The following is a 52,211-nucleotide window of genomic DNA, read 5'->3' on the forward strand; positions in this document are numbered from 1 at the left end:
GGCTTACTTGACCTGACGCTGCGGCGCCTTGTGCACCATGGTGTAGGCATAGTCCACGCCCATGCCGTAGGCGCCGCTATGCTCGCGCACCAGGTCCATCACCGCGTCGTAGGTTTCCTTGTGCGCCCAGTCGCGCTGGAATTCGAGCAGCACTTGCTGCCAGGTCACCGGCACCGCGCCGGCCTGGATCATGCGCTGCACCGACATGTCATGGGCTTCCTGGGTAGTGCCACCGGAAGCGTCGGTGACGATGTACACCTCATAACCTTCGGCCAGGGCTTCCAGGGCCGGGAAGTTCAGGCAGACCTCGGTCCACAGCGCGGCCATGATCAGTTTCTTGCGTCCGGTGGCCTTGACCGCTTCCACCAGTTTCTTGTCTTCCCAGGAGTTCATCGAGGTGCGCTCGATCGGCTGGTGATCCGGGAACACGCTGAGCAGTTCCGGCCAGATGTAGCCGCTGAAGCTTTCGGTTTCCACCGAGGTGAAGATGGTCGGCACGTTGAAGATCTTCGCCGCCTTGGCCAGGCCCACGGTGTTGTTCTTCAGGGTCTGGCGGTCGATCGACTGCACGCCGAAGGACATCTGTGGCTGGTGGTCGATCAGGATCAGGGCGGAGTTGCTTGGGTTGAGCAGTTCACGGATAGACATGGCGCGTTCCTTTTGATGTCGATAGCTAAGTGGGTTCAAGCGTTGAGTTGCACAATTCGGGGGCTCGGCGCGGGTTCCGTTGGGGAGGCTTTGCTGCCGGCTTGGTGGTTAATTTAGGGCTCAAAACAAAAAGGGACAATCCAGCAAAATCGAGAATCATTGATTCCAAAACAGGGACAATTCAAAAGCTGCCGCAGCGCCCACTGCGAACGACACCTGCCGCCCGCCTGGCCGCACAAACGGCCGAATGCAGCACAGCCGTACAATCCCCGCGCCCTGTAATAGGCAACCATGCTTCGCCTCGATCCGATGGCCACGCCGAGCGGACGCAGGCGTGCCGGCAGTTGCCGGAACCACGGCCAACCGCGTCCTGGGCCACCCACCTTGACGCGAGACATAAGCATGCTGCTTGCCTCGAAACACCTCACCGCCCCCGGGCCGCTGCACCTGCGCCTGAAGCCGCTGTGGCTGCTCGCCTTGCTCAGCGGCGGCGCCCCGGCGCTGGCGACGCAGGGCGCGCAAGACACCCCCGGCTTCCTTGAGGGGGCGAATCTTGAAGTGCTCAGCCGCAACTTCTACCTCAACAACGACTATCGCTCCCCGACCCCGGCCGGCAAGAGCTACAAGCAGGAATGGGCCCAGGGCTTCATCGCCTCGTTCGAGTCCGGCTTCACCCCCGGCACCATCGGCGTGGGCGTCGATGCCCACGGCTTCCTGGGCTTGAAACTGGATGGTGGCAAGGGGCATTCCGGGACGGGCCTGTTGCCGCTGGATCATGACGGGCGCAGCGAAGACCGCTACTCCAGCGCCGGCGGCGCGCTGAAGTTCAAGGCCTCGCGGACCACCCTGGCGCTCGGTGAAATGACCGTGGCGACCCCGGTGTTCGACACCGCCGACAAACGCCTGCAACCGGAATACGCCAGCGGCCTGCTGCTCTCCAGCCGGGAACTCGAGGGGCTCGACCTGCAGGCCGGTCACTTCAACGCCTTCAAGAACCAGGACGCCTCCACCGCCAAGGGCGACTTTTCCGGCTACGGGGCAACCACCCGCCACGCCAGCATCGACTTCATCGGCGCCGACCTGTTCGCCGGCCAGGCGCTGGGCGGCGCCCTCTACGCCTCGGAGCTGAGCGACACCTGGCGCCAGTACTACGCCAACCTGCATGCCAGCCTTGGCCAGCTGTTCCTCGACGGCAACCTGTACCGCACCCGCGACCAGGGCCAGGCCGCGGCCGGCGCCATCGACACCACGGCCTACAGCCTCTCCGGCAAATACCGGATCGATGCCCAGGCGTTCACCCTGGCCTATCAGAAAATCCACGGCGACACGCCCTTCGACTTCGTCGGCGGCGACTCCATCTACCTCGCCAACTCGATCAAGTACGCCGACTTCAACGGCCCCGGCGAACGCTCCTGGCAAGCGCGCTACGACCTCGACCTGGGCGCCCTGGGCATTCCCGGCCTGAGCTTCATGGCCCGCTATGTGAGCGGCCGCGGCATCGACGGCAGCCACGCGCCCCAGGGCGGCGCCTACAACCCCTTCGACAGCGCCAGCGGCACCTACAGCCCGCAACAGGGCCGGGGCGGACGCCACTGGGAACGCGACCTGGACCTGCACTACATCGTGCAATCGGGCCCGGCCAAGGACCTGTCGCTGCAACTGTCCCACGTCAGCCACCGGGCCAACGCCGCCCAGGCCGGCGACGACATCGACAGGCTGTACATCGTCATTCAGTACCCGCTCAAGCTCGGGCCGTTCTGATCCTGCGCGGCGGGCCGAGCCTGCTCCGGCCATGCGCCGGGAAGCGCCGTTGGCAGCGGCCACATGACGGCTAACCCAAGGCATGGGCCACCTGCGTTTCTGCCACCGTCGCGTCCCGCAACACCCGCGCCAGCAGGGCGCCGGGCTGGGCGCCCGAGACCCGGGTGTCGCCGATGCGAAAGGCCGGCAGCACCCCGCCCGACCAACCTGCGGCATCGCGCTTGTGGCGCTGCAATGCGACCGATCCTGCGCCGCTGCTCAGGTAGTCGAGCAGCCGCTCCTGCTCGCGCTTGCCGTCCCCGCCCAGCTCCGCGAGCACCCGCGCATCGCCGATATCGCGGCCCTCGCAGAAATAGGCACGGAAGATCCGCTCGAACAGCGCGGCGCAGTCGCCACCGCGGGCGGCCCGCTCGAGCATCAGGCTGTGCGCCGGGTCGCTGTCGACCAGGCGCTCGATTCGCTCGAAGGCAAAATGCAGCCCCAGCGCCTGGCCGGCCCGGGTGATCTGCGCTTCGAACAACCGGCTGCGCGCCAGGCTGCCGAACCGGCGCCGGGCGTACTCGCCCTGCTCGATGCGGCTGGCGGGAAGGTCGAACGCGCAGCGGCTCGGCACATAGACGATCGGCCGTGGCCGGTGCGCCGCCGCCATGGCCTGGCGCAGGTTCAGCTCGCCGATCCAGCACCAGGGATTGATGAAGTCGTACGCCAGATGGGCGCGCAACGCTGTCTTGCTCGAGACCCGAGCGAGGCTCAGGCGGCGAGGATTTCCTCGAGGAACTCGATAAACACATTGATGCGACTGGAGCCGCGGTGGTTGGGCAGGTACAGCGCGTTGATGCAGGTGCTGGCAGTGCCGGGATTGACCTCGTACTGCTCCAGCACGCGGGTCAGGCGGCCCTGGCCGACATCGTCGCGCACCAGCCAGTCGGCCAGCAGCGCCACGCCGCCACCGGCCAGCGCCGCCTCGCGCAGGATGTCGGCGTTGTTACTCTGCAAGCGCCCCTGCACACCCAGGCGCTGGGGCTCTTCGTCGCCCTGGAAGGTCCAGTCCTGGTGCACGCCGCCATAGTCGAAGCGCAGGCACTGGTGCTCCAGCAGGTCGCTCGGCTGGCGCGGCAGGCCGGTGCGCGCCAGGTAGTCGGGGCTGGCCACGACCCAACGCTGGAAGTCGCCGATCTTCTTGCTGACGATGTCATCGCTGACCACCGAGGAGCCGAGGCGCACCGAGACATCGATGCGCTCGCTGATCAGGTCGCTGACCCGGTCGCTCAACGACAGGCTGATCTCCAGCCCCGGATGGCGTTCGAGCAAGCGCCCCAGGTGCGGGGCGATGATGCGCCGGCCGAACTCCACCGGAACGCTGGCCCGCAGATGCCCCTGGGCCTCGCTGCCACGGTCGGCGACGCTGGCGTCGGCTTCGTCGATGGCCTCGAGAATCGCCACGGCCTTGTCGAAATAGGCCTGCCCGGCGAGTGTGACACTGGTGTTGCGCGTGGTGCGATTGAGCAGGCTGGCGCCCAGCTCGCTTTCCAGCCCCGCCACCTGCCGCGTCACCGACGACGTCGACAGGCCGAGCTTGCGCGCCGCCGATGAGTAGCCACCACAGCGCACGGTTTCAACGAACATCTTCAGCGCCAGCAACTTGTCCATAAGCCGATTCCGCGAGCGAAAAATCAAGCCAGGGACTATGCCTGAGCACGCACCGAGTGTCTTGTACGGTTGTGCTCAAGCACCGTGGCCTGCGCTTGCTCCTTCGCCCCGGATCCTCAGCCCTGGCGGTAGTGACGGAGCAGAAACAGCAGCAGCGCCAAGCCAGGGACCGCGGCAATCGAAGTCGCCGACAGGCTCCACCCCACCTGCTCATACAGCGGGCTGGCCACCAGCGAACCCAGGGCGCCGCCGACGAAGATGCTGGTCATGTACACCGCATTCAGGCGCGCCCGGCTGTGCGGGTCGATGGCGTACACCTCACGCTGGCCAAGCACCATGTTCAGCTGCACGGCAAAATCCAGCAGCACCGCGCACACCACCAGCCACAGGTAGCCACTGCCCGGCAGCGCCCCTATCAGCAGGGACAGCGGCGCCAGCAACAAGGCCACGAGAGTGCCGCGCTGGCCATGCCCGGCGTCGGCCAGCCGGCCGGCGATCGGCGCCGCGATCGCCCCCACCGCGCCCACCAGGGCGAACACCGCCACCTGCGCCTGGCTGAAGCCGTGCTGGCGAATCAGCTCGATGGGCACGATGGTCCAGAACAGGCTGAAGCTGGCGAACAACAAGCCCTGGTACAAGGAGCGCTCACGCAGGCCGGCATGGCGGCGCGCAAGGGCGAAGACCGAGCCGATCAACTCGCCATAGGAGGACTGATGCGTCGGCATGCGCCGTGGCAGGGCAACGGCCATCACGCAGGCGATCACCGCCATCAGGCCCGCGGCGCTGAAGAACACCCCGCGCCAGCCGAACGCCTGGGCCAGCAGGCTCGACAGCGGGCGCGACAACAGAATGCCCAGCAGCAGCCCGCTCATGATGTTGCCGACCACCCGCCCGCGACTTTCCTCGGGCGCCATGTGCGCGGCCAACGGCACCAGAATCTGCACCGCCACCGAAGTCAGGCCGATGAGCAACGACAGCGCCAGGAACAGCGAAGGCGACTCAGTAAAGCCCGCGGCGATCAGGCACAGGCTCACGGCGAGCGTGAACCCCACCACCAGGCGGCGGTTTTCCATCAGGTCGGCCAGGGGCACCAACAGCAGCAGGCCCGCGGCGTAGCCGAGCTGGGTCAGCGAGACAATCAGGCTGGCATGGGCGTTCGACAGGCCGATCTGCGGGGCGATCAGCTCGACGATCGGCTGGGCGTAGTAAAGGTTGGCGACGACCGCGCCGCAACAGAAGGCCAGCAAGGCCACCAGGGCGCCAGAGAGGGTGGCGGGCCGTTCGCCCTTCAGCGCCGTGCTGGCCGTCGTTGCAAAGTTGCCGGTAGGCATGATGAAACCTCGTTCGCGTGGAGAAAAGTTTCGCCAAGGCTAGGCGCGACGCTCAATCGGGAGAATCCACCGCCGGGGCAATTGAGCGATGCGCATCACGCAACGATCCCGGCGTTGCCGATGGCGCAAAAGGTCTTTGCGCGGTTTGCCAATACCGCCGTCCACCCCCCTTCTCTACCCTTGGGCACTTGCCACGGGGCGGTCCGTCACCGCTCTCCTCTGCGGCTCAAGGAGACTTCCATGACCTCGACTGCATCACTGTCCGCCCGCGCGGATTCCACGGACCAATGAAGGGTGACCCGATGAACGCCAGGCAGTTGTGGCTGGGCGCCGTGGTTCTCGCCACGGCAGGCGCGATAGGCGCCGCGCTGTTGATGTGGCGCCCGGCGATCGCGCCGGCCGAACCGCCACAACGCTTCGAGGCCGCCCAGGTGCAACGCGGCGCGCGGGTCGCCGAAGCCGGCGATTGCGCGGTGTGCCATACCCGCCCCGGCGGCCGCTACCTGGCCGGCGGGCTGGCGCTGGTGACGCCGTTCGGCACGCTCTACAGCACCAACATCACCCCGGACGCCGGGACCGGGATTGGCCAATGGTCATTGCCGGCCTTCGAGCGGACGATGCGCGAAGGGGTCGCCCGCGACGGGCACTTGCTGTATCCGGCCTTCCCTTACGCCTACTACCGGCGCATGACGGACGGGGACATCGCGGACCTCTACGCCTATCTGATGAGCGGCCCCGCCGTGCATTCGCCGGCCATGCAGAACCGGATGAATTTCCCGATGAACATCCGCCCGCTGGTGTCGTTCTGGAACCTGCTGTTCCTGCACGCGGAGCCCTTGGCGCCCGTGGCGCAGCAGTCCGCAACCTGGAACCGTGGCCGCTATCTGGTCGAAGGCCCCGGCCACTGCGCCGGCTGCCATTCTCCGCTCAACCCGCTGGGCGCCGAGCAGTCCGCCCAGCATCTTGCCGGCGGCATGGTGGACGGCTGGCAGGCGCCGTCCCTGCTGGGCCTGGCCGACCGCGCCGCGCCCTGGAGCCGCGAGCAACTGGCGGGCTACCTGCGGGCTGAGGTGGTCGAGGGTCATGGCACCGCCGCCGGGCCGATGCGACCGGTCAGCCTCAGCCTGGGCAACATGCCGGGCAGCGACGCCGAGGCGATTGCCGACTACCTGCTGAGCCTCAAGGACCCCGCTCCCGCCGCACCCGCTTCAGCCACCGCGCGCCCCACCGAAGTGGTCGAGCAGGCGCCTGGCGCCCAGTTGTTCCAGAGCGCCTGCGCCGGTTGCCATGGCCCGGCCGCGCCGATGCGCCAGATCGATGGGCGCCCGGCCCTGGAGCGGACGTCGGCGCTGCATGCCTCAAGCGCGCGCAACTTTCTCAAGACCGTGCTCGAAGGCGTGCCCGCCACCCCGGGGTTGCCCGGCCCGGTCATGCCGCCCTTCGCTGCCAGCCTGGACAACCAGCAGCTGGCGGCGCTGGCCTCGTTCCTGCGCGAGCAGGCCAGCCCGGGCCAGCCGTGGGCCGACCTTTCTTCCACCCTTCACGAATTACGCCAGGAGGCGCAATGACCCACATGACCCTCAACGTCAACGGCTCGCCCCATGCGTTGGAGCTGGAGCCCGACATGCCGTTGCTGTATGCCCTGCGCAATCACCTGGGGCTCAATGGCGCCAAGTACGGTTGCGGCCTGGGCCAATGCGGAGCCTGCACGGTGCTGGTGGATGACCGGCCGGTCTTTTCCTGCCTGACGCCCTGCAGCGGCCTGGAAGGCAAGGCCGTCCGCACGGTGGAGAGCCTGGGTACCGCGGAGCGCCCGGGGCCTTTGCAAAAAGCCTTTATCGAGGCCCAGGCCGCCCAGTGCGGCTACTGCATCGCCGGCATGCTGATGCGCGCCCAGGCGTTGCTGGAGCGCGACCCTCATCCGGACGAAGCCACCATTCGCGAGCATATGGCGAGCAACCTGTGCCGCTGCGGCACCCACCTGCGGATCATCGACGCCATCGGCCGCGTGGCCAGGCAAGAGCGGCGCGCCCCATGACCCGGCACCATGAAGTCGACCAGGGGCGCCGCGCGTTCCTGCGTGGTGGCGCGCTGGTGCTGGCGTTCACCCTGGTCCCGGCGGCGCGCCAGGCGCTGGCCGACAGCGAAGTCGATACCCTCGGCACGCTGGTGCTGGCGCCCGATCTGCCGGGCAGCCTGCGCACCAATCCCTACCTCGATGCCTGGATCCGCGTCGCGGCCGAAGGCGTCACCGTCTACACCGGCAAGGCCGAATTGGGGACGGGGGTGAAAACCGCGCTGTTGCAGATTGCCGCCGAACGCCTGGACCTCGCGCCAGACGCGATCACCCTGCTTACCGCGGACACCGCCCTGACGCCCAACGAAGGCTACACCGCCGGCAGCCACAGCATTTTCGACAGCGGCACGGCCCTGTTCAACGCCGCGGCCCAGGTCCGGCAATTGCTGCTGGCGTCGGCCGCGCGCAGCTGGGCCGTCGACGCCGCGCTGCTGACGACGCACGAGGGCCAGATCCAGGGCCCGGCCGGGCAGCGCATGCCTTATGCCGAGGCGGTCAAGGGCGTGGACCTGCACCACTATGCGCAGGCGCAATCGCCCTCGATGCCGCCGTCCGCGTTCAAGCTGATCGGCCACTCGCTGCCTCGCCTGGATATCCCGGCCAAGGTCAGTGGCGGCGCCGCGTTCGTCCAGGACCTGCGCCTGCCGGGCATGCTGCATGCCCGGGTGATCCGCCCGCCCCGCCCTGGCTGCCGCCTGGAAGCCTTCGATGCCGAGGCGCTCAAGGCCCTGCCCGGCGTGGTGCGGGTGGTGCAGGACGGCAACTACCTGGCGGTGGTCGCCCGGGATGAGTGGCAAGCCATCAAGGCGATGCGCAGCGGCTATGAGCAGGCCCGCTGGAGCGCTGGAGAGGCGATCCCCGAAGCGCGAGACATCCACGCGCTACTGACCCGCCTGCCCGCGCGCCGCTACCCGATCAGCCATGAAGGCAACCCGGCCCCCGGCGCCCGCGCCAGCTATCGCGCGCGGTTCAGCAAGCAGTACCTGATGCATGGTTCCATCGGCCCGTCCTGCGCCGTGGCCTGGTTCAAGGACGGTGTGCTCACGGTCTGGACCCACACCCAGGGGGTCTACCCGCTGCGCGCGGGGATCGCCGAGATGGTCGGGCTCGCGCCGGAGCGGGTGCGCTGCATCCATACCGAGGGCTCCGGGTGCTACGGCCACAACGGCGCGGACGACGCGGCGGCCGATGCCGCATTGATCGCGATGCGGCTCGCCGGCACGCCGGTGCGCGTGCAGTGGATGCGCGAGCAGGAAAACCTCTGGGAGCCCTACAGCTCTGCCATGCTCACCGAGGTCCAGGCCAGCCTCGATGCCCAGGGCCGATTGCAGGACTGGGCCTATGAGCTGTGGACCACGCCGCACAACGAACGCATCGTCAATGCCGGCCGCCTGATTCCCGCGCGGCTGTTGGCCCGGCCATTCGTTTCCGCGCCGTCGATCCCCATCGCCCAGCCCGAAGGGGATGGCGATCGCAATGCCGTGCCGCTGTACAGCCTGGCGTCCACCCGCATCGACATGAACTTCGTCACCCGCATGCCGTTTCGCACCTCCGCCATGCGCTCGCTGGGGGCCCACATCAATATCTTCGCCATCGAAGCCTGCATCGATGAACTGGCCGCCCGGGCCGGCGCCGATCCGGTGGCCTTGCGCCTCGCTCACCTGAGCGACCCGCGGGCGCGGGCGGTGGTCGAACGGGTGCGGGACGCCAGCGGCTGGCCGCACAAGGGCAATGAGCCCGGCGCGGGCATCGGCTTCGCGTTTGCCCGCTACAAAAACATCATGGGCTACTGCGCCATCGCCGTCCTGCTGCGGGTGCATCCACAGACCGGCGAGGTCCAGCTCGATCGAGTGGTCACGGCAGTGGACGTGGGCCAGATCGTCAACCCCGATGGCCTGCGCAACCAGGTGGAAGGCGGCATCGTGCAGTCCGCCAGCTGGACCCTGTTCGAAAAGGTCGGCTACGACCCGGGCGGCGTGCGCAGCTACGACTGGAGCGGTTATCCGATCCTGCGCTTTGCGCAGTTGCCCCGGCAGGTCGAGGTGCATCTGCTCGATCAACCGGGACAGCCGTTCCTCGGCGCCGCCGAGATCGTCCAGGGCCCCATGGCCGCCGCCATCGGCAATGCCGTGGCCAATGCCACCGGCCGGCGCTGGCTGAACCTGCCGCTGACCCGCTCCGAGCAGCCGGCCTAACCCGGAGTCCAGCCGCCGCTTCGGCGGCGGTCCTTTCGCACGCTGCCAAGGCATCGAGGAGCGAGCGGGCCAATCGCCGCGCCCGCCGTCGACTGCCCGCTCGCCGCGTCATGCATCCGTCGCCGTTCAGGGCGTTGCGTTTCACGCAATGCAGCGTAGAGCGGCGGCTGGATTATCACGCGCGGCCCGGCGGATTAGGTTAGTGCCCAACAGGAGGAACACCCCATGCCAGCCACCCGATCGCATCATCCACGTCGCGCCATTGTCATAGGCGGTTCGCTCGGCGGCCTGTTCGCCGGCAATTTGTTGCACGCGGCGAAATGGGACGTCGAGCTGTACGAGCGCTCGGCCCACGACCTCGACAGCCGCGGTGGCGGCATCGTCTTGCAGCCCGAGGTGGTCGAGGCGCTGCGCCAAAGCGGGCGCGAGCTGCCACTGGGCGAACTGGGCGTGCGCTCGGAGTACCGCACGGTGTTTCGTCCCGATGGCTCGATCCGCAGTCATCTGTACATGCCCCAGGTCCAGACGTCCTGGTCACTGCTCTACACCACCCTGCGCGATGCCTTCGGCCCCGAGCACTATCACCGGGGGCAGACGCTGGCAGGCATCGACCAGAGCGAGCCCGGGAGCGTCAGCGCGGTCTTCGACAGCGGGCACCAGGCACAGGCGCAGCTGTTGCTGGGCGCCGACGGCGGCAGTTCCACGGTGCGTCGATTGCTCTGGCCCGACAGCCAGCCGAGCTACGCAGGCTATGTGGCGTGGCGAGGTCTTGTGCCCGAGCGCGCCGTGCCCGCCGAGGTGCGCAATGAGCTGTTCGGCACCTTCGGCTTCGCCAACCACCAGGGCTCACACATCCTCGGTTATCTGGTGCCGGGCACCGACAACGATTTGCGCCCGGGCCACCGGCTCTACAACTGGGTCTGGTACCGGGTCGCCCCGCTGGACATCCTGCCGCGCATCATGACTGACGCCGATGGCCGTGAACGCGGCTTCTCGGTGCCGGAAGGCCGGCTCGCTCCCGCCTGGCGGGACTACCTGATCGAGCAGGCCGAGGCCTTGTTGCCGCCGCAGTTTCGCGCCGTAGTCCAAGCGACCCAGGCGCCTTTTGTCCAGGCCATCCGCGACCTGGCCGTCGAGCAGATGGTCGAGCGCCGGGTAGTGCTGCTCGGCGATGCCGCCGCCATACCGCGGCCGCACACCGCGGCGAGCACCTCAAAGGCCGCCACCAATGCCCTGGCCCTGGCCGCGGCCCTGCGCACCTTTCCCAACGACCTCGAGCGTGCCCTGCGCAGCTGGCAGCCCGCGCAACTGGCACTGGGCCAGAGACTGCGCAGGCAAGGCACGCAAATCGGCAATCACCTGTTGTTCAACCAGGCACCGTCCGCCTGAGCACCCACGGCATCCCGATCGATGCCCTCATAAGGAAATACCCATGACCCAGCACCTGTTCCAACCCCTTGCGGTCGGCCCCTACACCCTGGCTCACCGCGTGGCCATGGCCCCCCTGACCCGCTCCCGCGCCGGCCAGCCGGGCGACCTGCCGACCGCCATGAACGCCGAGTATTACCGGCAGCGCGCGAGTGCCGCGCTGATCGTTACCGAGGCCACGCAGATTTCCCGCCAGGGCCAGGGCTACGCCTGGACCCCGGGGATCTACAGCGATGCCCAGGTGGCGGCCTGGCGTCAGGTGAGCAGCCAAGTGCACGAAGCCGGCGGGCTGATTTTCATGCAGCTGTGGCATGTGGGGCGTGTCTCTCACCCGAGCTTCCAGCCCGACAACGCCCTGCCGGTGGCGCCCAGCGCCCTGCCGGTTCCAGGCAAGACCTTTATCGTCGACGACGAGGGCAACGGCGTCTGGGGCGATGTGCCGGTGCCGCGCGCCCTGCAAGTGGCGGAGATCGCGCAGATCGTCGACGACTATCGGCGCGCGGCGCGCAACGCGCTGAAAGCCGGCATGGACGGAGTGGAAATCCACGCGGGCAACGGCTACCTGCTCGACCAGTTCATCAACAGCAACAGCAACCAGCGCACGGACCAGTACGGCGGCAGCGTGGAAAATCGCGCCCGGCTGTTGCTGGAAGTCGTGGCAGCCGTCGCCGATGAAGTGGGCGCCGAACGCGTGGCGGTACGCCTTACCCCCATGGGGCGCTTCATGGGCATGGGCGACGCAACGCCCGAGGCCACTTTCGGCCATATCGTCCGCGCCCTGAACCGCTGGCCCCTGGCCTATCTGCACCTTGTGGAACCGGCCGTGGTCGGCACCGTCAAGGACGAGAACTTCGACCCGCGCTGGGACGCGATCATCGGGCAACTGCGCACGGAGTGGAACGGCGTGCTGATGCTCGCCGGCGGCTACGATCCGCAATCGGCGGAGCAGGCCCTGGCCGCCAACCGCGCCGACCTGATTGCCTTTGGTCGCCCCTTCCTGGCCAACCCCGACCTGCCCCGGCGGATCCGCGACGGGCTGGCGCTGAATGCCCCCGACCCAAGCACCTTCTTTGGCGGCGACCAGCGTGGATACACCGACTACCCCGTTCATCCATAAGGAGCGATCCCGGTGACCCCGCTCCCGGGCTTATCGAATCGGCCGCGCTTGCGGGGGCGGCCGATACCCGGCGTGCAAAGGGCCGCTTCGGCTTATCGGGGTTCCTCGGGGCCGGTTCCGCCCGCCGGGCCGGACGCGATAGCCTGCCGCAGCGTTTCCAGTGTCGCGGGCTTGAACAGAATCTGGTCCATCCCGGCGGCCATGCATCGCTCCACCGCACTCGCCTCGATACTGGCCGTCAGGGCAATGATGCGACAGCGTGGCAGGCTGCTGTGGGATTCCTCCCAGCGGATCCGCCTGGCGAGTTCGAAGCCGTCCATCCTCGGCATCATGCCGTCCGTGAGCACGATGTCGAAGTCCGCGCTCAACCAGCGCTTGAAGGCTTCCTGCCCATCTTCCGCGACCACCACTCGATGCCCCAGGGTTTCCAGCTGGGTGTTGAGGGTCACCCGATTGAAGGCATTATCTTCGGCCAGCAAGATGGACAACGGAGGCACTTCGGCAGAAACGGTCGGGTCCTGCTGCGCCGCTTCGCCCTCGACAGCGGCTGGAGGGTCACAGATGGGCAGGCTCAATTCGAGGCTGAAGCAGGATCCTTTGCCAGGTTCGCTACGCGGCTTGATCTGGCCCCCCATCAATTGCACCAGGCGGCGGCTGATGTTCAGCCCCAGGCCGCTTCCGGACGCCTGCCCCGCGCCTGGCACGCCCACCTGGGAGAAGGGTTTGAACAGCTTGTCCATGTCTTCGGCGCCAATGCCGATGCCCGTGTCGATGACATCGAGGTCCAGGCGCAAGCTGTGCCCTTCACGACGGGTGCGGGCCTGGAGGATGACGCCGCCGCGCTCGGTGAACTTGATGGCGTTGCTGAGCAGGTTGAACAGCACCTGCTTGAAATGCAGCGGGTCCAGCAGCACCCATGCCTGCAGATCGCCTTCGACCTTGACGTCCAGGGTGAGGCCTTTTTGTCGCGCCATGCCAGTGACAACCGAGGCGACGCCTTCGATCTGCTGGTTGATGAGCACCGGCTCAGGAAACGAATCGATCTTTCCGGACTCGATGCGAGCAATATCCAGCACATTGCCCAGCAGCGACAAAAGCCCCTGGGCCGCTTCCTGGGCCACGGACAGGGATACGCTGTCGGCCTCCCCCTGTTTCGCCCGCAGCAGCGCGAGCTCCTGCATGCCGATGATCGCGTTCAGCGGCGTGCGTATCTCATGGCTCATCGTCGACAGGAAGACACTCTTGGCCTGGTTGGCGGCCTCGGCGCGCTCCTCGGCGGCCCGGGTCCTGCGGACCTGGCGTCGCAGGTAGAACGCCCAGATCAGCGAGATGGCGATCAGGGTCGCGAAGAGGCCGCCCAGCTGGAGAATCTTGTCGCGATGGTCGCGCCAGAAGTCGCTCCCGCCCCTGGCGAAGCGCGGCGCCCAGGCCTGGACTATGTCCGCGACCTCTTCCGGCGTGATTGCCAGCTGCGCCTTCTCCAGGATGCTGCGCAACTCCGGCTGGTGCTTCGCCACCCCGATGCCGATGGGCGTGGAGATGTTCTGCAGGATCCCGGTGACCTGGATGCGATTGTCGAAATACTGGGCCGACAGATAGCGACCGGTGTAGTCGCTGCTCAGGTACACCTCGCTCTGCCCCGAATCGACCGAGCGCATGGCCTCGAGGAACGTGGGGTATACCTTGAGCTGAATCGCCGGATAGTCGCGTCTTATCGTATCGATGAAAAAGTAGCCCTCACCCGTCGCCAGGGTCTTCCCATTCAGATCGGCAAGCCCGGTGAAACGCCGGCCGGCGTGACGACCAGCACTGGTCGCGGTCATCAATACGGTGGAGCTGCGCAGGTACGGCGACAAGACATCCAGTGGCGTCTCGAACAGCTCGGACTGAGGCATGGCCGGGGTCAGAAGCGCGCGCCCCTCGGCGATGAGCCTGTTGGTTTCGAGGGTGTTTGGCGTGCCCAGGTAGGCGAACTTCAGGCCACTGCGCTGGCTGATCAATTCCAGGTAGTCGCGGCCAATGCCGGTGACGCTGCGGTCCCGTCCCAGCTCGCCCAGCGCCCCGAGCGAGTAATTGATGGCCACGGGGACCTGCGGGTGGCTGTCCAGCCAGCGCTGTTCCGCGGGCGTCAGCTTCACGCGCGCTTCGTCGATGCTCAAGCGGCGGCCGGCGCTCCAGCTGCGCAGGATGTCTTCCCCATAGCGCCTGGATATCCTCGGTATCGCCCGGTCGATGATGCCCCTCAGCGTCTCGTCTCCCGGACGCAGCAGGAAGCGGAAGCCCTGGCTGTCGACGGGAGCGAAGTTGTCGATGCGCAGGCCCAGCAGGTAATGGGTTTGCATCAGGTAATGCGAGGACAGGGCATCCCCCAACACCGCATCGACGTCCCCCAGCACCAGCGCTTCGAGCGCGCGTTGAGGCGAATCGAAGTACTCCACCTGGCTATGGGGGTAGGCCTCCCGTACCGCCTGTTCCTGAAGATAGCCGACGGTCATTCCCAGCACGGTACCGGCTTGATTGGGGTCGAAGGGCTGGGCCTGCGAAGTCACCAGCACCGGGCGGTCGGGCAGGTAGGCCTCGCTGAGCAGCAGGCCATTTTCCCGGCCTTCGACATCGCTGCCCGCGCCCAGCAGGTCGATCTCGCCACTGCGCAAGGCCGCCAGCGCGGATGCCCGCGACGAGTAGGCGCGCACCTGCGGCGGCCGTTCGAACATCAGGGCCAGGTAGTCGGCGGTGATGCCCTGGTAGCGATCGCCATAGAACACCGACAGGGGCGGATAATCGAGAAGCACCACCCCGACCCTGAGCGGCCCTCGCCCTTCCAGCCACTGCCGCGCCTTGGCGTCCAGCCAAGGGTGACTGCTTGTGGTCATGCGACCGGACAAGGTGATGTCTTGCGCATGAACCGGAAATATCGGTGAAAGAATACCCAGCAACAGAATGCCAATAGCTGCGAGGGACCTCAGTAGCATGGGGAACCTTCCTTGAGGTACTTGCGAAACCTGGGGCGGCGGACGCGACCCGGCAGGCAGCCCCTGGGAAGTCGTCGACAGTCTTGGGTATTTGCCGGGAATTTTAGGCCTTAGCGGCGCGCAGCGACATAGAAACCAGCAGACAGCGGATACGGCTGCGTTTGTTTTCTGTCATACACGATAGCCGCGGCATTGCAGTAACCACCCCCGTTGCGAGAGGCTGCGCCGTCAAGGCACAGCCCCCCGCCGCAAGCTCATGGCCTCAGGACAACTCGTATTGCTGACGGTTGTTCAATACCCGTTGAGCCTGTTCGCGGTCCAGGTCGCCGACCTTATCGGCCACCACCACGGTGGCCACGCAATTGCCAATCAGGTTGCCCGCCGCGCGTGCCATGCCGATGAACCAGTCGATCGACAACACCAGCACCAGGCCGATCACCGGAATGCTGGGGACTGCGCTCAGGGTCGCCGCCAGGATCACGATGGCCGAGCCCGGCACGCCGTGCGCGCCCTTGGAGGTCACGAGCGACACCCCGAGCACCAGCAGCAGGTCACCTATCGACAAGGGGGTATTGGTGGCCTGGGCAATGAAGACCACCGCCAGGGTCAGGTAGATCGAGAAGGCATCGAGATTGAACGAATAGCCGGTGGGCACCACCAGCCCCACCACTGATTTTTTCACGCCCAGGACTTCCAGCTTGCGCATGATCTGCGGTAGCACCGAGTCCGAGGAGGCGGTGGCCAGGACGATGGTCAGCTCCTCGCGCAGGTAGGCAATGAACTTGAACACGTTGATCCCGGCGTAACGCAACACCGCCCCCAGGATCACGAACACGAAGATCAGGATCGAGGCGTAGAACAGCACGACCAGGGAAATCAGCTGCTTCATCGAACCGACACCGTACTTGCCAACGGTGTAGGCCACTGCCCCTAGCACGCCCAGGGGCGCCAGCCGCACGATCAGCCCCATGGCCTTGAACAGCACCTTGGAAATATCGTCGATGAACGAGGTCACGCGCTCCGCGCTTTTACCCCCCACCAATGCCAGGCTGATGCCGAACAGCAAGGCAAAGAACAGCACCTGCAATACATCGTTGCGGGCCAATGCATCGATTGAGGTGGTGGGAATGATGTTCAGGATGAACGAACCGATGCCGCTGCCCTGGAGCTTGTGGGCATTCTCCGAATAGCTGCTCATGGCCCCGGCATCCAGGGTCGTGGTGTCGATGTTCATGCCATGCCCGGGCCCGAACACGAACGCCAGCAGGATGCCGAGAGCCAGGGCGATGGTGGTCATGATCTCGAAGTAGATCAGCGCCACGCCCCCTACCCGCCCGACGTTTTTCAGGTCGCCCGTACCGGCGATCCCGTGCACCACCACACAAAAGACGATGGGTGCGACGATCATCGAAATCAGCTTGAGAAAACCGTCGCTGAGCACTTTCAGCTTTACCGCGAAATCAGGCACCAGTACGCCGAGCACAATCCCCAGCAACAGGGCCAGCAACACCTGCGAAAAGAGTGATCCATACCAGGCCCTGGCCGGTGGTTTGACTGCGCTCGCAGCATTTGAGTCGTGGTTCATGATGTTTCTCCGTCAAGAATCAACCGAGTCCCTGGCGGGTCGACAACGCTGTCGACCCGCGGACTGCCCCCTCTTCAGCGACTCAGGTCGACGTCTGCCCGGTTGAATATCGGGTGGCCGAACCACAGCGAAGCCGCTTGAAGAATGCATCGTGCATAGCAGCCCCCATGCCACTTCCCGCGGAAAATCATGGATTTATCATTTACCGATCGAAAAACAAGGTCTTACAGGTCTGACCAGCCAAGGAAGCTGTGCGACTCGTCAGTTTTCTCCAGACTCGCAATCGTGCGCAGGTGGAGGCCCATGCCTCAAGACAGCGCAATCTCCCCCGCCGCCCGGGCCATGGAAGCGTGCACGAACGCTCTGAAATGGGGAGTTCAAGCCGTGAGCAGGACTGCTCGGCAACAAGGATGGCAGATGGATGAGCCCCTTCATCGAGACCCGATCCAGGTAAAGCGCGCAGCAGGGTATCCCGGCGGCGGCCAGCGCCGCTGGCGGCAGGTTAGCAACAACCCTGGCGGGTTGTCGGCCGACGTATCTGACCGTACACCGCCAGGCAATGCACCTGGCTGACCCAATGGCTGGGCACGGGCGTCCAGGACTGGGGGTCGTTGCCGGCCTCATCGGTCGATTGAATCACCTCGCCCTCCAGCAGCGGGCGATAACCTGGCGGTGATGTAGGCCGACCGCCAATAACGCTGCCCGCCGCCAGGCCTGGGGCACCATCCGAAGGTTGTTGCGTAGAGCGCTTCGAATCCATATCGCTGAACTCCTGTGGGGTGAGGTTCAAGCGCGAAGCAAAACGCGCGCCACAGACTTGCTCAGGCAGGTGCGAAAACTAATGCGACGAGACATAGACAGATGGCGTAGACGGCGCAGGCAACGCATAGGTCGCCTTCATCCATTCGATCTCCGCCTGGGGCGTTCGGCCGAAGAAGCGTTTGAACTCGCGGCTGAATTGCGAGGCGCTTTCGTAGCCTACGTTGAAGGCCGCCGTCGAAGCGCTCATGGCGTTGCGCAGCATCAGCAGTCGCGCCTGGTGCAAGCGCGTCGACTTCAGGTACTGCATCGGAGAGGCGTTCGTCACGCTGCGAAAGTGCAGGTGAAAGCTGGGCACGCTCATGCTCGCTTCCCGGGCCAGGGACTCCACGTCCAGGCGCTCCTGGTAGCAACTGTGGATCTTGCGGATCGCGCGAGTGACCTTGCCGAAGTGCCCCTGGCGATTGAGCGCGACACGCATCGAGCCGCCCTGCTCGCCCGTCAGGATGCGGTAATAGATTTCCCGCACCAGCGACGGCCCGAGTATCTGCGCGTCACCTGGAGCACTCATCGCCTCGAGAAAACGCAGTGTCGAGGCGCGCAGCAGATCGTCCATCGGCGAGGCATACATCCCCTTGGGCTGGGCGTCGCTGGGCCCGAGGGCTTCATCCACTTGCAGCAGCAACTCGCTGGCCACCTGCAAGTCGAGACGCATGTAGACCGCCAGCATGGGCTCTGCCTCGCTGGCGTCGGTCTCCATGGTGAACGGCACGGGGACCGACACCACCAGGTAATGCTGGGCGTCATAGACATAGACGTCATCACCCAGGTAGCCACGCTTGCGCCCTTGGCACAGGATGACGATGCCCGGGTCATACAAAACCGGGGTACGGGTCAGGGGCCGGTTCGAACGCAGGAAGCGGATATCCTCCAGCGCGCTGAGGTTGTAGCCCTCGATCGGCGCCAGCTTTTCCATCAGTTGCACCATGCGCGAGGTCTGTGAGTCGGCCTGATTCATTGACGGCCCCTTGGCTGACCGTTCAACCATCGGTCGAACGGCTCAGCGCTTCCCATTGATCGATCTCATTGGCCGCCTGCTCCAGTCTGGAACGCACCAGGCTCAAGGCATCGCTGCCCAGCAGCAGGTGTGCGGGTGGCGCCGGACTGGCGATGACCTGCAGCATCGCTTGCGCGGCTTTGCGTGGGTCGCCGGGCTGTTTGCCGCTTTTCTCTTCCCGCGCTTTGCGCACCGGGTCGAAACTGGCGTCATAGTCGCCAATGCTCCGTGGCGTGCGCTGCATCGAACGACCGGCCCAGTCCGTGCGAAACGAGCCTGGCGCCACGGCGGTCACGAAGATATTGAACGGCCGCAGTTCTTTGCTCAGCGTATCGGAGATACCTTCGAGCGCAAACTTGCTCCCGCAGTAGTAGGCGATACCCGGCATGGTGATGGTGCCGCCCATGGAGGTGATATTGAGAATGTGACCGGCACGCCGCTTGCGAAAATATGGCAGGAACGCCTTGGTGACCGCGACCGCGCCGAACACATTGACGTCGAACTGGCGACGCAGCTCCTCCAGCGGCGACTCTTCGAAGATGCCCTCATGACCGTAGCCGGCGTTGTTGACCAAGACATCGACCGGGCCATGAGCGGCTTCGACAGCCGCGACCAGGCTGTCGATCCGCTCGAAGTCAGTGACATCCAGAATCACCCCATGGGCACGATCCACGGAAAGCGCCTGAAACGCCTGCAAGGCCGCTTCATTGCGCACAGTGCCGATAACCCGATGCCCCGCGGCAAGCGCTTCCCGCGCCAGCGCATTGCCAAAGCCGCTGCTGACACCCGTGATAAATAGGGTTTTTATGCTGTTCATGGCGAGCTCCGATAGAGAGGGACGAGGCGGCCATGCTATCCAGGGAAAACCCGGTCACCTATGCCGGTTTGTCTTTGAGCATTGCCTATTCCTATCAGGGTCAATAGTTAAGTGGGTAGTCGCCGATCTCCGCTTCCGCGAGTCAGGTCCGCTCCAGCGCGGCAAAAGGGAAAGAAGCAAAAAGCCTCGGAACAACTAAGCAAGATCGTCGTAGGCTATCGAGGGAAAAGCGCCCTGCCTCAAAATCCGCTCTAGTAAAAAGTCACGTCATGCCAAGGCTGCTACATCCAAACGAGTCTTGAACCAAGGGATGACGGAAAACAGACAGAGAAATGCACTTAAAACCACTGGATACTGCTGGAACGCAGCCGACGTCAGTGGAATATCGCACAAACGAAAAAAGGACCCGAAGGTCCTTTTTTCGATCGCTGCAGAGCTAAGTGGAACTCTGTAGCGCTATGTTTGGAGCGGGAAACGAGTCTCCCATCAACGATATAACTAACTGATTCCAAAGGACTTTTTTGTTAGCCCGTCGAATCAATGGACCGAATTATGGACTAATCGAGCAATCTTGGCAACCCCACCCACAGAAGAAATACGCAAGGCGTGTGCCGATTGCCAGTTCTTTGGTCCACAGTGGCGCAGGCGCATCCCCCTCCCCCCCTCTAAACGTAGATCACACGAAAAACGGGCACAACAAGTGTAGCGCCCGCTAATGCGATGTCCTTCGCTTCCGAATCGGCTACTGGATATCCCCATACGAACCCCAGCCGGGCGAGTAGCTCAGGTCCACCAGCACACGGACGTTGCGGTTGTTGCCCAGCGCCTTCCGATAGTCCATGCTTTTCCAGCCATACGTCGCCTCCATCGCCGCCTAGTCCGGGCGCGGCGACATGCCACCGATGCGATCGACGATCACCGTGCCATGGGACAGTTCCTCGCCAAGAGGGACCCGCAAGACCAGATGCATCTCGGTGGTACTGGACATGTTGACCAGATCCGAGGTCTCGCCCCAGGCAGTGACAAGTTCCTCGCTGTTCCACAGGCTGAGTGCGGAATCACCGCCGACATCGCTCTTGACGAAGTCCTGCACCTGTTCGGCATTGATCCGTTCGACAAAGCCGGCAACCTCTTCAGTGGAGAGCTTGCACTCGATCAGGCGCGACAGGGTCGATGACGTGCTTTCCTAGGCCTGGGTGAGCGCCGGGGCAAGCAGGGCCAGTAGTGCGGCAGCTGCGATGGTTCCAATATTCACGCTCATGGCGTCCCTGCAGTTGGGGGTGCAAGCATCCGGATCTGTGAAAGCGCGGCCATTCTAGTTGGAGTTTCCCTGCGTCTGTGCCTTGCGGAACACCCAATCGCGCGGAATTCGTTGCCAACGATAGTGCCGTAGCTGGCCTCGCAGCAGCCACTGTTCGACCTCCGAGGCAGCTGTGCGGGCTGGGCGCGCGCCAGCCGACAATGGCTTCTCCTTTCATCACTGCGGGGGATACCGACGAAGGGCGGCTTCCGATCTCTCTGGCGGGATCATGTCGGCAGTGGCATAGGCGCGTGCCTTTACACGGAACGGGGCGATACATCCGGTAAGGGCGACGCCAATGGAGAGGGAAAATGCGATCAAAGCCAAGGTTTTCATCGTAGGTTCATGCGGTGGTGAGCTTGTTCTTCTTCAGGAATTTCTGTCGTGCGTTCGGGGGCCGTCATGGAGGCACCAGATGGCAGGTATCCCTCGCGGCAGAGGGGATTCATCACGCGTTCCCAGCCTCCGGACCCTGAGCAGCTGAAACACCCTGCGCAGAAAAGCGGAAGTACGGCACAGACAAAGAGTTGTGCGAGAGGTTTGATGCGCTTTCCATGCATGTGTTGCTCCTGCTGTCTACGGGAGTGTCAGTATCTTTGTGTTTAAGACACTCAGTGCCTGATCCTAGGGAGGATAAGACGTGTCGATGCTATCTCAGCGATACGGGTCAGTGAAGCTTGGGACGGTTCACGTTGGGTAGCCCTGCCCGGGGCGAATGAGCTATAACCCCATTGCCTTCATAAAACGGAACCCCTCCCTTGGCCCTTACGACCCTGAAATCGCTAGACGCCGAAATCAAACTGCTCGAAGCCCAAAAGAAGCTGGTGGAAAAGCGTGACGGCGAGGTGCCCAAAGCACTGGCCGTGCTCCAGAAGTATGCGAAGGTCCTCAGTACTGCCCAACGTCGTCAGGTGGCCAAGCTCATTGGCGAAACCATCGACGCTACACCTGCGCGCACCGCCAGAGCCGCCGTTGGTGTCCGTCGGGGCCGAAAGCTCGGAAAAGTGGCGCCGAAATACCGACTTCCTACCGGTGAAACATGGGCGGGGCGCGGGCTGACACCCAAGATATTTGCCACCTGGGCGAAGTCCGCCGATGGCAAAGCCTGGGCGAAGACCAACCCGGGCGCCAAGTTCCCGCCAGCCGAGGGCACTGTGAAGGACTCCTCCAAGGTGGTTAAGAATGCGGGCGAGGCTCCGAAAAAGACCGCTCGGAAAGCCGTCAATAGACCCACGAAGAAAGCCAGGAAAAAGGCCGACCAGAAGGTCTGATCCAGCTCGGGCTCCTGTTTACGACGCCCTTCTGATGCACCAGAACAAACTGAGTGGAAGCTGCGTGATTGACACCGGGCACTTCCGGAACATGTAGAGCGTGGTCCACCTGGTCCGCGCTGCAATCGATGCGTCGGAGATTGACTTGACCGATATCTACTCATTTGGCCTATGCCTTGCCCTGGCACTGCTCGCATTGAAGCAGTGCCAGGATTCACGCATCGATTGGGCGACATCTATTCGCTCTGGCGCAAGTCTTTCCTGGTAGCAGATATCGTGCTCTGCGGGCCCCTCCGAGAGCGATCAGGCTTGCCCAACGGGAACACCTAAGGCGCCCACCTCTGAATCCTGAGCGAATGGTCGCTGGTTCGCACGCGCAGCGCTGAGCTCTCGCATCAGGGAACGTTCTGAAAATACGGCAGATTAATCCCGAAATGTCTCTGCGTCGTGGCAGCCGAGCTGTCCTGGTGTATGAAGTTATAAATCATGCCTCGGCCCATTCCGTGCAGACTAATTCGACGGAGCGGACTAGTGGGTGGTGGGTAGGACAAGCACTGGCGTCCCAACGCCCTCTGACTTCTCCGGCATGAGGATGTGCAATTCAAACGATGGGGCTTGTGCGAAGGCGAATGACATGACCGTGCTGCGATGATCGATTGACTTCGTATTGAAGAAACGCATTTCTATGGAGATGCCTCTACTCGGGGCCATGCGGCTCTTCAAGATGCGATAGAGGAGCGTGCGCACTACGATAAGGAATAACTACAGAAATGATGGCGTCCTTCTGATTAGCCTCAGAAATGCCGGACCTCCTTGGTGCCTAGGCCTCGCTCTGTTCGATCGAACTGAAGAGCCCCTGCAGAACAACAAGGAGCACATAGATGAACATTCGGCAGATTCAGTATTTCCTAGTTGTTGCAGAAGAGCAGAACTTCACGCGCTCTGCAGAAAGGGTCCACATCCACCAATCAGCACTTTCTCGGGTCATAAAAGAACTAGAGGAAGAGCTTGGCGTCGCCCTCTTCGAACGAGGCAAGGGCAGAATCCGACTGACCTGGTCTGGCGAGGTATTTCGCGAAGATGCCCGGCGCCTTCTCTCATTTCTAAAGAGCGTGCGCTCGCGAACCAAAGCCGCCGAGCATGGCTATCGCGGACACTTGCGCATCGCCTTGACTGACGGACTAGCTCAGCCACGAATGACGGAACTACTCTCCAGGTGTCGATCGGAGGAGCCTCTCACTGAGATACGCGTGCTGGAGATGACGGCAAAAGAAATGTTCCAAGCCCTCAAGTTCGACCAAGTTGATGCCGGCTTCACTACTCTTGCCGGCTGCGAAGCGGAAGGGCTTATCAAAGAGGTGGCGTGGACTGACCGATTAGTGTTTGTGATCCCGTCCCATCACCCGTTGGTGACGAGAGATAAGCTGCCACTGAGCGAAGCCATCCAGCATCCGATGATCATGTGCGACCCGGAACGCTGCGAGGGGGGATACGATGTCCTGAACCGAGTCTTTCGCAACGCTCGGCTTCCCGAGCCGATCGTGTCAGCCTATGTGTCTGGTCACGAGACAACGATGATGTTCGTTGCCGCAGGATACGGCATCGGCTTGGCACTCGAATCACAAGTGGCACTCTACTCCCATCCGAGTGTGGTCATCAGGGAAATACGGGATGAGGTTGCGGATGCAGAGACCTTGCTAGTGAGACCGGATCGTCCCGCATCGCCTGAACTTGACCGTTTCGTGCAACGCATGAAGAAGGTCGGCAACACAGAAACGTAGACGCACCGCACAAATCTATCAACTTCTGTGCCAGTCGATGGCCGAAAAGTTATGCAAAATTCGACTGGCCCTATCGTTGTTTCACGGGTACTTCTTCGCGCGATACAGCCCTCCTGTGCGCCTTTTTTAACCATGCGCGTGTGCCTGGGTGCCCAGAGCCCTAGCGAGTCCACGACGAGCTCTTCCATCATCGACACTGCCATATTCGTCAGTGATGATGCGCGAAGAGCATGCCCTATTTGGCGGATGGCTCAAACAGCAGCAAGTAAGCTCAATCTCGCTATTTCTAAAAGCAACGATGCGGCCAGACTCTCATTACAACAGTGACAGAGGTCTGGCAGAACACACAACGAAAAGAATAGGGAGTGTTGTCGTTCCCGATTGATCAGGGAAGCCAGTGCGTTGGTGCCTCCTAATACGTGTCACGACCAAGCGATGCCACCGAGCATTAAGGAGTGATCACGATGTTGCAGAAGAACGAAGCTGAGGCACATCCCGTAGAACGCGAGCGCCGCATCCTCCGCCGGCCTGAAGTCGAAGCCAAGACTGGCTTCAAACGCGCACACATCTACAACCTTATGCAGGAAGGGAAATTCCCAAAGCCCATACGGCTTGGGATCCGGGCAGTCGGTTGGGACTCATTCGAAATCGATCAATGGATCGCCGAACGCTTGCTAGAGCGAGCCTGACCATGCTGGTCCTATCCGTGATTTCCACGAAAGGCGGCGTTGGCGCAACCACGGTCGCCGCGAATTTGGGTGGCATTGCTGCTGACGCAGGTCTCCGTGTGCTGCTGCTCGACCTCGACATGCAACCAACTCTCTCCTCCTATTATCAGCTCGCGCACCGAGCTGAGAGCGGAATCTACGAGCTACTTGCCTTCAATGAGCGAAACCTCAAGGCATTGGTGTCTCGCACCACCATCGATCGCTTGGACGTAATTCTCTCGAACGATGGGAACCGCCAGCTCAATACGCTGCTGCTTAACGCTCCCGATGGCAGGCTCAGGTTGCGCAACCTGTTATCGAACTTCGAACCCTACTACGACCTGGTGCTTATCGACACTCAAGGCGCGCGCAGCGTGACGTTGGAGATGGCAGTACTCGCCTCCAGCCTCTGTGTCTCACCTGTCACACCGGAAATTCTTTCAGCCCGTGAGCTTCGGCGCGGCACATTGCAATTGATGGAAGATATTGCGCCGTACAGCCGTCTAGGGGTCGACCTTCCACCTCTGCACCTACTGATCAATCGAATGCCGGCGGTATCAACCAATGCCAGGTTGATCCGGCAGGCGTTGCGGCATTTGTTCCAGGAAAGGCCTGGAATCCAAATACTTCGAAGCGAAGTTCCTGCAAGCGAAGCCATTCAGCGTGCGGCAGTGCGGGGGCTGCCAGTCCACCGCGTAGAAACGCGGCGTCCAACCGGCCGCGTATCGCCTGCAGCCCTGGAGGTAATGCAGGGACTGGGCAGTGAGCTCTTTCCTCAATGGAAGGTGCGTTTCGACAGTGTGACCGGCAAGACTGCACAGGGAGGCGTCCATGGCTAATGCGCGGAATCTGTGCCGCGGGCACAAGCAGCTACTACCGCTCGTCGAATACGCCCTGAAGGAGGGCTGGACTGTAAATCGTACGCCGGGGGGGCACTTGCGGTTCGTCAAGCCCGGCCTGCCTCCGATCTTCACCAGTTCGACCGTCAGCGATCACCGTGGTGGACGCAATGCCCAAGCCATGCTGAAGCGCGCTCAGCGTCAAGCTGAGGCAGACGCTGACGACAACAAGATCGATACGGACTACGGGGGGGATCGCTATGGCTGACATCTCCACCCAGGGCATGGCGGAAAAGCTACTCAGTGAAGGGTTCACCCACAATGGCCCCGTCGCTGACACACTTTCCGATCCTATCGTCGACACCCACATGGTCGTCACGCTGGACGAACTGCGCCCGTACGAACTCGACCCGCGGCTCACACGAAACCCTCGCTATGACGAGATCAAAGCCTCGATCCATGAACGCGGACTCGACGCTCCGCCGCCGATCACTCGGCGACCAGGCGCTGCGCACTACATCATCCGCAACGGCGGCAATACCCGGTTGGCAATACTGCGCGAGCTCTGGTCCGAGACCAAAGATGAGCGTTTCTTCCGAATTGGCTGCCTGTTCCGCCCCTGGCCTGAGCGTGGCGAGATCGTCGCGCTGACTGGCCACTTGGCTGAGAACGAACTTCACGGTGGGCTGTCTTTCATCGAGCGCGCTCTCGGGGTGGAGAAGGCCAGAGAGCTGTACGAACAGGACCTGGGCAAGCCCCTGTCGCAATCCGAACTCGCACGGCGGTTGAAGAGCGATGGCTACCCTGTGCCCCAGCCCCATATCAGCCGCATGCAAGAGGCGATTCAGTATCTCCTACCCGCCATACCCAATGTGCTCTACGGCGGCCTGGGGCGCCACCAGATTGAGCAACTGACCAGTCTGCGCCGCGCGGGCTCTCGCATCTGGGAAGCCCATTCCACGGCCGATCAGCCGGCTCTAGACTTCTCGTCGCTGTTCCAAGACGTGCTGATCCAGTTCGACACCGCCGCAGGAGCCTTCTCTGTGCAGCGGGTGCAAGACGAACTTCTGGGCCAGATGGCTGATCTGCTCGAAGTGCAGTACGACACCCTGGCTATCGAAATTATCGAAGCGGAGAACCGCTGGCAGCTACTGCATAGCGAGCCGGAGCCTCTGCCTTCTGCGGTAGCGCCAACATCCGTGCCCTCGGCCACGCTGCCTGACGCCACCCCGCCCAGTTCAGAGAAGCGTGTCGATCCCACCTCCTCCCAGGACAAGGACGTTGATGCCAACACAACACCGATCGGTGTTACGTCTACAGCAGCCAGCGAAGAACAGCCTCTTCAGTACGACAAGGACCCGCCGGAGCCAAGCGACACTTCTTCATTGAACCCGCATCTCGTCTCTCCAGTCGAGAGCTCGGACCGATTGCAGTCAATCCAGCGCCTGGTCTCCGAACATCTCGGCGAGGCACCGCCAGATTTCAAAAGCAACGTCCTGCAATCCATACCGGTGCAGGTTGACGGCCTGTATCCCATCACTGACGTGTGGTACATCGAACCCGGTCTGGATGAACCCGAACGCCTGAGGCTACATATCGCGCAGTTCGCTCGTGAAATCGCGCAAGAGGCAGGTCACGCCGGCGTCATATGCCCTGTCACGGGTGGCCTCGGCTTCTTCTGTGAGCTCTCCTCCACCGATGAGGTCGGCGCAGCGTCCGTGTTCGCCAGGGCGGTACTGACGCTGCTGGATGCCCTGAGTTCTCCTTACCAGCCCCTCTCGAGCGTCAGCCCTACGAGCGACACTAGCCAACTGGTATGTGACCTCGCCCCCCTGCTGCAGGGCGGTGAGCTCCGTCAGCCACTGTTGGAACCGCCGGCGCGCATTAGCGACGCCGGCTTAGTCAAGTTGTTCAGGCTACTGCGGCTTGCGCGCAGGCTATTTGAACTTGAATCCGGCACCTCAGCAGTGGCCGACACTGAAGTCATACCAGAACCGTAAGGGGACCGACTATGGCTGGACCGCACCCCCTGAATCAGGCAGTGATCGCGCAGGTGCTTCACGACTTGCGCAACGGTCAACTGCGCCGGGCCAAATCGATGGGATTCGAGGACGACGACCTGCGCATACTCAAGGATCCGGCCATGGTCAGCCTGCTCGCCAATGCGCTCGTCAATTGGTGTTCCGTTATGGTCAATCGCGATGTTCTTCGCCACTTGCTGAGACAGGTCGAAGAGGACTCCAAGCAGTTGCGGGACGTGGATCGTCTGCTGCGTCTAGGCGCGAGCACTGAGTTGATCGGCCGCTTCTTCGGCTACACCCATCAAGAAACAGCGGTACGCCGTGATGTGCTGGGCCTGCCGAAACGTCGGGGACGGCACCCGGTTCTCACCGAGGGTCAGGACACCGACCTGTGGAGGCGTTGGTCACAGCAGTTGAAGCAGCGCAATATCGATCGCAATGACGAAACCGCCATGCTCTCACTTGCGGCAGATCTTGCAGAGGCGACCGAGTTGCCGTTGTCGGTCATCTGGAGCGCAATTCGCGGATGGCTTGCTGAAGGACTCAGCTGAGTATGTCCGGGACACGCCGCGCCGAGGGGCCGATTTCATTAGGTGATCTGTTCAATGAGGCACTTGGGCACATTCTTCAGCCCCCGCCGCCTGCACCTGAGCCATCAACAGCGCCTGGCCAAGCCGACGGGTTCATCTTCAGCGGCAACCGACACGACAGTGTGCCGCGCGCGCTACTGCTCGACAAGCGCCTGACACCGCTCGAGCGCAACGCCTGGCAGGCCCTGAGGCTGATGCTCAATGACGACGGCATCACCGCATTCCCTACATACGACCAGTTGGCCCCGTGGCTTGCTTCCATGCCATGCACTGATCGGGCCTCGCATGAAACCGTGGCACGGGCCCTGACCTTGCTCAGGCTGACGCGGTGGATCAGTTTGGTGCGCCGCCGGCGCGATCCGCTTACAGGCCGAATCCAAGGCAACCTGTATGTGCTTCATGATGAGCCGCTGACGTTGTTCGAAGCGATTCAATTGGATCAGGACTATTTGGGCCTGGTCAGCAACGCCTTGGCTCACGCTAGCAAGTCCATTCAACGTGTCGGAGTGCACACGCTGAAGGAAATGTCCGAAGACCCTCAACTTCGTGGGAAGACGCTGCCGAGCCGGATCCAAGTACTCACGCAACGCCTCAGCGAACAAGGCTGGGTATGTCGGAAAAATTATCCACAGGATGACGGCGAACACGAATCCGAAGAGGGGGCCAGGAGCCTTCTTCGGAAGGATTCCCACGCCACTTCGGAATCCGAAGCGGGTGGCAAAGCGAGGAAAAACGACAGCGTTCGGAATCCGAAGACCGATAGTACTGTACGTATAGAAAGCAATATAAAAGAAGTACGTACTGTACCGCGTGCACAGGCAACTCTTCGTTTGCCAGAGCGCTTTCTGCGCCTGAAGGCTGAGCAGCAGACAGGGGCACTGGCCGCGCTGCAGCCTGTCGATCCGGCATTGCACCAAGCCATCCTGGATGAGTGGCAGACGCGGTGCCAGGACAGCGGGATCCGCAACCCGGCGGGCTACCTGTTCGGCATTATCCAGAAAGCGATCCGTGGTGAATTCCAACCCTGGGCTGCGCAGAAGCCAAGCTCCGGCCCCCCAGTGGAGAAGGTCGAGCCGCAGGTCAGTGTCCCAGCCTCACCGGATGTGGCGCGGGCGCACATCGATCGCCTGCGCTCAATCCTGAAACTTCCGTAGACGTGGTCGATGTCTGAAGTAGGGATTCCGGTAGCTTCCACCTGGGGCTATACCCCGGGTATAGCGCAACACACTGCCTTCCAGCGTGACCTCGGACAGCCCGAGCATGAGTCGGCATGGCGAGTGTCCACCCAGTTCCGACGACGCCTATACCCCGGGTATAGCGCAACATACTGCCTTCCAGCGTGACCTCAAGCAGTCGACCATGTGTCGGCACGACGAGCGTCCACCCAGTTCCAGCGACGCCTATACCCCGGGTATAGCGCAACACACTGCCTTCCCGGCGAGCCGCAAGGCCAGAAGGAAAGTCCGAGCACTTGTCACAAATATGGCGGGCCGCGTGTGCAGTTTGATCACTGACGGCCTTCCGGTTGAAGCCGATGCTGGCGACTCGAAACACCACAACGAGTCGTCACACATGGCAAACGAACCAGAATCCCTGCAGTTGAACCTCGGTTCCCTGCGCAGCGCGATGTCGCTGACGCTTCACACCCACCACGCCTCGCGCATCTGGCATGGCCGCGCCCCCTCTGAAGGCCGTGCCGGCATCGTCGGCCTCAACGGCTACATCTCAATCATGAACAAGATGAAGCGGGGATCCGAGCAGGACGATCCCTACTCAGACTGGTGGATGCTTCGGGTCGAAGAGAAGCTGGAGCAAACACGCACCACCCTGCAAGCTTTGCGTGAGCAAGTGGACCTGGCCCTCACCGACGTGCCCGCGGCTATGTCCATCGGGGAGAATTTGAACGTGCAGCCGGTGAAGCTCCCCCTGTTCGTCAACGCCCAGCTCGGCTTCATGGCCGTCTACCTGCTCGCGGACTACGACGAGATCGCCCGCAAGCTCATCTTGGCCCACCACACCGCGCTGATCGATCGCAGCACGCTGGAGCGTTGGCTCAACGAAGGCGCGCACGCACTGCGCAGCCTCTTCGCCATGGCCCAGCAGTACCGCTACTCCGGGACCCAGCGCGACGACTTTGCCGCGAACAACGCCGCCGCGCGTCTGGCACTAGAGAAGTTTGGCGAGCTTCCGCAGGACGTGCTCGAAGGTACCCGGCGTAGCCGTTTCGCCCCGCCATTGCCACGACGCACCAACCTGCGCGTTGACGCTGATGCCGTCAATGCAGAGCCTGACAGCAGCATTGAAGCAGAGCGTGGCGAGCCCGGTGCCGAGGATGAGCCAGCACCAGGATCTGAAGACGAGGACCACCCGGCATGAACCAATCGGGATCCACTCCACGGCGCATCGCCCCGCTGGAACAGGCTGACTTCCAGTGTCTGGAACACGCAGCCTACCTAAAAGGCCTTTTAAGGCCTTTTAAGGGTAAGGGAGCGCTAGCGACCTGGGCCAGCCAGTGTGGCGCATTGAGGGACGACCTCATCGCCCTGGCGCAACGACGGGTACTCGCTCGGGCACGGGCACATCCCTTCAACTTGTTGCCCATACAGCTGGCCCAACAGACCACTGGCGCAGGGACGGTCTTCCTGCGCTGGCGCAACCTGGATCGCTCGAGTATGGGCGTGGCGCTCTGGCAGGCATTGCTTGCCAGTCCTGCCACGCCGTCATCTCTGATCGACGACCTGTATGAGCTGGAGCAGCAACGCGTGCTGCTCAACATGCACATCAGTTTGACCCATACCCTTGCTCGCCAGGCAGCCGAGTGCGCCAGCAAGTTTGCGCTGGCCGAGGAAGCCTACCTGCACCGGTGCGAGCAGGACAACCGCGTTGCGCCAACCCGACCAAGCGTTTGAATGCGCCAATCCGGAGACCTACCCCAGCGAGGTCGTCAGATGGCCCAACAGCACCTGTGCCACTGAACCCCAGCGGCAGGGTTTCAACCATGAGGAAATCACTATGAGCACCCACTTTTACGGCGAAGGCAACATCGGCTCTGCACCTGAGTTTCGCGAGTTTCCCAACGGCAACGAAGAGCCACGCCGGTTGCTGCGCCTGAACGTCTATTTCGACAACCCTGTACCCAGCAAGGATGGAAGTTTCGAGGATCGCGGTGGTTTTTGGGCGCCCGTCGAAATTTGGCACAGGGATGCCGAACATTGGAGCACGCTCTACCAACGCGGCATGCGCGTTTTCGTCGCTGGCCGTCAGGAAAGGGACGACTGGAAGGACGCTGACGATAAGCCTCAACACACGCACAAGATCAACGCCCGTAACATTGGCATCCTCCCGTACCGGTTGGACGCGGTCACCATGAAGCCAAAGCCTGAATCTGGCTCTGGCTCTGGCTCTGGCGACAAGGTGGACGAATAGCCTTTTCTCAACCAATAGCACCTGCTGCCGCAGCTGTACCCGGGTATAGCCTGCGGCGGCCATCCCCCGCTCCCCCCCGCTCTGGCTCAGCCAGATTCCACTGAGTTCCACCCAGTTCCAGCCCACCGGCTGTACATCTCAGACGGCTGGTCTTCTCTCTGCTGCGTCCCCGTAACCCCTCCTCAACTACAGACGACTGCGCAACAAACTCGGTGCAAGCGCGTGCCGCGTTGTTTGCGGTGCAGACGCTTCCCAACACGCAGGCTGCTTCCTATCGAAGATTTGCCAGCACAGCGTTGAGGAGGCGGTATGCAGTTGTACTTGTGCGAGAAGCCCTCTCAAGGCAAAGACATCGCACGCATCCTGGGTGCCACGCAACGCGGCTCTGGTTGCTTCAACGGCCAAGGCGTCACGGTTACCTGGTGCATTGGCCACCTTGTGGAGGCCGCCCCTCCAGAGAGCTACGGCGAGCAGTACAAACGCTGGTCCCTGGAGCAGCTGCCCATTATTCCTGAGCGCTGGCGCGTCGAGATAAATCCGACCACCGCAGCGCAATTCAAGATCGTCAAGGGCCTGTTGGCCAAGGCCAGCGACTTGGTGATCGCCACAGACGCCGACCGTGCTGGCGAGATGATCGCCCGCGAACTGGTTGATTTTTGCGGCTACTCGGGACCAATCAAACGCCTTTGGCTGTCGGCGCTGAACGATGCCTCGATCCGCAAAGCGTTAGGCGCGCTGAAGGGGCCGAACGACACCCTGCTGATGTACCACTCGGCCTTGGCGCGCTCGCGCGCTGACTGGCTGATTGGCATGAACCTCAGCCGTCTGTTTACCGTCCTTGGCCGCCAAGCCGGCTACGACGGCGTTCTTTCAGTTGGGCGGGTGCAGACACCCACCCTGCGGCTGGTCGTCGATCGCGATCGCGAGATCGCCGGCTTTGTCTCCGTGCCGTTCTGGGTGGTTGACGTAGGCCTGTCTCAGGCGGTGCAGTCCTTTTCAGCGAGTTGGTTGCCACCCGAAGGGCAGGCAGACGCCGAAGGGCGCTGCGTAAACCAGACGGTCGCCCAGGTTGCGTCCGATCGTATTCGGGCGGGCGGTATGGCACGGGTCACTTCTGTGTCGACCGAGCGTGTGCGTGAGGTGGCGCCGCTGCTATTTGATCTCGGCACGCTGCAGGAAGTCTGCTCCCGCCGCTTCGGCATGGATGTGCAGGAAACCCTGGACATCGCCCAGTCCCTGTACGAGACGCACAAAGCAACCACCTATCCACGCTCCGACTGCGGCTATCTTCCCGAAAGCATGCTTGCCGAAGTGCCGACCGTTCTCGCTGCCTTGGTAACCACGGAACCCAGCCTGCGTCCCACTATCGAAGCACTCGACTCCGGTCAGCGCTCGCGTGCCTGGAACGACGCCAAGGTCACCGCTCACCACGGCATCATCCCTACGCTGGAGCCGGCGAATCTCGCGGCCATGTCCGAGAAGGAGCAGGCTGTCTACCGCCTGATCCGGGCGCATTTCCTTGCTCAGTTCCTGCCTCACCATGAGTACGACCGTACCGTTGTGCTGCTCAAGTGTGCGGGCGAAGTCATGCGCGCAACGGGCAAGCAGGTCGTCGCGCACGGCTGGCACCAGGTTCTCACCGAGATGCCCGCAGAGGATGCCGAAGGAGAGCCTCCACAGCGCAGCCAAGTGTTGCCGCAATTGACCGAAGGCTCGCAGTGCCGCGTTGAACAGGTGGCACTGAAGGCCATGAAGACACTGCCTCCACGCCCTTATACCCAGGGTGAGCTGGTCAAGGCGATGAAAACCGTGGCTAAGCTCGTCAGCGACCCACGCCTGAAACAGACGCTCAAGGACACCATGGGAATTGGTACCGAAGCCACCCGCGCAAGCATCATCAAAGGCCTGTTGGGTCGTGGCTATCTGATTACCAAAGGGCGTGCTGTGCGTGCTTCCGACGCCGCCTTCACCCTCATTGATGCCGTCCCGGCTGCCATAGCCGATCCGGGAACAACCGCTATCTGGGAGCAGGCTCTCGACATGATCGAAGCTGGTACCTTGACGCTGGAAGCATTTGTTGCCAAGCAATCGGCCTGGGTAACCCAGTTGGTACAGCAATACAGCGGCATCCAACTTGCAGTCAAGATTCCCCAAGGGCCCGTCTGCCCAGTTTGTGGCGCAGCCACCCGGCAACGCAGTGGCAAGAGCGGCACGTTCTGGTCCTGCAGCCGGTATCCCGAGTGCAAGGGCACCGTGGCCATTGAGACCAAGCGCAGCACACCGCGCAAATCCAAACGCGCCAAGCCCGGCTGAGCGATAACAACACAGGTTTCTCAAATCCGCCCCAGCCTCGTTACGCGAGGCGGCCCAAGCGCACCTATCCGCTTCTGAAATGGTGCGCGCGGCCAGTGCCAACAGCACGGTCGTGAAGACGATCTGTCACCCGCCGCGACCTGTGGCCCTCCTCATCGCGTGTAGTTCCGCCGTCCACGGCGGGCCTCCTGACCGCTTGTATCGCGAGTCGTCAGGAAGCCCGCTGGGTCGACGGTAATCAGTACCGGTGCCCGCCGGTGAAAAACGGGATCCTTTTGTGCGCGGATGTGCGCCTTCGAGTACTGACCCCAGCCACGAAACGGGTCGGATGTGAATGCTGATGCGGTGGTAGGCAACGACGACGGCCAAGTCCTCGCACAGTCCATGGGTGGCTCCTTTCTCTCTCACCGAAGGCAGATGCCTTCGGTGCGCTTTTCGCGCCCGTACCGCCAACCCGAACCTGGAGAGAAAGCCATGAACCACCATTCAACACACGAACCACCGCCACTGCGCTACGGCAGCGTCTGCAGCGGCATCGAGGCCGTCAGTCTCGCCTGGCAGCCCTTGGGCATGCAGCCGGCCTGGTTCTCCGAAATCGAACCATTCCCCTGTGCCGTACTCGCCCACCATCACCCGGCCGTCCCCAATCTGGGCGACATGACCGGCATCGCCGACCAGGTCCGCAGCGGGGCGGTGGAAGCCCCCGACATCCTGGTCGGCGGGACCCCGTGCCAATCGTTCAGCATCGCCGGCGGCCGCCAAGGCATGGCCGATCCTCGCGGTGCACTGACCCTCAGCTATGTGGAGCTCGCCAATGCCATCGACCAAGCACGTCTCGAAAGCCGCCGCCCGTCCTCGGTCCTCGTCTGGGAAAACGTCCCCGGCGTCCTCTCAGACCGTACCAACGCCTTTGGCCACCTGCTTGGCGCATTGGCTGGGGAAAAATACCCACTGCAGCCTGCAGGGACGCGCTGGACGTACGCTGGTGCTGTGTATGGACCGCAGCGGGTCATCGCGTGGCGGGTTCTGGACGCTCAATACTTCGGAGTCGCACAACGGCGCCGGCGCGTGTTTCTTGTCGCAAGTGCTCGTGACGACCTTGATCCCGCCGCAGTACTTTTTGAGTCCACGGGCGTGCACAGGGATTTTGCGCAGGGCTATGCGCCGTGGCAAATCCCTGCCGACAGTACTACTCCAGGCGTTGACCGCTCAGGCTGCTACGCAGGCGGATTGAATCCAGCCTACGGCAAAGTCTCGATTTCGTTCGGAGGCGGCAACACCCGTGGCCCGCTGGAACGCGCCGCCTGCCTTACCGCCCGTGGCCACAAGTGCGACTTCGAAGTTGAAACCTTCGTTGCGCAATCCGTTACCGGCCCTATCAGCCATACCCTCGGCACCGCCAACAACGGCAAGGGCTGCAGCGAGGACGGAACCGGCCGCGGCGTACCCATCGTCAGCACTGGCTACGCCGCCCACACCCCACTCGCCTGGGCACAGAACAGCCGTGGAGAGGTACGGCTCGAATCGGGCCACGGCCAACTCACCGGCGCACTGATGTCCTCCGGCAAAGCCGCCTATGGCATTCCCGCCGTGGCCAGCGTCGCCATCCGTGGGCGGGCCTACGGCGCCACTGCCGAATTAGGCGGCAATCTCTCGCCAACGCTGCGCGCCAGTAGTGGAGGTGGAGACAAAGGCCATGTAGTCATGCCGAGCATTGAGGCGCACTTCCAGTACGCGCCTGCGCCGTCACGCGAGGGCGCTACTCCTGATTGGTCTACCTGGCGTGTGCGCCGCCTGATGCCTGTGGAGTGTGAGCGCCTGCAGGGTATGCCGGACAACTGGACGCTGGTGCCATACCGCGGCAAGCCGGCAGCTGACGCGCCCCGTTATAAGGCCATTGGCAACTCCATGGCTGTGCCCTGCGTCACGTGGGTCGGTCAACGCTTGCTGCGCGTGCTGCACGTTCCAGTCAAAATTTGAGTCACTCTCTAATCGTGAAGCATTGAAAGTGTAAGGTGAGGCCTTACGCTTATGTTAATATTCCTCGAATTCCTTACCTACTTTGGAGGCAAGGGAACGGGAAGTACTAACCATACAGGAGGGCACAAAAGCCATGCACAATCCTCCCCACCCAGGCGAAGCGCTGCGCGAAGATGTGTTGCCCGCCATTGGACTCTCGGTCGCAGCACTGGCACGCCACATCGGCTATTCGCGTGGACAGTTGTCCACCGTGATCAATTGCCGTGCCAGCATTTCCGCCGATCTTGCGTATCGGCTTGAACTTGCAGGCCTAGGTGACGCCCGTCACTACCTTGCAGAACAGGCTGCCTTTGATCTGTGGCAAGTACGGCAGCATTCCCATCCTCAGATCGAGCGCCTGCACTTCTCCTGACAGCGTCGGCTTACCGTTTCGCACAACCTCCGGCGAAACAGGCGAATCCGACACTGGTCATCCAACCTATACCCGCTGATACACACTGCAGAGCCCCTACGGGGGCTCTTTTGATTTGCGCCAAGTTTCCCTCTGGATGACAAGAGGGGTGTCTTCGGAGCCCCATTTTCCGTCGCGCTGCCGGCCAAGGCCCCGCACAGTGATCACGTGTGCTGCTGATGAACGTCAGCGACATGCCCAGGCAGCCCGGGTCTTCAAGGCTGTGGCGCAACGAATCGCGTCGATCCAACCAGCCCGCCTCAGCATCATTCTGCGGACGATCGCCTTCTTGGCGGTGATGCCTCGTTTCTCCACCCCCTCGGGATGCTCTCATCCCTTGGGCTGGGTGCATCCGACTTCCCAAGGAGCACCCATGCGATTCCAAACACCCTCCGGCAACCCTCGTAGTCATATCGGTCGGTTCGTCCCGCTGTCTGCGATCGAAACCACCAGGCTCCTCTACCAGGGAGCGTCGGCATGATCCGCAGCTTTCGCCACAAGGGCCTTCGGGCACTCCACGAGCGCGGCGACACCTCAGGCGTCCGTGCCGCTCACGTTGCACGTCTACGCAGGATCCTCAGCGCGCTCGATCTCGCGACTAAACCCACCGATATGGACCGTCCCGGCAACCAATTCCACTACCTCAAGGGGCGGCTGGAAGGGTTCTGGTCGGTCAGTGTGTCAGGGAACTACCGCATCATCTTCCAGTTCGACGGCTCCGATGCCGTACTGATCGACTATCTCGACACTCACTAGGAGCTTTTCATGTCCATGTTCAATCCTCCTCATCCCGGTGAAGCACTGCGCGAAGACGTGCTGCCTACGATTCGCATGGGAGTTCGTGCCTTGGCCAAACATCTGGGCTACTCACAGCGAAAGCTGCGTAGCGTCGTTCAGGCGCGTGCACCGCTCACTGCCGAGCTTGCCCACAGGTTGGAGCAGGCCGGCCTTGGTAGCGCCCGCCTGTATCTGGCAGAGCAATACGCCTACGACCTGTGGCAGGTGGAGCACGCAAGCCAGCCACACATCCTGCGCTTGCATTTCCACTGATACGAGACTGCTTCTGCACCCATCCTCGCGGGCGTAGCCAACCCGTCACCGGGCCAGGCATGCCCGCTCCTTTCCAGGAGCGACGAATGACCAAACAAACTCTCTACGGTCAATTGGCTTTGATCTACTCAGGACAACTGCTGCCGCTCCAGATCCTGAGCAGCAACGCTGGCTACTTCATCGGCACGGCTGACAACGAGGGCCCTGTCTCGCGCGAGTCCGTCGAGTACTTCGCCAGCCGTGATCAAGCTTGTCGAGCTTTCGCAAGAGGTCAGTGGCAACAACGCGACCATCCTTAAGCGGCAACGCCTCTCACCGGGCCAACTGCACACAACCGTTACTCCCCATGGGGCCAAGCCCCCATTGGGTCTGGCTCCGTCCTACTTCAATCGGAGCTATCCCATGACTGCCAATTGCAATCCCTTCGTCCGTGGATACCAGAACCTGCGCATCGAGCGTGAACTGTGCATCAGCTTCGCCGATGATTGCCCGTCTATCTACCGACCGATACACCCCTCTCAAACGCATCTGGTCGACACCGAGCTCGAACTATGTGATTGCCTGTTCTGCGACGACTTTGCGCTTGTTACCGACGGCCGTGCCGTAGAGGCCGCGCTGAAGGACCATTGTCCCAGTGCTGGCACTGTGCTCAAGGTCGTGTACGGGCTTGTCGGCGAGCAATTCGACAAGCCAGTCCTGATTGGCGACAACTACTCAATGCAGCACGCTCAGGAGGTGATGCGCAGTCTGACGTTCGAAACCGGCTTCTACAGCCGGTGCTGGGAAATCAGTACCGCTCACCTTGATGAGAATGGACGTCGATTCCTCTGCGACCTGGTGGACTGCATGCAACATCCCAGCTCGCTGTTCGTGTCATTCCGCATTCCCTTCGCGCCGTCGATCGGCATCAAGCTGATCGCAACCCCCTGGACGGACGAGAACCTTCAGGGCATCGAGGAAATGACGATCCAACAGCTGCGTCAGGAACATAGGGACAGTGGCATGCCGAAGTCGCTGATTGAGGTGCTTCACCTGGCCGGCCAAGCAGATGTACGCATTCTGGTCTTCGACGCAGACGCTCCCGTGCTAGCTGATCTAGCCATCTACGAAGACGAGTAGTCCCTCAAACCCCAAGCTCGCGCAGCACTGGCCTCTCTCTGGAGAGGCCTTGTTCTGTCCGCAACATTGGGCACCAGAGTATCGCCTCTCGGAATGGGGTGGCGCGCGTATCGCTTAGCCCCTCGACGCTGCATGGGGTACCGCCAAGCATAGCGTCATGTTGGTCGGCGTTGCCGACAGCATGCCCAGGTGGCTCGAACCATCAATGCCACGGCGCCAGTCGAGTTCGACACGCTGGTTCATTCCAACAGTGCATGTGCGCTGCCACTTCAACCCACGGGGCCACTCCCTGTCGGGGGAAACCTCGTCACGGAGATTCATCATGCTGAGATTTCGTGGAGCGACTCTGCTCCCTGTACTCAAAGAAGCCCAATCGAACAAATGCCAGGTGATCCTGGTCAAGGACGAAGGCGTCTACTTCATGTCGCAGATCGGTGAGAAAGACCACACAGGCAGGCACAAACTGCTGTGCTATGCCGATGGCTGCAATCCTGAAACGGAATCGTTCGACGATTGGTGGGAGCTTTCACGCCAGGAATGTGGTGGCGATGATTTCGGCGAGTTCTTTGACCTCAGTGACGACATCTTCCAGCACCTGCTGAAGGGTGGAAATGACCTGTTTGTCATCGTGACAGACAGCGAGATTCGCCTGCATATAGAAGCCAATGTTCCTCATTCACACTGATCACCCATGTTGACCAGAGGGCCCTTTCGGGGGCCTTCTTCATTTTTGATTCACCTGTTCGAATCCGGTCTCTGGCCATAACGGGTTTCCGGGCGACAACCTGCACTGAAGTCACGATGCTCCATTCCATGTCTTGCCGACGTAGTCGGCAGCATGCCCAGGTAGTCGAGATCTTCAAGACTACGGTGCGGACAGCCGCACTGATTCACATCATTAACCGGGAGCATCTCGCACCCATCACCCACCGCAAGGGCCTATCCCTGCGGGACGGGCGCCTTGCGCACTCTCGAGGAGTCCGTCATGGATCACGATCTCATCCGCTCTCAAATGCCGGCGCTCGTTTCCGGCCATGTACCGCGTAACGCACGCAGCTTCACTTTCGCCATCTACGATGGCCTGCCGCAACTCTCGATGCTGGGCTTTCGTCTCGATCCGAAGCCGTTCGAAGGCAAGGTCATCGCTTCCAACGACGAAGCCATTGTTGTCAAGACCGGGCGAACCACATTCGCGGTATTGAACCGCGACCTGGTCACTGAGCAGCCAACCGAAGGCAGCAAGGTCCGCGTGACGCCTTATGCTCGCTACCGGTTTGACGGCCAGCGTGCCGACACACCAGAAGAGAAGGTCGACTATGCGTCTGACGGAACTCCTTATGTCATCAAGACGCATGTTCTGGGAAGTGCGGTAGCCAAGCTGCCGGTGCCCAAGCCGGAATGCTATGAACTCGCGGCCCTGATTGAACAGTTGGAGCAAATGCCGGCGCCTGATGGATTTCGCTCTATCTCGCACTTGCTGGTCGATGCGAAGGCGAAGAACTTCAGCCTGGTTGATCCGCAACCGGAAGATATCCTTCGCACGCCTCCGGCGATCAACTTCGACGTCGAAACAACGAAGTTCACTGGTCAAGTATCTGTGCTCTACGATCGAGGGATGGATGTCTATGTCATCGAGCTACGTCGCAACGGCGAGTTGCTGCAGCGCCTCGATGAGGTCTACTTCGATTGCCTGGGTGACACGCTGCAACGCTTGATCGACGACGGCCGCTGGCGTCAGATCCACGTCGAGTTGCTGACCCGCCCCTAGGGCACAGCTTCGCAATAATTCGCGCCTCCTCCTGTTTGCAGGGTGTCCCGTTCGCTCGGGCCCCTGCCTTTTCTTGCGGGAGTTCCACAGCACATATGTCCCCATTCGTCGCCAGGTAAGAAGTTCTTGCTGATTGAGTGCTGCTTCGCCATACCCATCAGCTCCCATCAGCGAAGCCCACCCTTCAGATACTTCTGGCTACCGTTTAAGAAAGGTCCTATTTCCTTGATTGGGCCGCCAGACGAAAATCCAATTTCCCCATTTTGACCCACTCCAGCATCACCTCCTGCCAAGTTCCACCTGGAACAGTTCTGGCACTGCCTGCGGCGCACATAAGTGCCTTTCGCAAGCCCGGCGTAATAGCTCTCCGCGAGCAATCCGGTGTCCCACGCTCTGCTGCTCGCGCTCACTCTGTTGTGTACGTGCTCACGCATGAGCATGGCTTGTAGGCGTCTTTCAGCCCTTACCGGCGTCATCAAGCTCCGGCAGCAGGCCTAACGCCTCACCTCGCGCTCCCTCAGCGATTGCAAGCCTACTCCGAACACAGGCTTTGAAACTCAGCGCACGCCGTTGTCCTGCGTCCGAGCGCACCTTTTTCGAAGGATCCAATGAAATTTCGCGTCAAAACCATCCACTTCGCCATTCTCTCAGCCCTGTTGCCATCCTATCCGACGCTCGCGTCAGAATCTGAAGGCCCACCTCACCCAAGAGCGAGCTCGTCAGACACCATTCTGGCCGAAGGCGTCGACATCTCTGTCGACGGCGCAGTGGTACAAACCCAAGATCAGAATACGCCTGCCCTGCTTGCGCGGGACGGCGGCACCATTACCGTCAATGAGAGCCTGATATCGACTACAGGTCTCGGGGCCAACGCAGCCGAGGCGGAAGGTGGTGGTCGCATAGATCTCAACAAGAGCTCCGTTGTGGTGGACGGCGAGTATGCCAATGCCCTGAGCGTGAAGGACGCAGGTAGCGTGATCCGCGCGAGCGATGCTTCGATTGTCGCCACCGGGTCTATGGCCTCGGCGATCCTTGCAAGGCAAGGCGCAGTTGTCGAGTTGGAGAACGCATCTGTTGTGACGCAAGGGCAGTTCGCCAATACCATCACACTGCACGACAGCACCCTGCGTGCGACCGGTGTTGACGTGATATCCGAGCAGGGAAGAGGACTGACTACTATGGGCGGTGAGGTCGACTTTAGCGGTGGCAGCATTCGCGCCTCGCAAGTGGCAGTCATGATCGCCAACGGTGTGGGCCCGAATCACGAACCTGCTGTGGTGAAATTTCGCAACACCGAAGTTCAATCCAAGGCGGCTGGATTCTTGATCCAGGGCGATGGCATAGCAGCCTCCATTGTCGGGACGAATATCACCGTCAATGCGCCTGACGACCCCTACCTCAATGCGGGCATCATGCTTGGGGGCAATGGCTCTACCGTGGCACTGACCGATTCGCACATTGAAACATTCGGGAGCAATGCCAACGGTGTGTTCAACATGGGCGGGGCATTTTCTATGGACGGCGGTTCCATCACCACCCATGGATACGCAGGATTCGGACTTGGCATCAATGACGCCAACGCGCCCGCCCGTATCGAAGCCAGCAAAGTGGCTATAGAAACAATGGGTGAGATTGGCATCGGCGCAATAGCCCTCGGCGGCGAGCTCTCGCTGGCGGAAAGCAACATCACCACGCGTGGAAGGAATGCCTACGGCGTTCTTTCCAGCGAGGGAGAACTTTCTGTTTCCGGGACAACGTTGCGGACATATGGAGAGGCCGCGCATGGCATTGTTGCCAGTGGGCGAGCGCCGCAATTGGATGCCCTCAACCTGCATACATACGGAGCTGGTTCCAATGGAATCTGGCTGTACAGCACGGATTCGGATAGCAAGAGTCGTCTGACTGTGGCTAACGGCAGCCGAATCGAATCCGAAGATGGTGCAGCGATCCGGGTCAGTGGCGGCAATCACGAAATCGCTTTGTCTGACACGACCGTTGTCGGTCACTCGAAAGGTGCGGACGGTGTGTTGCTGCACGTCGAAGCGCTGGCCGACCTGACTCCCATAGAGATCTTGACTGATCCTAACGCGTCCAGAGACGACCCCGTCAGCGCCGGATCCGTCAGCCTGAATGTCGTACGCGGCCGTTTGGACGGTGACGTGGTAGTGGAAAGCGGATCAACCCGCCTGACGCTACGCGATCAGTCCAGCTTGGCTGGCGCACTACTGAATAGCAATGGACGAGGGGTCGATCACCTGTCGATCGACGAATCCAGCAAATGGCAAGTACGCGCTGATTCTTCTTTGCGCAACCTCGATCTAGCTGGAACGGTATCGTTTGTCACTCCGGACGATACCTACAAAGTGCTAGACGTCACCGGAGATCTTACCGGAGGAGGACTCTTCGTGATGCGCACCGACCTGGCTGCTGGCCAGAGTGATCTGTTGCGTATCGGAGGAACCGTCGAGGGCGACCATCAGGTCTTGGTCGCCAACAGTGGGCATGAACCTTCTTCTGAGAATGGCGCCGTTCGGGTTATCCAGACGGAGGGTGGTTCGGGCTCCTTTTCGTTGGCCAATCGTGGCCAGGTGGTGGACGTGGGAACCTATCGCTACGAGCTGAAGACAGACAGCGCTCTGGGCGGCCGGTCATCGGACTGGAGTTTGGTCAACACGGGACGAGAGCTGCCACCCACGCCACCTTCGATCACTCCACCGCCAGTGGAACCCCCGCCGGTAGCTCCACCGCCGATCACCCCGCCTGCGCCCACCACTCCGCGGCCGGAGCATCTATCCACAGCAGCCAACGCGGCGATCAACACCTCTGCGGCCAGCACAGCCCAGTCAATCTGGCATGCGGAATCCTCGACACTTGCCCGGCGCATGGGCGACCTGCGACAAGGCAAGAAGGAGGACGGCCTCTGGGGCCGCGGATTCAGCGAACGCCAGAAGCTCGACAACGGCGGGGGTCGCACCTTCGAGCAAAACGTTGGCGGCCTGCAATTCGGAGCGGACAAAGTACTGGTCGTTGAAGGAGGGCGTTGGTACGTCGGTGCCCTAGCCGGCTACAGCAATTCGGACCGAAAGTTCAAGAGTGAGGGAACGGGTAGTGCCGACAGCTACCACCTCGGCGGCTACGCCACCCGGGTGGCCGACGCGGGTTGGTACGTCGGCGCAGTGGTCAAGGCCAATCATCTGCATCAGGAGTTCAAGGTGCAGGCGACAGATGGCCGTTCGGTGAAAGGTAGGACGTCGCAGAATGCGTTCGGCGCCTCACTAGAGGCCGGCCGCCAGTTGCAACTGGGCGACGGCTGGTTCATCGAGCCGCAGGCGAATATGTCGGTCCTCCATGTTGGCGGCGACACCTACCGGGCCAGCAATGGCCTTCATGTTTCGGCCGACGCGGGCAACTCTTTGCAACTGCGGGCGGGTTCCTTGCTGGGTCGACGCCTTATCCTGAACGATCGAGACTACGTACAGCCTTACGTAAAACTGGCCTACGCGCACGAATTCGATGGCAAGAGCACCGTGCGAACCAACGGCATAGAGACGCGTACGGACCTCTCCGGCGGCCGTCTGGAAATCGGAGTCGGCGTTGCGGCGTCACTGGCCAAACGCCACAAGATCTATGCCGGCTACCAATACTCCCGTGGAAGCAAGCTGGACATACCTGCGGCCATTTCATTCGGCTACAGGTTCATCTGGTAGACGAATCGCAGATAGCGTGCGGATTGGCTATCGAAGTCAATGCGGCCCGCGTGCGTTCCCTATTTTCCGTAGACGACAGTTCGCTAAAGAGGGAGGCTACCTGCATGTTCCGCCGACAGCTGTCGGCAACATGCCCAGGTAGCTTGGATCATCAGGGCTACGGCACGGCTTACCGTGTTGATCCACCCCAGACTCGCTCCGGCATCTCGTGCGAGTAGTCATCAGCTTTCCGATGACGATGCCAGTTCCTCAACCCACGCGGGGGTTTTACACCTCCCCGTCTGGGTCAGGTGTATCTCCGCTCACCTCTCTGGAGATTCACCATGACCACTTCTTCCCAATCTAATGAAAAGACCTACTTCAATGTCCATACCACTGGGCTCGGCTTCCTCAAGCGCATTCGTGAAGTGACGCCTGGCGGCAGGAAGCGTGATGCCTTTTTGGCCTGCGCCATCAGCGCTTTGACCGGCACTGGTGATAAGCCGACGTATCGCTATCTTGACGTTCGCGTTTCCGGTTCAAAAGCACAGGAGCTGGTACGTAGCTACGCTGCAGATGTCGAGGCCGGTCGCCCGGTCCTGATCCAGTTCCGTGTCGGCGATACGTTTTCGGACGTTTTTGTTCGTACTGCAGGTGATAAGGCCGGCATGCCCGACGCGACCCTGAAAGGGCGCTTGCTGACTGCCGCGGCACTCGACTTGTCGATTCTGCAGCAGGTGGTTCAGCACCAGCTCGATACACGTGGCCTGGGCTACATCAACCGCATCGCGCGCAGTCAGCGCGATCCATCGCTGCGTCACTGCTCTCTCGCAATGCTGAACGGCTCTGTCGATGAACCGGTATACCGCTACGTCGATATCGACGCCACCGACCCTACGGTTGTGGCTCTGCTTGATCAGTACTCGGATGATGTACAAGCCAAGCGCAAAGTGCTCGTGAGCTTCCGTCTGGAGGACCTGGAAGCATCTTTCTTCACGCGTACCAAGGGCGAAAACGCCGGTGAGCACTCTCCGGTGATGAAGTCCACGCTGAGCTACATCGGTACGATCAAGGTCGACGGCCAGGAGGTCTATCGAGACCCGTCGAAGCTCGTTCACTCCGAAATGGCCTCGGAGAATGCCGAAGCAGCTCCTGGAATCGAAGGAGCTGATGCGTCGCCCGCTACTACTCCCCAGGTCGACACTCCAGTCGATCAAGCCAGTGAACAGACAGCCGTAGACAACGTACCGAGTGCAGATGCTCCCGAGCCTCTCACCGAGTCCGCTGCCTAAGCCGCTCGTTCCCCCTCTCGCCCCATCTTCGGATGGGGCGATTTACATCTCCGACGCAGCGTACTGCTGGCCTTCGAGCAGAGACGTCGCACGCGATTTCACCCGGGAATAGCGGCATCTCACTGCCGTTTGACCGTTCGCGCTCAGTTCCACCACCCGCCGGGGACTCCCCCACGGGGAAGCTCCCTGTGACATCCGCCAAGGAGCTTCGCCATGAGCCAACATCTCTTTAAGACCGTCCACAAAGGATTTGCCGTCACTGTCCAGCTCGGCTGGGACCGGCCGATGGGATATTTCTTTCTGGTCATTCACAAACCCGAGAATCTGATCGACAGCGCCATGATGGTCGATGACGAAGACCATCTGTACAGCAACCTCCACGAGATCCACCCGTTTGGCAAGGACCTGGACTACTACCGCCAGGTATTACGCCATTTCAACATCACAGTGCCAGAAAGCATGTTCATCGAGACTCAGCGTGATAGTGAAAGCAACGCTGGCAACCGCGTAGCAACGCATCAGGCGGACGGCTCATTTACCGAGCAGAACGTCTAGCTCTCCTCCGGCCCATCTTCGCGGCCACCTTACTTCTCATCCCAAGCAAGCACGCACCCGGCCCCTTGGGCCGATCGGTGCCGATTGCTGCATCCTCCAAGGAGTACATCATGCAACTCGCCTCTCGCTTCGGCCGCGGCTCCCCTGTGCTGCGTGCCGACCATCCTCTGACCGACGACCAGATCCGCAGCGTCGTTCCATCCATCTTCGCTGAAGCTCCGCACGAGAGCAGGTCCGAGCGGTACAGCTACATCCCGACAGCATCCATCCTCACGGAACTTCGCAAGGAGGGCTTCGAGCCGTTTTTCGTCTGCCAGACCCGTGTGCGTCAGGAAGACCGACGCGACTTCACAAAGCACATGATCCGTCTGCGCCACGCAAGCCAGATCAATGGTGCAGAAGCAGGCGAGATCATCCTCCTCAACTCTCACGACGGCACCAGCAGCTACCAGATGCTGTCCGGCCTGTTCAGGTTTGTTTGCCACAATGGCCTTGTCTGCGGCGACACCGTCGCCGACCTGCGGATACCTCACAAGGGCAATGTGACCGAGCAGGTGATCGAAGGTGCCTACGAAGTCCTGCATGGCTTCCAGAAGGTGCGGGACACTCGGGACTCCATGAGGGCAGTCACCCTCGATGAAGGTGAGGCACGAGTATTTGCCCGGGCTGCTCTGTCCTTGAGGTACGACGACCCGGCAAAGCCTACACCCGTCACCGAAAGTCAGATCCTGCTACCTCGACGACCAGGTGATCGGAAACCTGATCTCTGGACCGTATTCAACTGCACGCAGGAGAACCTGCTTAAAGGAGGTTTGCCAGGCCGAAGTGCAAATGGGAACCGTCAAAGAACCCGTTCAGTGAACGGTATCGACCAGAACATCCGCCTCAACCGTGCGCTTTGGATGCTGGCGGAAGGTATGCGTGAGCTTAAAGCTTGACCCATCGTCGAACGGATCGTCGCTCTCCGGAGTGCGGTCCGTTTCTTTTTGCCGTAATTCCGGGTAGCCGTGCGAACGCATTCCTCCTCGCCTTGCGCAGCTTGCTCTCTCAACCTGAAGTCATGTCTGTCCGGTGTAGCCGGCAACATGCCCAGATGGCGGAGACCTTTAACGCCATGGTGCGATTCCTGCGCTGGTCACGTTCTTACTCGATCCCTCAGGGGCCGCAACGGCCCTGCGGGGCTGAAGCTCCTGTCTCTACTTACACACTACGATCAGGAGTAATCCTCATGTTCCGACTCACCCGTTCGTCCACGCCCAAGCCGCAGCCAATTCCCGTCTTCTGCTTTGGCACGTTGCACCTGAGCGAAAAGGTCCTCTGGCTTGCCAGAAATGGCCTGATCGATCCGCTGATCTACCTGCATCGCCATCTGCGGGGTGACTGGGGCGACGTCAATGCTGACACTCGCCTTGCCAACAACGCCTCCTTGGGCTCGGTCGGTCAACTGACCTCTCGCTACGTGGTGAATCCGCGGCTCACACTGCACATCACCAGCATCGAGAGCAGCTTCCTGACCACGATCCATCTGCAGGGTGAAAGCCCAGTGCAGAACGGCTGATCCACCAGGAGGCAATCATGACCATTCGAAACCCGTTGTTTGCGGTAGGTGCCTTGATCTTGAGCCAGGACATCGATCGCCTGATGCGTGAAGGTCTGCTCGACCCCCTGTCGTACTTCGCTCTCCATGCGCATGGTGATTGGGGCGACGTTGATGATGACGTCAGACAGGCCAACAACTCTGCATTGAAGGAGGGCGGACAGATCGAGTCCCTCCACAACCATTCGCAGGATATCTGCATCCGCATCTACACCCTGGCAGATCGAAGCATCACGCGCATCGAGCTCGCCAGCGGAAGCTGATCGCCACCCAGCAGCACTCGTCGCTTTCGCGTCCTTTCCACCCTTTGGGGCATGTCATCGCCCCTGGGGACGGTGCATGCCCCGCTCTATTGGAGTTTCACCGTGACCGCAAAATCGTACGTTTCGATGGAGCAGCACATCTGCGTGGTGTGCGCCCAGAAATTCGATACTGGCAGCATTCTTCTCGACAAGCGCTTGCGCTCCAGCATGGAGCATCACACGTTGACAGGTTGGGGGCTGTGTCCCGACCACCAGAGGTTGTTCGACGACGGCTTCGTAGCCCTGGTTGAGTGTGACCCTGAGCGCAGTGGAAAAATCCTGGAGTCTGGTCGTATGAAGCCTGATCAGGCCTATCGGACTGGCCAGTTGGCCCATCTGAAACGCGAAGCTTTCGCAAGGGTATTCAATGTTCCCGTTGCACCGGAACTACCGTGCATCTTCGTCGAACCTGGGGTGATTCAAATGCTGCAGGCAATGACCAAAGACAGCAACGGGTTTTCAGTCGCGGAGTGAACCAGTCGCGTGAGCGTGACTTGGCAAGCTTCCACTTCGATACGATCTTCAAAGGCCCTTCGGGGCCGTTTTTCTTGGTGCTTGCGGTAGGGTGCACCAAGAGACCCGCATCTGCATACATGGGCTGCATAGCTCGAACATCTCTACGCTGCGCGGGCAGCGAGTATGACGCCGGCAGCCGACAGCAGTGCCGATGCACCGGCAAGTACGATGGACAAGGTGTAGTTCTGGTACAGGTCGTACAAATGCCCAGCGACACTGCCGCCCGCTACGGCGGCGATACCGACCGCGATGTATAGCGCTCCCAGAATAGCGCCCAAATTGCGGGTACCGAACCAGATACTGGCCAGTGCCGGGTACAGTGCGATACAGCCTCCGTTGGCTGCACCAAAGAGCAGGGCAAATGCAACGAGTGCAAGAAATCCATCCGCCACACTCCACAGACCACACAGTACGGCCAGACTGAGCGTGAGCACAATCAGAAAGCGCTGTACGCCCATCCAGTCGCCGATTCGTCCCAGGACCAATCGACCACCGATATTACCCACGCCGATCAGACCGATAAGCAGGTTGGCCTGTGTAACATCCAAGCCCTGCTGCTGCGCATAGGGATTGATGTGAATCAGCGCGAGAAACAGGCCGACTGAGCCGAAAAAGATCGCCACGAAGAACCACCAGAATCTCGCCTGGCGTGCCGCCTCTCGCAGCAAAACGCTCCTGTCGAGCCGCGCCGCCTGCATCGATCCCGCGACAACAGGACCAATGCCATCAGGATGCTGACCCAGGTCCTCTGGCCTGTCGTGCAAGCTCGCGGCAGCAGTTAGTCCCAACAGTGCGATCGCGCCAGCATAGATCTGCATCGTGCTTTGCCAGGACAGGTGCTGCATCAGCAAGCCCGCGACCATCGGCCCCACGAGGGTGCCCAGACCAGTCCCCGCCAGCGCCAGGCCGGAGGCTGAACTGCGGTGGACGATGAACCAGCGCTGGATCGTCGCGACTGCCGGCACATAAACCAGGCCGACCCCCAGCCCCACCAGGATGCAGAATGCGACCAGAAACAGCGTGAGCGACGAGGAAAATAGGCTGCTGGTCAGGAAGCCCAGCGATAGCAAAAAAATGCCAATGCTACTCACCGTACGCACCGAAGTACGGTCGCTCCATGCCCCGGAGAAAACCCCCACGACGTAATAGATCAACGCCGTCAGCGAGAAGATCGATGCCGTTGCGAACCGGCCTGCGTCAAAGTTCGACTGCAAGCTTGTGAAGAATGCACCGAATGAATACGCAGCGCCGAAGATCAGCGCGAGTAAAAGGTGTACGGCCGCCACCATGTACCAACCATAAAAATTCTGCCTGTTCTTCATCGCGGGACTCCCTTTATTTTCATTGGGCTCGACCATTAGATACATGTACATGTATATACAATAGAAACAGACGATCGTCTTCCGAGAATTGGTCGAACACTCTTCTAAGCGTGTTCCTGCTTTGTGATGGAATCTTTCAGCGATAGCCTTCCGGGTTGTTATCTTGCCGCTGCTGAATCAGTCAGATCGCATGTTTTTTTTAGATCTGCTGAGCGATATGCCCGTCACCTTGAGCCTGCGGATACAGCCGCTGCCCCGCGTCGGCGAAAATCACTGGGCTCTATTTACTTGGCGGCCATGCGCAAGACGCCATCGAGACGGATCATCTCGCCGTTGAGCATGCTGTTTTCAATGATGTGCCGCACCAGCGCGGCGTAGCCGAAGAACTCATCGTCCAGGCGCCAGAACCGTGTGTAGGCACTGGCCGGCACCCGTACCGTGCCCCGCTGCGGGCCCGCCGAGTTGATGCCGGCCCTGCACAGCAGTGTCTCTTCCGACATCGCGACCAACGGCTTCCATACCAGGTAGACAGGACGGCCGTCATAGGCAGTGAGCGGGAAAAGGCCGGTGGGCTTGGTGCCACCCTCTCGCTTTCAGGCACAACGCGACAGCGGACCCTGAAACAGATTGAGACGGTATTTGAAGATCAGATATTTGCTCTTCCATAGCGAGAAATATCCCTTAAACGCAAGGAGGATTCTGAACAACGTCAATACCCCCCAAGCGGCATTGAGCCTATACCTAACAGCAATTATTCTCATTTGCGATCAAATCTCATAAACAAAAGAGTGATCCCTATGAACAAGAAAGTTTCGCCTGCGTTGCCATCACGCCATTTTTTGGCCTCTTCCCTAGGCTTCGCAATTGCCTCCGTACCAAACGTTAGCGGTGCCGCAGAACCGCAGAGTCGCCTGCAACTGGAGAGCACCAGGATCGAGGCCGAAGAATACCGCGGCTACAAAACCGAACGCTCATCCTCGACCAAGTACGTTGCTCCGCTGCTGGACACCCCGCAAACCATAACGGTGATCCCATCGCAGGTCATTCAGGAGCAGCAGGCGCTGAGCCTGCGCCAGGTGCTGTCGAACGTGTCCGGCATCACCTTCAACGCCGGCGAAGGCGGTGGCGGCTCGGGGGACAGCATCAACATCCGCGGCTTCTCGGCCAACAGCAACATGCAGATCGACGGCCTGCGCGACAGCGCGCAGACCAACCGTTCCGACACCTTCAACGTCGAGCAGGTGGAGGTGATCAAGGGCCCCAACTCGGTGTTCGGCGGCGCCGGCACCACCGGTGGCAGCATCAACGTGGTCAGCAAGCAACCGAAGAACCAGGCGTTCACCCGCCTCGGCGGTAGCCTCGGCACCGATAACTACTACCGCCTGACGCTGGACAGCAACCAGCCCCTTGAAGGCGTCGGCCAGGACAGCGCGGTGCGGATCAACCTGATGGGCCATCAGAACGATGTGCCCGGCCGCGACAAGATCGACCGCGAGCGCTGGGGCATCGCGCCGTCGTTGCGCCTGGGGTTCAGCGACGCCACCCGGCTGACCCTCAGCGCCTTCCACCAGACCGACGACAACCTGCCCGACTACGGCGTACCGGCGCTGGACGGCAAGAAGCTGGCCGGGGTCAAGCGCGATGCCTATTTCGGCTGGAAGAACCTCGACAAGGAGCAGATCGAACAGAACGCCTTCACCGCCGATTTCGAGCACGACTTCAGCGACCACCTGCGCCTGCAGAACCTCACGCGCTACAGCCGCACCGCGCGCGACACCATCGTCTCGGCGTCCCATGTCAACACCAGCGGCGTGCCGGCGGGCCGCTACCGTCCGGCCGGGCCCCAGGCCTACGGGCGCGACGCCACCACCGAGATGTGGATCAACCAGAGCAACCTGATCGGCGACTTCGAGTTCGCCGGCATGCGCCACGACCTGGTGGCGGGCGTGGAACTGTCCCGGGAAACCCTCGACCTGAAGACCTACAACCACGGCCTGAACACCGCCTTGTATCCACGCGACGGCTATGCCCTGGGCAGCCCGCCCGGGCGCTGGAACGGCCCGGTCAACAAGACCACCAGCGGTTATACCGAGACCACCCTCAAGGGCCAGGCGTACTACCTGTTCGATACCATCGCCCTGAGCGAGCGCTGGGACCTCAACCTCGGCCTGCGCTACGACAAGATCAAGGGCGATGTCGACAAATACTCGGCCAGCCATGTGAAAAGCGAGAGCCTGGTCTCGGACACGAACAAGGCCAGCGCCCGCACCGGCCTGGTGTTCAAACCGACCGAAAACGGGCGCATCTATGCCGCCTGGGGCAACTCCTTCAACCCGTCCGCCGAGAACCTGGCCTCGACCGGCGGTGGCTTGAGCAAGGGCAACCAGGACCTGGCGCCGGAGAAGAACGAAACCTGGGAACTGGGCACCAAGTGGGAATTGCTGGACAAGCGCCTGGAACTGGACGGGGCGCTGTTTCGCGTAGAGAAGAGCAACGCCCGGGAAACCATGGCCGACGGTTCGACCCAACTGGCTGGCAAGCAACGAGTGCAGGGTGTGGAAATCGGCGTCACCGGGCATGTCAACGAGCATTGGGATGTGTTCGCCAACTACACCTTCCTCCACAGCGAAATCCTCAACGCGGCAAACACCGCCTCGGGCATCGCGCGCAAGGGCCAGGCCCTGGGCAACACGCCACCGCGTTCGCTCAATCTGTGGACCACCTATGAACTGCCAGCCGGCTGGACCCTGGGTTACGGCACTCGTTATGTCAGCGAGCGCAACGTCAGCTCCAGCACCCGCGCCAAGCTTGACGCTTACTGGGTACACAACGCCATGCTCGCCTACAAGGTCAACCACAACCTCGACCTGCAGCTGAACGTCAACAACCTGTTCGACAAGGACTACGTGGAACGGGTGCGCCAGCAGA

At 61.7% G+C, this 52,211-nt stretch carries 44 protein-coding genes and 1 pseudogene; 34 read left to right on the top strand and 11 right to left on the bottom strand.

Annotated features, from left to right (window positions below):
* Window positions 1-3: 3 nt before the first annotated feature.
* Window positions 4-648, bottom strand: coding sequence for a hydrolase (locus tag PVZ80_RS12610; RefSeq protein ID WP_016702824.1), 645 nt, complete (start codon window positions 646-648; stop codon window positions 4-6).
* Window positions 649-1,050: 402 nt separating this feature from the next.
* Here PVZ80_RS12610 and PVZ80_RS12615 point away from each other — a divergent pair, with 402 nt between their 5' ends.
* Window positions 1,051-2,409, top strand: coding sequence for an OprD family porin (locus tag PVZ80_RS12615; protein ID WP_257373424.1), 1,359 nt, complete (start codon window positions 1,051-1,053; stop codon window positions 2,407-2,409).
* 70 nt (window positions 2,410-2,479) lie between these two features.
* On the opposite strand, the gene PVZ80_RS12620 is transcribed toward PVZ80_RS12615, so the two are convergent.
* The 3 genes from PVZ80_RS12620 to PVZ80_RS12630 form a co-directional block, all read right to left on the bottom strand.
* On the bottom strand, window positions 2,480-3,130 hold the full coding sequence (locus PVZ80_RS12620; protein WP_273863982.1) for a DsbA family protein: 651 nt from the start codon (window positions 3,128-3,130) through the stop codon (window positions 2,480-2,482).
* Between the two features lie 29 nt (window positions 3,131-3,159).
* The gene (locus tag PVZ80_RS12625) at window positions 3,160-4,059 is read right to left on the bottom strand and encodes a LysR family transcriptional regulator (protein ID WP_016703082.1); all 900 of its coding nucleotides are present in this window, start codon (window positions 4,057-4,059) and stop codon (window positions 3,160-3,162) included.
* Window positions 4,060-4,175: 116 nt separating this feature from the next.
* The gene (locus tag PVZ80_RS12630) at window positions 4,176-5,390 is read right to left on the bottom strand and encodes an MFS transporter (protein WP_016703083.1); all 1,215 of its coding nucleotides are present in this window, start codon (window positions 5,388-5,390) and stop codon (window positions 4,176-4,178) included.
* A 302-nt stretch (window positions 5,391-5,692) separates the two neighbouring features.
* On the opposite strand from PVZ80_RS12630, the gene PVZ80_RS12635 reads away from it, so the two are divergent.
* The 5 genes from PVZ80_RS12635 (at window position 5,693) to PVZ80_RS12655 (ending at window position 12,207) form a co-directional block, all read left to right on the top strand.
* Window positions 5,693-6,958 (top strand): c-type cytochrome, encoded by a 1,266-nt coding sequence (locus PVZ80_RS12635; protein WP_273863983.1) that lies wholly within the window; start codon window positions 5,693-5,695, stop codon window positions 6,956-6,958.
* Entirely contained in the window at window positions 6,955-7,428 is a 474-nt protein-coding gene (locus tag PVZ80_RS12640) for a (2Fe-2S)-binding protein (protein WP_124311481.1), read from the top strand. Before PVZ80_RS12635 ends, PVZ80_RS12640 begins: the two co-directional genes overlap by 4 nt.
* Window positions 7,425-9,662: a xanthine dehydrogenase family protein molybdopterin-binding subunit gene (locus tag PVZ80_RS12645; RefSeq protein ID WP_273863984.1), complete on the top strand. Its 2,238-nt coding sequence runs from the start codon at window positions 7,425-7,427 to the stop codon at window positions 9,660-9,662. Before PVZ80_RS12640 ends, PVZ80_RS12645 begins: the two co-directional genes overlap by 4 nt.
* A gap of 225 nt (window positions 9,663-9,887) precedes the next feature.
* Window positions 9,888-11,051: an FAD binding domain-containing protein gene (locus PVZ80_RS12650; protein ID WP_009049606.1), complete on the top strand. Its 1,164-nt coding sequence runs from the start codon at window positions 9,888-9,890 to the stop codon at window positions 11,049-11,051.
* Window positions 11,052-11,094: 43 nt separating this feature from the next.
* Window positions 11,095-12,207: an alkene reductase gene (locus PVZ80_RS12655; protein WP_273863985.1), complete on the top strand. Its 1,113-nt coding sequence runs from the start codon at window positions 11,095-11,097 to the stop codon at window positions 12,205-12,207.
* A 92-nt stretch (window positions 12,208-12,299) separates the two neighbouring features.
* Here PVZ80_RS12655 and PVZ80_RS12660 read toward each other — a convergent pair whose 3' ends face one another.
* The 5 genes from PVZ80_RS12660 to PVZ80_RS12680 form a co-directional block, all read right to left on the bottom strand.
* Window positions 12,300-15,179, bottom strand: a complete 2,880-nt coding sequence (locus PVZ80_RS12660) for an ATP-binding protein (protein WP_273863986.1) — start codon at window positions 15,177-15,179, stop codon at window positions 12,300-12,302.
* Between the two features lie 262 nt (window positions 15,180-15,441).
* The gene (dctA, locus tag PVZ80_RS12665; protein ID WP_016703088.1) at window positions 15,442-16,764 is read right to left on the bottom strand and encodes a C4-dicarboxylate transporter DctA; all 1,323 of its coding nucleotides are present in this window, start codon (window positions 16,762-16,764) and stop codon (window positions 15,442-15,444) included.
* Window positions 16,765-17,266: 502 nt separating this feature from the next.
* The gene (locus tag PVZ80_RS12670; RefSeq protein ID WP_273863987.1) at window positions 17,267-17,524 is read right to left on the bottom strand and encodes a hypothetical protein; all 258 of its coding nucleotides are present in this window, start codon (window positions 17,522-17,524) and stop codon (window positions 17,267-17,269) included.
* 78 nt (window positions 17,525-17,602) lie between these two features.
* Window positions 17,603-18,541, bottom strand: a complete 939-nt coding sequence (locus PVZ80_RS12675) for an AraC family transcriptional regulator (protein WP_009049610.1) — start codon at window positions 18,539-18,541, stop codon at window positions 17,603-17,605.
* Between the two features lie 22 nt (window positions 18,542-18,563).
* The gene (locus PVZ80_RS12680) at window positions 18,564-19,397 is read right to left on the bottom strand and encodes an oxidoreductase (RefSeq protein ID WP_273863988.1); all 834 of its coding nucleotides are present in this window, start codon (window positions 19,395-19,397) and stop codon (window positions 18,564-18,566) included.
* A 2,058-nt stretch (window positions 19,398-21,455) separates the two neighbouring features.
* Here PVZ80_RS12680 and PVZ80_RS12685 point away from each other — a divergent pair.
* From PVZ80_RS12685 to PVZ80_RS12815, 27 genes are all read left to right on the top strand, one after another.
* Complete coding sequence (locus tag PVZ80_RS12685) at window positions 21,456-21,968, top strand: H-NS family nucleoid-associated regulatory protein (protein WP_273828090.1); 513 nt, start codon at window positions 21,456-21,458, stop codon at window positions 21,966-21,968.
* Between the two features lie 881 nt (window positions 21,969-22,849).
* Window positions 22,850-23,749, top strand: a complete 900-nt coding sequence (locus PVZ80_RS12690; protein WP_273828091.1) for a LysR family transcriptional regulator — start codon at window positions 22,850-22,852, stop codon at window positions 23,747-23,749.
* A gap of 464 nt (window positions 23,750-24,213) precedes the next feature.
* The gene (locus PVZ80_RS12695) at window positions 24,214-24,438 is read left to right on the top strand and encodes an AlpA family transcriptional regulator (protein ID WP_273828092.1); all 225 of its coding nucleotides are present in this window, start codon (window positions 24,214-24,216) and stop codon (window positions 24,436-24,438) included.
* A 2-nt stretch (window positions 24,439-24,440) separates the two neighbouring features.
* Entirely contained in the window at window positions 24,441-25,295 is an 855-nt protein-coding gene (locus tag PVZ80_RS12700) for a ParA family protein (protein WP_273863989.1), read from the top strand.
* Complete coding sequence (locus PVZ80_RS12705; RefSeq protein ID WP_273828094.1) at window positions 25,288-25,563, top strand: type II toxin-antitoxin system HicA family toxin; 276 nt, start codon at window positions 25,288-25,290, stop codon at window positions 25,561-25,563. The genes PVZ80_RS12700 and PVZ80_RS12705 overlap by 8 nt, the downstream gene beginning before the upstream one ends.
* Window positions 25,556-27,295 (top strand): ParB family protein, encoded by a 1,740-nt coding sequence (locus tag PVZ80_RS12710; RefSeq protein ID WP_273863990.1) that lies wholly within the window; start codon window positions 25,556-25,558, stop codon window positions 27,293-27,295. Before PVZ80_RS12705 ends, PVZ80_RS12710 begins: the two co-directional genes overlap by 8 nt.
* An 11-nt stretch (window positions 27,296-27,306) precedes the next feature.
* Window positions 27,307-27,867: a DUF2857 domain-containing protein gene (locus PVZ80_RS12715; RefSeq protein WP_273828096.1), complete on the top strand. Its 561-nt coding sequence runs from the start codon at window positions 27,307-27,309 to the stop codon at window positions 27,865-27,867.
* Entirely contained in the window at window positions 27,864-29,060 is a 1,197-nt protein-coding gene (locus PVZ80_RS12720; protein WP_443201010.1) for an STY4528 family pathogenicity island replication protein, read from the top strand. The genes PVZ80_RS12715 and PVZ80_RS12720 overlap by 4 nt, the downstream gene beginning before the upstream one ends.
* A 418-nt stretch (window positions 29,061-29,478) precedes the next feature.
* Window positions 29,479-30,282, top strand: coding sequence for a PFL_4669 family integrating conjugative element protein (locus tag PVZ80_RS12725; RefSeq protein ID WP_337960724.1), 804 nt, complete (start codon window positions 29,479-29,481; stop codon window positions 30,280-30,282).
* Window positions 30,279-30,815, top strand: a complete 537-nt coding sequence (locus PVZ80_RS12730) for a DUF3158 family protein (RefSeq protein WP_273863992.1) — start codon at window positions 30,279-30,281, stop codon at window positions 30,813-30,815. The genes PVZ80_RS12725 and PVZ80_RS12730 overlap by 4 nt, the downstream gene beginning before the upstream one ends.
* Window positions 30,816-30,918: 103 nt before the next feature.
* Entirely contained in the window at window positions 30,919-31,332 is a 414-nt protein-coding gene (locus tag PVZ80_RS12735; protein WP_273863993.1) for a single-stranded DNA-binding protein, read from the top strand.
* A 309-nt stretch (window positions 31,333-31,641) separates the two neighbouring features.
* Window positions 31,642-33,645, top strand: coding sequence for a DNA topoisomerase III (locus tag PVZ80_RS12740; RefSeq protein WP_273863994.1), 2,004 nt, complete (start codon window positions 31,642-31,644; stop codon window positions 33,643-33,645).
* Between the two features lie 474 nt (window positions 33,646-34,119).
* Window positions 34,120-35,625, top strand: coding sequence for a DNA cytosine methyltransferase (locus PVZ80_RS12745; protein WP_273863995.1), 1,506 nt, complete (start codon window positions 34,120-34,122; stop codon window positions 35,623-35,625).
* 133 nt (window positions 35,626-35,758) lie between these two features.
* On the top strand, window positions 35,759-36,037 hold the full coding sequence (locus PVZ80_RS12750; protein ID WP_273828102.1) for a HigA family addiction module antitoxin: 279 nt from the start codon (window positions 35,759-35,761) through the stop codon (window positions 36,035-36,037).
* A 516-nt stretch (window positions 36,038-36,553) separates the two neighbouring features.
* Complete coding sequence (locus tag PVZ80_RS12755) at window positions 36,554-36,832, top strand: type II toxin-antitoxin system RelE/ParE family toxin (protein WP_273863996.1); 279 nt, start codon at window positions 36,554-36,556, stop codon at window positions 36,830-36,832.
* A gap of 9 nt (window positions 36,833-36,841) precedes the next feature.
* Window positions 36,842-37,126, top strand: coding sequence for a HigA family addiction module antitoxin (locus PVZ80_RS12760; RefSeq protein WP_273828104.1), 285 nt, complete (start codon window positions 36,842-36,844; stop codon window positions 37,124-37,126).
* An 86-nt stretch (window positions 37,127-37,212) separates the two neighbouring features.
* Window positions 37,213-37,425, top strand: a complete 213-nt coding sequence (locus PVZ80_RS12765; protein ID WP_273828105.1) for a hypothetical protein — start codon at window positions 37,213-37,215, stop codon at window positions 37,423-37,425.
* Between the two features lie 103 nt (window positions 37,426-37,528).
* Complete coding sequence (locus PVZ80_RS12770) at window positions 37,529-38,245, top strand: DUF5983 family protein (protein WP_273863997.1); 717 nt, start codon at window positions 37,529-37,531, stop codon at window positions 38,243-38,245.
* Window positions 38,246-38,567: 322 nt separating this feature from the next.
* Window positions 38,568-38,930 (top strand): DUF3085 domain-containing protein, encoded by a 363-nt coding sequence (locus PVZ80_RS12775; protein WP_435307284.1) that lies wholly within the window; start codon window positions 38,568-38,570, stop codon window positions 38,928-38,930.
* Window positions 38,931-39,230: 300 nt separating this feature from the next.
* Window positions 39,231-40,013 carry a GTPase gene (locus PVZ80_RS12780; protein WP_273863998.1) on the top strand — a complete coding sequence of 261 codons (783 nt, stop codon included), beginning with the start codon at window positions 39,231-39,233 and terminating at the stop codon, window positions 40,011-40,013.
* A 608-nt stretch (window positions 40,014-40,621) separates the two neighbouring features.
* Window positions 40,622-43,720 (top strand): autotransporter outer membrane beta-barrel domain-containing protein, encoded by a 3,099-nt coding sequence (locus tag PVZ80_RS12785; RefSeq protein WP_273863999.1) that lies wholly within the window; start codon window positions 40,622-40,624, stop codon window positions 43,718-43,720.
* Between the two features lie 323 nt (window positions 43,721-44,043).
* The gene (locus tag PVZ80_RS12790) at window positions 44,044-44,991 is read left to right on the top strand and encodes a DUF3577 domain-containing protein (protein ID WP_273864000.1); all 948 of its coding nucleotides are present in this window, start codon (window positions 44,044-44,046) and stop codon (window positions 44,989-44,991) included.
* A 213-nt stretch (window positions 44,992-45,204) separates the two neighbouring features.
* Window positions 45,205-45,546, top strand: coding sequence for a hypothetical protein (locus tag PVZ80_RS12795; protein ID WP_273864001.1), 342 nt, complete (start codon window positions 45,205-45,207; stop codon window positions 45,544-45,546).
* Between the two features lie 110 nt (window positions 45,547-45,656).
* Complete coding sequence (locus tag PVZ80_RS12800) at window positions 45,657-46,484, top strand: DUF932 domain-containing protein (protein WP_273864002.1); 828 nt, start codon at window positions 45,657-45,659, stop codon at window positions 46,482-46,484.
* Between the two features lie 290 nt (window positions 46,485-46,774).
* On the top strand, window positions 46,775-47,104 hold the full coding sequence (locus PVZ80_RS12805) for a methyltransferase (protein WP_273864003.1): 330 nt from the start codon (window positions 46,775-46,777) through the stop codon (window positions 47,102-47,104).
* A 17-nt stretch (window positions 47,105-47,121) separates the two neighbouring features.
* A complete protein-coding gene (locus PVZ80_RS12810; protein ID WP_273828112.1) occupies window positions 47,122-47,406 on the top strand; it encodes a hypothetical protein in 285 nt (94 codons plus the stop codon).
* Between the two features lie 102 nt (window positions 47,407-47,508).
* Window positions 47,509-47,919, top strand: a complete 411-nt coding sequence (locus PVZ80_RS12815; RefSeq protein ID WP_273864004.1) for an ATPase — start codon at window positions 47,509-47,511, stop codon at window positions 47,917-47,919.
* A 143-nt stretch (window positions 47,920-48,062) separates the two neighbouring features.
* Here PVZ80_RS12815 and PVZ80_RS12820 read toward each other — a convergent pair whose 3' ends face one another.
* Both PVZ80_RS12820 and PVZ80_RS12825 read right to left on the bottom strand, forming a co-directional pair.
* Entirely contained in the window at window positions 48,063-49,283 is a 1,221-nt protein-coding gene (locus PVZ80_RS12820; protein WP_273864005.1) for an MFS transporter, read from the bottom strand.
* Window positions 49,284-49,567: 284 nt separating this feature from the next.
* Window positions 49,568-49,660 (bottom strand): annotated as a pseudogene (locus tag PVZ80_RS12825) (3-hydroxyacyl-CoA dehydrogenase); the annotation flags it as partial.
* Window positions 49,661-50,080: 420 nt separating this feature from the next.
* Here PVZ80_RS12825 and PVZ80_RS12830 point away from each other — a divergent pair.
* A partial coding sequence (locus tag PVZ80_RS12830; protein ID WP_273864006.1) for a TonB-dependent receptor occupies window positions 50,081-52,211 on the top strand: 2,131 nt, incomplete at its 3' end.

The organism is Pseudomonas sp. B3G-3, assembly GCF_028640915.1.
Taxonomy (GTDB): domain Bacteria; phylum Pseudomonadota; class Gammaproteobacteria; order Pseudomonadales; family Pseudomonadaceae; genus Aquipseudomonas; species Aquipseudomonas chlororaphis_I.

Excerpts from the sequence above, each read along its gene's own strand:
- PVZ80_RS12610 (WP_016702824.1), bottom strand. The coding sequence starts at position 648 with ATGTCTATCCGTGAACTGCTCAACCCAAGCAACTCCGCCCTGATCCTG.
- PVZ80_RS12615 (WP_257373424.1), top strand. The coding sequence starts at position 1,051 with ATGCTGCTTGCCTCGAAACACCTCACCGCCCCCGGGCCGCTGCACCTG.
- PVZ80_RS12625 (WP_016703082.1), bottom strand. The coding sequence starts at position 4,059 with ATGGACAAGTTGCTGGCGCTGAAGATGTTCGTTGAAACCGTGCGCTGT.
- PVZ80_RS12630 (WP_016703083.1), bottom strand. The coding sequence starts at position 5,390 with ATGCCTACCGGCAACTTTGCAACGACGGCCAGCACGGCGCTGAAGGGC.
- PVZ80_RS12635 (WP_273863983.1), top strand. The coding sequence starts at position 5,693 with ATGAACGCCAGGCAGTTGTGGCTGGGCGCCGTGGTTCTCGCCACGGCA.
- PVZ80_RS12640 (WP_124311481.1), top strand. The coding sequence starts at position 6,955 with ATGACCCACATGACCCTCAACGTCAACGGCTCGCCCCATGCGTTGGAG.
- PVZ80_RS12645 (WP_273863984.1), top strand. The coding sequence starts at position 7,425 with ATGACCCGGCACCATGAAGTCGACCAGGGGCGCCGCGCGTTCCTGCGT.
- PVZ80_RS12650 (WP_009049606.1), top strand. The coding sequence starts at position 9,888 with ATGCCAGCCACCCGATCGCATCATCCACGTCGCGCCATTGTCATAGGC.
- PVZ80_RS12655 (WP_273863985.1), top strand. The coding sequence starts at position 11,095 with ATGACCCAGCACCTGTTCCAACCCCTTGCGGTCGGCCCCTACACCCTG.
- PVZ80_RS12660 (WP_273863986.1), bottom strand. The coding sequence starts at position 15,179 with ATGCTACTGAGGTCCCTCGCAGCTATTGGCATTCTGTTGCTGGGTATT.
- dctA (WP_016703088.1), bottom strand. The coding sequence starts at position 16,764 with ATGAACCACGACTCAAATGCTGCGAGCGCAGTCAAACCACCGGCCAGG.
- PVZ80_RS12670 (WP_273863987.1), bottom strand. The coding sequence starts at position 17,524 with ATGGATTCGAAGCGCTCTACGCAACAACCTTCGGATGGTGCCCCAGGC.
- PVZ80_RS12675 (WP_009049610.1), bottom strand. The coding sequence starts at position 18,541 with ATGAATCAGGCCGACTCACAGACCTCGCGCATGGTGCAACTGATGGAA.
- PVZ80_RS12680 (WP_273863988.1), bottom strand. The coding sequence starts at position 19,397 with ATGAACAGCATAAAAACCCTATTTATCACGGGTGTCAGCAGCGGCTTT.
- PVZ80_RS12690 (WP_273828091.1), top strand. The coding sequence starts at position 22,850 with ATGAACATTCGGCAGATTCAGTATTTCCTAGTTGTTGCAGAAGAGCAG.
- PVZ80_RS12695 (WP_273828092.1), top strand. The coding sequence starts at position 24,214 with ATGTTGCAGAAGAACGAAGCTGAGGCACATCCCGTAGAACGCGAGCGC.
- PVZ80_RS12700 (WP_273863989.1), top strand. The coding sequence starts at position 24,441 with ATGCTGGTCCTATCCGTGATTTCCACGAAAGGCGGCGTTGGCGCAACC.
- PVZ80_RS12705 (WP_273828094.1), top strand. The coding sequence starts at position 25,288 with ATGGCTAATGCGCGGAATCTGTGCCGCGGGCACAAGCAGCTACTACCG.
- PVZ80_RS12710 (WP_273863990.1), top strand. The coding sequence starts at position 25,556 with ATGGCTGACATCTCCACCCAGGGCATGGCGGAAAAGCTACTCAGTGAA.
- PVZ80_RS12715 (WP_273828096.1), top strand. The coding sequence starts at position 27,307 with ATGGCTGGACCGCACCCCCTGAATCAGGCAGTGATCGCGCAGGTGCTT.
- PVZ80_RS12725 (WP_337960724.1), top strand. The coding sequence starts at position 29,479 with ATGGCAAACGAACCAGAATCCCTGCAGTTGAACCTCGGTTCCCTGCGC.
- PVZ80_RS12730 (WP_273863992.1), top strand. The coding sequence starts at position 30,279 with ATGAACCAATCGGGATCCACTCCACGGCGCATCGCCCCGCTGGAACAG.
- PVZ80_RS12735 (WP_273863993.1), top strand. The coding sequence starts at position 30,919 with ATGAGCACCCACTTTTACGGCGAAGGCAACATCGGCTCTGCACCTGAG.
- PVZ80_RS12740 (WP_273863994.1), top strand. The coding sequence starts at position 31,642 with ATGCAGTTGTACTTGTGCGAGAAGCCCTCTCAAGGCAAAGACATCGCA.
- PVZ80_RS12745 (WP_273863995.1), top strand. The coding sequence starts at position 34,120 with ATGAACCACCATTCAACACACGAACCACCGCCACTGCGCTACGGCAGC.
- PVZ80_RS12750 (WP_273828102.1), top strand. The coding sequence starts at position 35,759 with ATGCACAATCCTCCCCACCCAGGCGAAGCGCTGCGCGAAGATGTGTTG.
- PVZ80_RS12755 (WP_273863996.1), top strand. The coding sequence starts at position 36,554 with ATGATCCGCAGCTTTCGCCACAAGGGCCTTCGGGCACTCCACGAGCGC.
- PVZ80_RS12760 (WP_273828104.1), top strand. The coding sequence starts at position 36,842 with ATGTCCATGTTCAATCCTCCTCATCCCGGTGAAGCACTGCGCGAAGAC.
- PVZ80_RS12765 (WP_273828105.1), top strand. The coding sequence starts at position 37,213 with ATGACCAAACAAACTCTCTACGGTCAATTGGCTTTGATCTACTCAGGA.
- PVZ80_RS12770 (WP_273863997.1), top strand. The coding sequence starts at position 37,529 with ATGACTGCCAATTGCAATCCCTTCGTCCGTGGATACCAGAACCTGCGC.
- PVZ80_RS12775 (WP_435307284.1), top strand. The coding sequence starts at position 38,568 with ATGCTGAGATTTCGTGGAGCGACTCTGCTCCCTGTACTCAAAGAAGCC.
- PVZ80_RS12780 (WP_273863998.1), top strand. The coding sequence starts at position 39,231 with ATGGATCACGATCTCATCCGCTCTCAAATGCCGGCGCTCGTTTCCGGC.
- PVZ80_RS12785 (WP_273863999.1), top strand. The coding sequence starts at position 40,622 with ATGAAATTTCGCGTCAAAACCATCCACTTCGCCATTCTCTCAGCCCTG.
- PVZ80_RS12790 (WP_273864000.1), top strand. The coding sequence starts at position 44,044 with ATGACCACTTCTTCCCAATCTAATGAAAAGACCTACTTCAATGTCCAT.
- PVZ80_RS12795 (WP_273864001.1), top strand. The coding sequence starts at position 45,205 with ATGAGCCAACATCTCTTTAAGACCGTCCACAAAGGATTTGCCGTCACT.
- PVZ80_RS12800 (WP_273864002.1), top strand. The coding sequence starts at position 45,657 with ATGCAACTCGCCTCTCGCTTCGGCCGCGGCTCCCCTGTGCTGCGTGCC.
- PVZ80_RS12805 (WP_273864003.1), top strand. The coding sequence starts at position 46,775 with ATGTTCCGACTCACCCGTTCGTCCACGCCCAAGCCGCAGCCAATTCCC.
- PVZ80_RS12810 (WP_273828112.1), top strand. The coding sequence starts at position 47,122 with ATGACCATTCGAAACCCGTTGTTTGCGGTAGGTGCCTTGATCTTGAGC.
- PVZ80_RS12820 (WP_273864005.1), bottom strand. The coding sequence starts at position 49,283 with ATGAAGAACAGGCAGAATTTTTATGGTTGGTACATGGTGGCGGCCGTA.